The 53750-nt window shown below is 63.5% G+C and carries 62 protein-coding genes, 1 tRNA gene and 2 pseudogenes (1 of these 65 running past the window's edge); 24 read left to right on the top strand and 41 right to left on the bottom strand.

Annotated features, from left to right (window positions below; genetic code table 11):
* The 8 genes from NKJ26_RS19620 to NKJ26_RS19585 form a co-directional block, all read right to left on the bottom strand.
* A protein-coding gene (locus tag NKJ26_RS19620; RefSeq protein WP_352696579.1) for a hypothetical protein crosses the window boundary here: on the bottom strand, positions 1 to 847 show its start. 1778 nt of this gene lie to the left of the window's left edge; the window shows 847 of its 2625 coding nt (coding positions 1-847); the start codon lies at positions 845 to 847; its stop codon lies off the left edge, out of view.
* Positions 847 to 1359: a hypothetical protein gene (locus NKJ26_RS19615; protein WP_352696578.1), complete on the bottom strand. Its 513-nt coding sequence runs from the start codon at positions 1357 to 1359 to the stop codon at positions 847 to 849. The genes NKJ26_RS19620 and NKJ26_RS19615 overlap by 1 nt, the downstream gene beginning before the upstream one ends.
* 2 nt (positions 1360 to 1361) lie before the next feature.
* A complete protein-coding gene (locus NKJ26_RS19610; protein ID WP_352696577.1) occupies positions 1362 to 2054 on the bottom strand; it encodes a hypothetical protein in 693 nt (230 codons plus the stop codon).
* A gap of 343 nt (positions 2055 to 2397) precedes the next feature.
* A complete protein-coding gene (locus NKJ26_RS19605; protein WP_352696576.1) occupies positions 2398 to 4866 on the bottom strand; it encodes a phage tail protein in 2469 nt (822 codons plus the stop codon).
* On the bottom strand, positions 4866 to 5465 hold the full coding sequence (locus tag NKJ26_RS19600; RefSeq protein ID WP_352696575.1) for a phage connector family protein: 600 nt from the start codon (positions 5463 to 5465) through the stop codon (positions 4866 to 4868). The genes NKJ26_RS19605 and NKJ26_RS19600 overlap by 1 nt, the downstream gene beginning before the upstream one ends.
* A 172-nt stretch (positions 5466 to 5637) precedes the next feature.
* Positions 5638 to 6627 (bottom strand): Coat protein, encoded by a 990-nt coding sequence (locus NKJ26_RS19595; protein WP_352696574.1) that lies wholly within the window; start codon positions 6625 to 6627, stop codon positions 5638 to 5640.
* 180 nt (positions 6628 to 6807) lie between these two features.
* On the bottom strand, positions 6808 to 7716 hold the full coding sequence (locus tag NKJ26_RS19590; RefSeq protein WP_352696573.1) for a hypothetical protein: 909 nt from the start codon (positions 7714 to 7716) through the stop codon (positions 6808 to 6810).
* Positions 7717 to 7938: 222 nt separating this feature from the next.
* On the bottom strand, positions 7939 to 8511 hold the full coding sequence (locus tag NKJ26_RS19585; RefSeq protein ID WP_352600578.1) for a hypothetical protein: 573 nt from the start codon (positions 8509 to 8511) through the stop codon (positions 7939 to 7941).
* Between the two features lie 297 nt (positions 8512 to 8808).
* On the opposite strand from NKJ26_RS19585, the gene NKJ26_RS19580 reads away from it, so the two are divergent.
* Entirely contained in the window at positions 8809 to 9123 is a 315-nt protein-coding gene (locus NKJ26_RS19580) for a YMGG-like glycine zipper-containing protein (RefSeq protein WP_352696572.1), read from the top strand.
* Positions 9124 to 9295: 172 nt separating this feature from the next.
* Here the strand turns inward: NKJ26_RS19580 and NKJ26_RS19575 are convergent, their stop codons facing one another.
* From NKJ26_RS19575 to NKJ26_RS19535, 9 genes are all read right to left on the bottom strand, one after another.
* Positions 9296 to 9610 carry a hypothetical protein gene (locus tag NKJ26_RS19575; protein WP_352696571.1) on the bottom strand — a complete coding sequence of 105 codons (315 nt, stop codon included), beginning with the start codon at positions 9608 to 9610 and terminating at the stop codon, positions 9296 to 9298.
* Positions 9611 to 9618: 8 nt separating this feature from the next.
* A complete protein-coding gene (locus tag NKJ26_RS19570) occupies positions 9619 to 9990 on the bottom strand; it encodes a hypothetical protein (protein WP_352696634.1) in 372 nt (123 codons plus the stop codon).
* Entirely contained in the window at positions 9878 to 10147 is a 270-nt protein-coding gene (locus NKJ26_RS19565; protein WP_352696630.1) for an HNH endonuclease, read from the bottom strand. The genes NKJ26_RS19570 and NKJ26_RS19565 overlap by 113 nt, the downstream gene beginning before the upstream one ends.
* A 496-nt stretch (positions 10148 to 10643) precedes the next feature.
* Positions 10644 to 11072 carry a hypothetical protein gene (locus NKJ26_RS19560; protein WP_352600570.1) on the bottom strand — a complete coding sequence of 143 codons (429 nt, stop codon included), beginning with the start codon at positions 11070 to 11072 and terminating at the stop codon, positions 10644 to 10646.
* Between the two features lie 473 nt (positions 11073 to 11545).
* Complete coding sequence (locus NKJ26_RS19555) at positions 11546 to 12028, bottom strand: hypothetical protein (protein ID WP_352696570.1); 483 nt, start codon at positions 12026 to 12028, stop codon at positions 11546 to 11548.
* A gap of 218 nt (positions 12029 to 12246) precedes the next feature.
* Positions 12247 to 12618 carry a hypothetical protein gene (locus NKJ26_RS19550; protein WP_352600566.1) on the bottom strand — a complete coding sequence of 124 codons (372 nt, stop codon included), beginning with the start codon at positions 12616 to 12618 and terminating at the stop codon, positions 12247 to 12249.
* Between the two features lie 56 nt (positions 12619 to 12674).
* Positions 12675 to 15137 (bottom strand): hypothetical protein, encoded by a 2463-nt coding sequence (locus NKJ26_RS19545; protein WP_352696569.1) that lies wholly within the window; start codon positions 15135 to 15137, stop codon positions 12675 to 12677.
* Positions 15138 to 15401: 264 nt separating this feature from the next.
* The gene (locus tag NKJ26_RS19540; protein WP_352696568.1) at positions 15402 to 15722 is read right to left on the bottom strand and encodes a Bbp19 family protein; all 321 of its coding nucleotides are present in this window, start codon (positions 15720 to 15722) and stop codon (positions 15402 to 15404) included.
* Complete coding sequence (locus NKJ26_RS19535; RefSeq protein ID WP_352696567.1) at positions 15719 to 17458, bottom strand: portal protein; 1740 nt, start codon at positions 17456 to 17458, stop codon at positions 15719 to 15721. Before NKJ26_RS19535 ends, NKJ26_RS19540 begins: the two co-directional genes overlap by 4 nt.
* A gap of 283 nt (positions 17459 to 17741) precedes the next feature.
* Between NKJ26_RS19535 and NKJ26_RS19530 the strand changes: the two genes are divergently transcribed.
* Complete coding sequence (locus tag NKJ26_RS19530; RefSeq protein ID WP_352600554.1) at positions 17742 to 18362, top strand: class I SAM-dependent methyltransferase; 621 nt, start codon at positions 17742 to 17744, stop codon at positions 18360 to 18362.
* Between the two features lie 328 nt (positions 18363 to 18690).
* Here NKJ26_RS19530 and NKJ26_RS19525 read toward each other — a convergent pair whose 3' ends face one another.
* The 8 genes and pseudogenes from NKJ26_RS19525 to NKJ26_RS19490 all read right to left on the bottom strand — a co-directional run bounded on the left by NKJ26_RS19525 (position 18691) and on the right by NKJ26_RS19490 (position 24746).
* On the bottom strand, positions 18691 to 19266 hold the full coding sequence (locus tag NKJ26_RS19525) for a hypothetical protein (RefSeq protein ID WP_352696566.1): 576 nt from the start codon (positions 19264 to 19266) through the stop codon (positions 18691 to 18693).
* Positions 19267 to 19514: 248 nt separating this feature from the next.
* On the bottom strand, positions 19515 to 19940 hold the full coding sequence (locus NKJ26_RS19520) for a hypothetical protein (protein ID WP_352696629.1): 426 nt from the start codon (positions 19938 to 19940) through the stop codon (positions 19515 to 19517).
* A 728-nt stretch (positions 19941 to 20668) separates the two neighbouring features.
* Positions 20669 to 21418, bottom strand: a pseudogene (locus tag NKJ26_RS19515) (phage terminase large subunit family protein); the annotation flags it as partial.
* A 333-nt stretch (positions 21419 to 21751) separates the two neighbouring features.
* Positions 21752 to 22414 (bottom strand): annotated as a pseudogene (locus NKJ26_RS19510) (terminase large subunit domain-containing protein); the annotation flags it as partial.
* Positions 22374 to 22757 carry a hypothetical protein gene (locus NKJ26_RS19505; protein WP_352696564.1) on the bottom strand — a complete coding sequence of 128 codons (384 nt, stop codon included), beginning with the start codon at positions 22755 to 22757 and terminating at the stop codon, positions 22374 to 22376. The gene NKJ26_RS19505 and the pseudogene NKJ26_RS19510, both read right to left, overlap by 41 nt.
* Positions 22750 to 23145, bottom strand: a complete 396-nt coding sequence (locus tag NKJ26_RS19500; protein WP_352696563.1) for a hypothetical protein — start codon at positions 23143 to 23145, stop codon at positions 22750 to 22752. Before NKJ26_RS19500 ends, NKJ26_RS19505 begins: the two co-directional genes overlap by 8 nt.
* A gap of 891 nt (positions 23146 to 24036) precedes the next feature.
* On the bottom strand, positions 24037 to 24372 hold the full coding sequence (locus tag NKJ26_RS19495; protein WP_352696562.1) for a helix-turn-helix domain-containing protein: 336 nt from the start codon (positions 24370 to 24372) through the stop codon (positions 24037 to 24039).
* Positions 24369 to 24746, bottom strand: coding sequence for a type II toxin-antitoxin system RelE/ParE family toxin (locus NKJ26_RS19490; protein ID WP_352696561.1), 378 nt, complete (start codon positions 24744 to 24746; stop codon positions 24369 to 24371). Before NKJ26_RS19490 ends, NKJ26_RS19495 begins: the two co-directional genes overlap by 4 nt.
* 386 nt (positions 24747 to 25132) lie before the next feature.
* On the opposite strand from NKJ26_RS19490, the gene NKJ26_RS19485 reads away from it, so the two are divergent.
* Positions 25133 to 25438, top strand: coding sequence for a hypothetical protein (locus NKJ26_RS19485; RefSeq protein WP_027025295.1), 306 nt, complete (start codon positions 25133 to 25135; stop codon positions 25436 to 25438).
* A gap of 38 nt (positions 25439 to 25476) precedes the next feature.
* Here NKJ26_RS19485 and NKJ26_RS19480 read toward each other — a convergent pair whose 3' ends face one another.
* A complete protein-coding gene (locus NKJ26_RS19480; RefSeq protein WP_352600855.1) occupies positions 25477 to 25890 on the bottom strand; it encodes a DoxX family protein in 414 nt (137 codons plus the stop codon).
* Between the two features lie 188 nt (positions 25891 to 26078).
* On the opposite strand from NKJ26_RS19480, the gene NKJ26_RS19475 reads away from it, so the two are divergent.
* The 3 genes from NKJ26_RS19475 (at position 26079) to NKJ26_RS19465 (ending at position 27483) form a co-directional block, all read left to right on the top strand.
* A complete protein-coding gene (locus NKJ26_RS19475; RefSeq protein ID WP_352696560.1) occupies positions 26079 to 26234 on the top strand; it encodes a hypothetical protein in 156 nt (51 codons plus the stop codon).
* A 551-nt stretch (positions 26235 to 26785) separates the two neighbouring features.
* On the top strand, positions 26786 to 26965 hold the full coding sequence (locus NKJ26_RS19470; RefSeq protein WP_027025293.1) for a DUF3606 domain-containing protein: 180 nt from the start codon (positions 26786 to 26788) through the stop codon (positions 26963 to 26965).
* Between the two features lie 74 nt (positions 26966 to 27039).
* Positions 27040 to 27483 (top strand): GFA family protein, encoded by a 444-nt coding sequence (locus NKJ26_RS19465; RefSeq protein ID WP_352696559.1) that lies wholly within the window; start codon positions 27040 to 27042, stop codon positions 27481 to 27483.
* Positions 27484 to 27517: 34 nt separating this feature from the next.
* Here NKJ26_RS19465 and NKJ26_RS19460 read toward each other — a convergent pair whose 3' ends face one another.
* Positions 27518 to 27817 carry a hypothetical protein gene (locus NKJ26_RS19460; protein ID WP_352696558.1) on the bottom strand — a complete coding sequence of 100 codons (300 nt, stop codon included), beginning with the start codon at positions 27815 to 27817 and terminating at the stop codon, positions 27518 to 27520.
* Between the two features lie 171 nt (positions 27818 to 27988).
* Between NKJ26_RS19460 and NKJ26_RS19455 the strand changes: the two genes are divergently transcribed.
* The 5 genes from NKJ26_RS19455 (at position 27989) to NKJ26_RS19435 (ending at position 30467) form a co-directional block, all read left to right on the top strand.
* A complete protein-coding gene (locus NKJ26_RS19455) occupies positions 27989 to 28891 on the top strand; it encodes an alpha/beta fold hydrolase (protein WP_352696557.1) in 903 nt (300 codons plus the stop codon).
* Between the two features lie 476 nt (positions 28892 to 29367).
* The gene (locus NKJ26_RS19450) at positions 29368 to 29664 is read left to right on the top strand and encodes a hypothetical protein (RefSeq protein WP_352696628.1); all 297 of its coding nucleotides are present in this window, start codon (positions 29368 to 29370) and stop codon (positions 29662 to 29664) included.
* A 37-nt stretch (positions 29665 to 29701) separates the two neighbouring features.
* Positions 29702 to 29775, top strand: a tRNA-Gln gene (locus tag NKJ26_RS19445).
* A 93-nt stretch (positions 29776 to 29868) separates the two neighbouring features.
* On the top strand, positions 29869 to 30075 hold the full coding sequence (locus NKJ26_RS19440; protein ID WP_027025288.1) for a hypothetical protein: 207 nt from the start codon (positions 29869 to 29871) through the stop codon (positions 30073 to 30075).
* Positions 30076 to 30221: 146 nt separating this feature from the next.
* The gene (locus tag NKJ26_RS19435; protein WP_352600534.1) at positions 30222 to 30467 is read left to right on the top strand and encodes a DUF982 domain-containing protein; all 246 of its coding nucleotides are present in this window, start codon (positions 30222 to 30224) and stop codon (positions 30465 to 30467) included.
* 51 nt (positions 30468 to 30518) lie between these two features.
* Here NKJ26_RS19435 and NKJ26_RS19430 read toward each other — a convergent pair whose 3' ends face one another.
* The gene (locus NKJ26_RS19430) at positions 30519 to 31616 is read right to left on the bottom strand and encodes a PAS domain S-box protein (protein ID WP_352696556.1); all 1098 of its coding nucleotides are present in this window, start codon (positions 31614 to 31616) and stop codon (positions 30519 to 30521) included.
* Between the two features lie 100 nt (positions 31617 to 31716).
* The gene (locus tag NKJ26_RS19425; RefSeq protein ID WP_352600530.1) at positions 31717 to 31962 is read right to left on the bottom strand and encodes a hypothetical protein; all 246 of its coding nucleotides are present in this window, start codon (positions 31960 to 31962) and stop codon (positions 31717 to 31719) included.
* Between the two features lie 233 nt (positions 31963 to 32195).
* Between NKJ26_RS19425 and NKJ26_RS19420 the strand changes: the two genes are divergently transcribed.
* The gene (locus tag NKJ26_RS19420; RefSeq protein WP_352600528.1) at positions 32196 to 32486 is read left to right on the top strand and encodes a hypothetical protein; all 291 of its coding nucleotides are present in this window, start codon (positions 32196 to 32198) and stop codon (positions 32484 to 32486) included.
* Positions 32487 to 32764: 278 nt separating this feature from the next.
* Here NKJ26_RS19420 and NKJ26_RS19415 read toward each other — a convergent pair whose 3' ends face one another.
* The 4 genes from NKJ26_RS19415 to NKJ26_RS19400 all read right to left on the bottom strand — a co-directional run bounded on the left by NKJ26_RS19415 (position 32765) and on the right by NKJ26_RS19400 (position 35710).
* Positions 32765 to 33850, bottom strand: coding sequence for a D-alanine--D-alanine ligase family protein (locus NKJ26_RS19415; RefSeq protein WP_352696555.1), 1086 nt, complete (start codon positions 33848 to 33850; stop codon positions 32765 to 32767).
* Between the two features lie 24 nt (positions 33851 to 33874).
* Positions 33875 to 34492 carry a cysteine peptidase family C39 domain-containing protein gene (locus NKJ26_RS19410; RefSeq protein WP_502903136.1) on the bottom strand — a complete coding sequence of 206 codons (618 nt, stop codon included), beginning with the start codon at positions 34490 to 34492 and terminating at the stop codon, positions 33875 to 33877.
* Positions 34493 to 34535: 43 nt separating this feature from the next.
* Positions 34536 to 35048, bottom strand: coding sequence for a hypothetical protein (locus NKJ26_RS19405; protein ID WP_352696554.1), 513 nt, complete (start codon positions 35046 to 35048; stop codon positions 34536 to 34538).
* Between the two features lie 242 nt (positions 35049 to 35290).
* A complete protein-coding gene (locus NKJ26_RS19400) occupies positions 35291 to 35710 on the bottom strand; it encodes a VOC family protein (RefSeq protein ID WP_352696553.1) in 420 nt (139 codons plus the stop codon).
* Between the two features lie 415 nt (positions 35711 to 36125).
* Between NKJ26_RS19400 and NKJ26_RS19395 the strand changes: the two genes are divergently transcribed.
* Positions 36126 to 36665: a J domain-containing protein gene (locus NKJ26_RS19395; protein WP_352607177.1), complete on the top strand. Its 540-nt coding sequence runs from the start codon at positions 36126 to 36128 to the stop codon at positions 36663 to 36665.
* Positions 36666 to 36809: 144 nt separating this feature from the next.
* On the opposite strand, the gene NKJ26_RS19390 is transcribed toward NKJ26_RS19395, so the two are convergent.
* A complete protein-coding gene (locus tag NKJ26_RS19390) occupies positions 36810 to 38009 on the bottom strand; it encodes an aminotransferase-like domain-containing protein (protein WP_352696626.1) in 1200 nt (399 codons plus the stop codon).
* Between the two features lie 207 nt (positions 38010 to 38216).
* Positions 38217 to 38705 (bottom strand): hypothetical protein, encoded by a 489-nt coding sequence (locus tag NKJ26_RS19385; RefSeq protein ID WP_352607179.1) that lies wholly within the window; start codon positions 38703 to 38705, stop codon positions 38217 to 38219.
* Between the two features lie 102 nt (positions 38706 to 38807).
* Here NKJ26_RS19385 and NKJ26_RS19380 point away from each other — a divergent pair, with 102 nt between their 5' ends.
* Positions 38808 to 39404, top strand: a complete 597-nt coding sequence (locus NKJ26_RS19380) for a DUF922 domain-containing Zn-dependent protease (protein ID WP_352696552.1) — start codon at positions 38808 to 38810, stop codon at positions 39402 to 39404.
* Between the two features lie 102 nt (positions 39405 to 39506).
* On the opposite strand, the gene NKJ26_RS19375 is transcribed toward NKJ26_RS19380, so the two are convergent.
* Positions 39507 to 40565 carry a Gfo/Idh/MocA family protein gene (locus NKJ26_RS19375; RefSeq protein ID WP_352607181.1) on the bottom strand — a complete coding sequence of 353 codons (1059 nt, stop codon included), beginning with the start codon at positions 40563 to 40565 and terminating at the stop codon, positions 39507 to 39509.
* Positions 40566 to 40664: 99 nt separating this feature from the next.
* Positions 40665 to 41369, bottom strand: a complete 705-nt coding sequence (locus NKJ26_RS19370; protein WP_352696551.1) for an SDR family oxidoreductase — start codon at positions 41367 to 41369, stop codon at positions 40665 to 40667.
* Positions 41370 to 41782: 413 nt separating this feature from the next.
* Between NKJ26_RS19370 and NKJ26_RS19365 the strand changes: the two genes are divergently transcribed.
* Entirely contained in the window at positions 41783 to 41977 is a 195-nt protein-coding gene (locus NKJ26_RS19365; protein ID WP_352696550.1) for a hypothetical protein, read from the top strand.
* Here the strand turns inward: NKJ26_RS19365 and NKJ26_RS19360 are convergent, their stop codons facing one another.
* On the bottom strand, positions 41978 to 44062 hold the full coding sequence (locus NKJ26_RS19360; protein WP_352696549.1) for an EAL domain-containing protein: 2085 nt from the start codon (positions 44060 to 44062) through the stop codon (positions 41978 to 41980).
* 204 nt (positions 44063 to 44266) lie between these two features.
* On the opposite strand from NKJ26_RS19360, the gene NKJ26_RS19355 reads away from it, so the two are divergent.
* Both NKJ26_RS19355 and NKJ26_RS19350 read left to right on the top strand, forming a co-directional pair.
* Complete coding sequence (locus NKJ26_RS19355) at positions 44267 to 44716, top strand: ester cyclase (protein ID WP_352696548.1); 450 nt, start codon at positions 44267 to 44269, stop codon at positions 44714 to 44716.
* Positions 44717 to 44975: 259 nt separating this feature from the next.
* Positions 44976 to 46046: a phosphatase PAP2 family protein gene (locus tag NKJ26_RS19350; protein ID WP_352696547.1), complete on the top strand. Its 1071-nt coding sequence runs from the start codon at positions 44976 to 44978 to the stop codon at positions 46044 to 46046.
* A gap of 54 nt (positions 46047 to 46100) precedes the next feature.
* Here the strand turns inward: NKJ26_RS19350 and NKJ26_RS19345 are convergent, their stop codons facing one another.
* Entirely contained in the window at positions 46101 to 46631 is a 531-nt protein-coding gene (locus tag NKJ26_RS19345; RefSeq protein WP_352696546.1) for a hypothetical protein, read from the bottom strand.
* A gap of 109 nt (positions 46632 to 46740) precedes the next feature.
* Positions 46741 to 47067, bottom strand: a complete 327-nt coding sequence (locus NKJ26_RS19340) for a DUF1330 domain-containing protein (protein ID WP_027025269.1) — start codon at positions 47065 to 47067, stop codon at positions 46741 to 46743.
* Between the two features lie 176 nt (positions 47068 to 47243).
* On the opposite strand from NKJ26_RS19340, the gene NKJ26_RS19335 reads away from it, so the two are divergent.
* Positions 47244 to 47936: a winged helix-turn-helix transcriptional regulator gene (locus NKJ26_RS19335; protein WP_352607192.1), complete on the top strand. Its 693-nt coding sequence runs from the start codon at positions 47244 to 47246 to the stop codon at positions 47934 to 47936.
* A gap of 26 nt (positions 47937 to 47962) precedes the next feature.
* On the opposite strand, the gene NKJ26_RS19330 is transcribed toward NKJ26_RS19335, so the two are convergent.
* Positions 47963 to 48169 (bottom strand): transcriptional regulator, encoded by a 207-nt coding sequence (locus tag NKJ26_RS19330; protein ID WP_352607228.1) that lies wholly within the window; start codon positions 48167 to 48169, stop codon positions 47963 to 47965.
* Positions 48170 to 48255: 86 nt separating this feature from the next.
* Between NKJ26_RS19330 and ada the strand changes: the two genes are divergently transcribed.
* The 6 genes from ada to NKJ26_RS19300 all read left to right on the top strand — a co-directional run bounded on the left by ada (position 48256) and on the right by NKJ26_RS19300 (position 53232).
* A complete protein-coding gene (gene ada, locus NKJ26_RS19325; RefSeq protein WP_352696625.1) occupies positions 48256 to 49365 on the top strand; it encodes a bifunctional DNA-binding transcriptional regulator/O6-methylguanine-DNA methyltransferase Ada in 1110 nt (369 codons plus the stop codon).
* A gap of 94 nt (positions 49366 to 49459) precedes the next feature.
* Entirely contained in the window at positions 49460 to 49594 is a 135-nt protein-coding gene (locus NKJ26_RS19320; RefSeq protein ID WP_352696545.1) for a hypothetical protein, read from the top strand.
* Between the two features lie 310 nt (positions 49595 to 49904).
* A complete protein-coding gene (locus tag NKJ26_RS19315) occupies positions 49905 to 50444 on the top strand; it encodes a methylated-DNA--[protein]-cysteine S-methyltransferase (RefSeq protein ID WP_352696544.1) in 540 nt (179 codons plus the stop codon).
* Positions 50441 to 51184, top strand: a complete 744-nt coding sequence (locus NKJ26_RS19310) for a 2OG-Fe(II) oxygenase (protein WP_352696543.1) — start codon at positions 50441 to 50443, stop codon at positions 51182 to 51184. The genes NKJ26_RS19315 and NKJ26_RS19310 overlap by 4 nt, the downstream gene beginning before the upstream one ends.
* A 164-nt stretch (positions 51185 to 51348) precedes the next feature.
* Entirely contained in the window at positions 51349 to 52596 is a 1248-nt protein-coding gene (dinB, locus tag NKJ26_RS19305; RefSeq protein WP_352696542.1) for a DNA polymerase IV, read from the top strand.
* A 165-nt stretch (positions 52597 to 52761) separates the two neighbouring features.
* Positions 52762 to 53232, top strand: coding sequence for an NUDIX hydrolase (locus NKJ26_RS19300; RefSeq protein ID WP_352696541.1), 471 nt, complete (start codon positions 52762 to 52764; stop codon positions 53230 to 53232).
* Positions 53233 to 53750 lie beyond the last annotated feature (518 nt).

Raw genomic sequence — 53750 nt, 5'->3', positions numbered from 1 at the left:
TTGAGCTGCTTCGCGCGAACGCCTGCGCACTACCTCCGCCCGATGCCAGCTTGCCAGCACCATCCGCGGCGGTCGGATTTGAGCTGTCCGAGGCATCGGAGCCACCAGCGGCTCCAGGGATTTCATCCTTGGCGCGGGTCCCAACTCTTGCCGCATCCAGCATAGCCGCAGCCCGCTTCGGATCCTTGGCGATCATCGCCTGGACCAGCGCCTTGGCCGTGTTGCTGCGCCAGACGGCTTCCGCCGCTTGCCGGGCGAGCGGGTTGCCAATCTTGGCGATCAGATCGGACCCGTTCTGCCGGATCGCCTCGAAAGCTCCGATATCGTTCGGGTCGCCTTTTGCGATGGAGCTGGTGGTTATGGTGTCGACCTTCGCCCACTCCGCGAGCTCATAGTCGTCGCGCTGCGCCTGCTGCCGCCCCGCCATGCGCAACGAGCCGGCCGCGCGCATGGCCTCCTTCTGCCTGGCGAAATTGGCGCGCTGGCTTTCGGGTATGTTCGGCAGGGCGTCGTCGAACAGCTTGTCGAACAGGCCGGGCTTGGTGACCTGGCCGGTGCGCGGATCGACCTGGCCGTACATCGCATCATGCAGGCCCGCGCCGTCAGCCGGCGCATTCGCCGCCACCTCGTCTTCCGCCTGCGCGATCCGGCCATTGAATCGACGGCGCGCGAGTTCGGCGTCGAACGCCTCCTGCTGCTGCTTGCGCTTCTGATAACGCTCGGCGACGGCGGAAAGCTCGTCACCGAACCGCTGCATGGCGCCGCCGATCGGCGAACCGTTGGGATATTGCACCAAATTGCCGGTATCGAGCCGGCGCTGGGCGAGCTGGAGAGGGATCGTCGCCATCAGTAGAGGCCTCCGGTGGAGGAGGTACGCGGTGCCGGCGGGAAGGCGCTTTTGCCGATGGTCACGGCCCTGGTCGGGTCGTAGTGGCCGGAAAGGCCCGACACGAGGCTGCTGCCGGCCTTGAAGATCGACCCCGCCACCGCCTGCTTGCCGGAGAAGCGCGAGATGGCGGCCTGGCTGTCGAGAGCGTTCTGGCGCAGCGCCGAGCCGTACTGGATCGCCTTCAGGTCGAGCTGACCCTGCCTGGCGTTGGCCGCCAGCACCTCGACCGGCGAGCCCGCCACACCGAGGCCCAAGGCACCGGCCTGGGCGCGCGCCTGCGACAGCAAGAGATCCTGCTTGTGGCGCTCCCGGCTCTGTTCGAAGGCGGCGCTTTGCGCATCGGCCTGCGCCTGCTGCTCATAGGCTCTGGCCTGATAGCCGGCCATCTGCTTCTGCTGCTGGCCTTCGACCAATGCGCCGCCGGCCGACAGGGCGGTCCCTGCCAGCCCAAGAAGGGCAAGTGTGCACATGTTCAGCCTCGTTCGCCCAAGGGTTTGCTTGCTGGTTTGCTTGCGGGAATGAATTTGCTTTTGACGCTGGCTTCGGAGCGCTCGGCCGGCGCGCCGAGCGCGGGCCGCGGGTCGAGGGCGCCGCCGGGGCTGAGAAACGAGAGCAGCAGCCTGTCGGCCCGCAGCGCCGGCCGGCTGAGACGGGCGGGCGCGGCGGCGCGCGGCCCGGCCAAGGCGGCGCGGCGCGTGGTGGCCAGGTTGACCTTTAGCTCGGTCACGCCGGCGGCCTCGAACAGGTTGTTGGCGGCGGCGACGCCGCGGGCGAGCGTATCGACGTCGAACAATTCCTGGCGCAGCCGCTCGACCAGCCGGTGGACGCAGCGCCAGCGCTCGCCAAGCAGCGCGGCTCGGGCCCTGGCCTCGTCGCCAAGCGCGGCGATGTCGGCCCGGGCTTCGCTTTGCGCGGCCTCCGCGCGGCGCTTGCCGGCGGCGTCGACGGTTCTTTCCAGCAGTGCGATGGCGTCGTTGCAGTCGTCGAGCGCTGCGCGCGCGGCTGCCTGGTCGCCATCGCCGAACACCGCGCGATCCTCGGCTTTCGCCAACTCGCGTCTCCGGGCAATCGCGTCGTCAAGGTCGGTGTCGAGCAAGGCGATGAGGGCGGCAAAATCGGCAGCCGTCCGCGCCCTGCCGAGGTCTTCGGCATGGAGGGATGTCATGGATGGGTCCTTTACTTGGGAGTGAGGAGCGGTCCGCGAAGCTGCCAATCTCCCTCCTCGTGGGGAGATGCCCGGTCCACCCTCCGCAGCTGCAGCGCAGCTGCTGCGGAGGACGGGCAGGGCAGAGGGGGGCGCGAAGGATCGCGGCCTTAGGTGCGAGGAGGAAGTTCCAGTCTCTGAATAAGTACGGCGGCGGGCCAGAGCCGAAACAGAGGCTGCTTAGTTTTCATCGGCAAATAACGGCCGGACTGACAGGTCGGCGGGACAGCGCCCCCCTCTGTCCTGCCGGACATCTCCCCCACTAGGGGGGAGATTGGCTGTCGCTCGGCTATCGCCATCTCACCTAAGGCTCGGCGTCGAACACCGGCGTCATTGCCCGGATCGTGCAGGGCGTCGGGTTGGTGTGGCGGATCCGCACCCGGCCCTGCCCTTCCCAGCTGTCATCGATCGGCACCTCGACATTGCCGGTGAACAGCATTGCCCTTCCGTCGGGCGCAATGATCGAGGGCATGCGCACCGGCTCCCACCGGCCGCGCATCAAGGATTGCACTTCGAGGCCGGTAATGTCGGTCTCGAGCAGCGACAGGATCACTTTCGCCACTTTCTTGCGGCGGCCGAGGATCGAGCCGTCGCGGCCGCCGACGTCGAGCTCCAGCGTGTCGGCGCCCGCCGCATAGGGCAGGCCGAGCTGCCATTTGGCGGCGGTAGATCCGCCGGGCAAGGTCACCGTGCCGCCGCCACTGACGGTGAGGCCGCGGTAGGCCTTGCCGTCGGCGAGCACATCGACGGACTGGCCGGCAAGGTGTGCTGCGCCGCCCACCGTGGCCACGGCGGCGCCCAGGTAGGTCAGGCCGCAATCGACCTCGAAGGCGTCGGCAACGGCTCCGTATTCGAACGGCGCCGTCTTGATTTCGATATAGCGCCTGGTCACGCCACCGATGCTGCGCTTGACGACCAGCCAGAGGTCGTCATTGCCGTCCTGGCCAGGCGTCACCGCGGCGCTTTCTACGAGAGCCCAATTGAAGCCGCCGAAGCCGCCGCCCAGCCGGTGCCGGTGCATGCCTCTGACATCTTGGCTTGGCTGGTGCGTGTAGCCGCCAAGCTCGCCATTATCGAGCGGAAACCACAGCAACGGGTCGGGATCGGTCTGGAAGGCGAGTTCGACCACGCCTTGCTTGGGGATGTGCTCGGAAATCTGGCCGACATCGTCCGACGTGAAGCGGCTTTGCGCCGTCTGCGCCAGCTCGGCGATCGATTTGCGCGAGCGCGTCACATAGAGGAACGACTGGCCGGCATCGACCGGGCGGATGCGGGCGCAGCCGAAGGTGCGTGAACGCCGGTTCTTGAACGAGGAGGGCGTCAGCGCCTCGTCGATGCCCGAGCCTGAAAGCGCCCGCACCCCGCCAGATGTGCCGATCAGCAGCGCGCCGTCGGATTCCGCTATCCACGTGATGTCGTTGGCCTGGCCGCCGCCGGCCTGAATGAACTCCAGCGCGTCGTCGTCCTTTTCGCCCAGCGCGAAATTGTCGAAGTCACCGGTAGCCGAGGCATAGACCGAGAATTTCCGGCTGAAGGCCAGCCGCTCCTCATAGAGCGAGCCGCTCTCGACATATTTGCCGGGCACGAAGGTGCCGAGCCGCCAGCGGGTGATCGGCGAGAGGTCTGGCAGCGCGTGGCCGTAGAGCCTGATCCTGACCACGGTCGCGCTGGTGCGGCTGGCGATCTTGGCCCAGCGCCAGACATTGTCGCCGCCGAGCAGACGCACGGCGCGGCCAACATCGCTGGCCAGGAACCCGGTGCCGCCGTTGATGCCGCCGGTCGACGAGGCGGTGAGGTCGAACGGCGTCATCGTATCGCCGTTTTCGGCCATGGCGAGTTCAGCCATGCTGGTGACCGTGGCGTCGCTGCCGCCGCCGCCGGAGAACTTGAACCTGTAATATTCGTACGTGGTCGCGTTCTGGAATTCGTAGAAACGGACTTCCGAGCCCGACCATCCGATCTCGCCGGCGCGGCTATCGAGGGACGTGTAGTTGACGCCGTCGTTCGAGCCTGAGAGCACCCATGCAGTGCACATATCGCCATTGCCGGCGACGCTGTCGGCTGCCGCGATCCAATAGGCGTTGACCGCCTTTCCTTGCCCGGCCGGAAAGCGGTACTGCACGAACCCGTTGCTGCCGTCTCCGACCTTCACATATTGCGTGAAATCGCGGTCGAAAATCTGCCAGCTGGGGCCTGCTGTGCCGTCATCGGTGACCATGCCGCTGGGCGCGGCATAGCCAGTCATCTTCGGCGTCGCATGGCCCGTGCTCGCGGGCGTCAGCGTGGTGGGCGTCTCGTTGATCGGATCATAGGGCCCGTCAAGAAACTCGAAACCAGTCAGCGCCCAATTGGTGTGAGCGGTTCGGGTCAGCACCTTGGGCGGATAGCTCTTGTGGGTGATCCACATCTGGTCGGCGGATTGCACATAGTCGAGGTCGAACAGGTCGGCCTCGATGTATGGCGACGCCACTTCGACCGCCCCCACCCGCGCGCCATAAGCGTAGACGCGAACATACAGGTCGCCGAATTCGAGCGCGTAGGCCTGGTCGGCCGAGAAGATGAACGGGATCAGCCGCGTCTTCTTGGCCGATGCCTTGACCTCGCCGGCGAAGTAGGTGCCGCCGCGCTTGCGGATGCCGCCATGCGGCAAAGTGAGGAAGTTCTCGCATTTCGAAAGCGCCGCCCGGTAGAAATCGAGCGATGCGCGCGCGTGCAGCCTCGGCGAGATCTCTCCGCGGGTGAAGACGTCCTGGACCGGATAGAGCGCCGCCATCAGCGCGAACCCCTGCTGTCGCCGCGCCGGGCGCTCCAGGACGCCGCGTAGAACCGGCCGCCGCGCTGGATCGCGTTGGCGTTGAGAGCGGCATCGAGAGCCCGGTCATAGGCCGAGCGGGCAATATCGATCATGCCCGATTTGTGCGTCAGCGGATGCGCCACCTTGATGGCAAGGGCCGCCACCAGCACCTCGGTGAACAGCGCGTCCCAGTCGTTCGGATCGGTGAGATTGGCGAGATAGCGGATGGTCAGCGGGCCGCGAAGGTCGGAGTAGATCAGCCCAGCCTCCTGGCGCCAGGAAATCGGCACGCCGTCCGGTTCGCCATTATGCGTCGGCGGCAACGGCCGCAGGCAGTCGGCGGGCAGTTCATAGGCGAAGTTCAGCGTGCAATCGCCGCCGCCGCTATCAGCACCGGTGACGGTGGCGCGCAGGATCGCGAACACCCACGCATATTTGGTCAGTTCGGCCTCGCGCGTCAGGTCGAAATGCAGGTTCAAGAGCCGCGCCGCCTTGACGTCCTGATCGAGACTGTCGATCGGCGCGTCGTCGAGCACGGCAAGCGCCATGTTGGCGATATCGAGCGGGGTGATGGCCATGGTGTCAGGCCTCCGTGGTGAGGGTTGATTTTGGGAAAGGCATGGTTGAGGTCGCGATCCTTCGCGCCCCCTCTGTCCGGCAGGCCAGAGGGGGCGCGACGGAGCGCAACCTTCGTTCGGCGGGCGCTTTCGCCCTCGGGGGCGGGCGCAACGCCCCCGCCCCTCGCCCCGATCAAGCCTCGGTCGTCTTCAGCGCGATGAACGTCATGTTCTTGACGCTGGACGCGGTGCGGTCCCAGTTCGCCGCCAGCGCCAGCTCCGCGTCGGTCGCGAACTCGCCCGCTGTCGAGGCGTCGAGGAAGCGGGTGCCGGGCACATGCGGGACGAAGTGCCGGCGGCCGACCATTTCGGTGACGCCGCCGCCATGGCCCTGGCGCGGCTTGCGATCGAACTCCAGCGGCCCGCCCTCGGTGTTGACCGGCAGCTCGTTCCACAGGATCGCCTTGTCCTTGAACATGAAGGCGGTGTAGACGCCCGCCGCCACCGGAATGTCGTCGTCGACGACGGCCCGCAGCCCCATGTAATAGGGGATCAGCGGACCGCCCTGCTGCGAGGACGGCACGTAGTCGATGAGGTCGGCGAGCTTCAGCGCCTTCATCTGCCTGGAGTGCATCCAGATCGTCTTGAACTTGTCCGCGCGGTCGCCCATGAGGTACGCGGCCTCGATGATGTCGGTGTCGACGATGGACGCATTGGTCGTGCGCACCAGGTCGCCGCCATCATTGGCGATGTTGTCGGCGACGACGCCCTTCAGCATGCCGAGCAAGGTCAGCTTGTTGGCGCGCTGCCAGTACTCGGTCTGCCGCTTGACGATCAGCTTCTGCGGATCGTCGCCGGCCAGGATGGAGGTCAGGTCCGCAACGCCCCAGGCCTGGGCGCGGACATTGCGGGCGGCGACCTCGCGGCGCGAACCGATCTTCTTCATCTCGATGGAATCGGCCGGATCGTCATTGACCGGCTCGGACGGGTCGTTGCCGAGATCCTTCCAGCCGGGCATGTCGACGGAGCGGCCGCCCATCGACAGTTTCGAGGCGATGGCCGGGTCGGAAAACAGGATTCCGGCCTGGTAGATTTCGAGCGACTGGACATGTTCCTCGAAAGCATATTGCGCATAGACGGACGGAACGATCGCGTCCGCGATACGGGTATAGGCATCTGCCATTTTTCTCTTCCTTCAGGTTTGATTTTGGCGGTGAGTTCGAGAGGCCGTTTCGAAACTCGCTCCGGCGAGTCGGCTGGTGGCGTTTTCGACAGCCGGAGCGCAGCGGACATTCAAGTCCGTGAGCACCGGAAGCGCAGAAAACGCTGCCAGACGGCGGCCGGAGTAGAGTTTCCAAACGGACTAGAGGGGGTTGTTCGGCATCCAGCGGTCCGGATCCTCGCCGGCCTCGCGAGCCAACCGCCGGGCGCGGGCGGGGTCGCTTTTGACGAGAGCCGAGATAGCGGTCAGGTTGCGTTCGCCGGCGGCGTTGCGCTTGAACGGATTGCCTCCGCTTGAACGCCCGCCGCCGTCGATCGTGTCTTCGACGAACATCGCCTCGCCGATGGCGTGAAACGCCTTGGCGATCTGCGGGTCGGTCAGCGCCCCGTCCGGCAGAAGGATGCCCTTCGCCTTATAGGCGTCGACCAGGCCGAGCTTCTTCATGGCCCGGTTGGCGACCTCCAGCTTCCGGCGAAAGCCGTCGCTGTCGGTCGGCCCCCAGTCCCTGACAAGGTCGTCATGGGTGGCTTCCACCGAGCGGGCAAGGGCAACTTCCTGCGCCTGTGCCTGCTCGGCCATGTAGCCGACGAACCTGTCATGATAGGCCTGCGCGATCTTCGGCGAAGCGCCCGCTTCGACCGCCCAGGCCTTGGACGCCTCGGCGAGCTCGTCCGAATAGGCGAAGTTTTCCGGCAAGCCTTCCGGCCTGAGGTATTCGACCTTCTCGGACGCGGTCACCGGGCGCATCGCCTCGGGCAGCCGGGCATGAAACCTGTCCCAGTCTTCCCGAGATGCGTCCGGCGCGGGAACGCGCAGGCTCTCGCCCTGCTGCCGCTCCAGCTCCGCATAGGATGTGAAAACCCGATCGAGGCTTTCAGGCTTGGTCCAGCCCTTGGTTTCAGCGAGCTTGCGGTTGCCTTCGGAAAGACCGTCAAACCAGCTTTTGGGTGGCGCGGCGGACCCGTTCTCCGCGCCTGCCGGTGGCCGTACTGGGTTGCCCGCCGGCTGCACCACGGCAGCCACGGACCCGGCGTCTGCCAGATCTGTCATATGATGTTTCCTTTGTTGAGATAAAAAGCCGGTGCGAAGGTGCGCCGGTGCGAAGCTTGGTATCTCCCCCCTTGAGGGGGAGATGGCCGGCAGGCCAGAGGGGGTCGCCTCTCGTGAAGCGCCGGCATCCTCTTTTTCAACGCAGGAGGTCGCGTCCGGTCGAACCGGCCCCCTCTGTCGCCTTCGGCGACATCTCCCCCCTCGAGGGGGGAGATTAGCGCCTTAGACATTATCTCCCCAGTTCTCCCAGAGCAGCGTGATTGTTCCCGTCACGGCGATCGTTCCGTCGGCGTCGATATCGGTGCCGGCGGCGAAGGCGAGGTTGAGATAAAGGTCCACCGGCGTCACCGTGCCGTCGAGCGTGAACGGGGCGGCGATATCGGCGGCCGAGGCGGTGGAAAGCGCGGCGCCGGCGCCGTCCAGCGTGCGGCCAGTCGCAGCCAGCACGTTGACCATGGTCAGGGCAAGTGCTGGGGTGGACGCCGCCGATGACCCCAGCGACCAGCTGAGCGCGGCATTGTCGTTGATGGTCGAAGCGCGTGCCGTCAGCACCGCGAACTGGAGCTTTGCCGTGCCGCCCTTGATGCGCACCTTGCCGTCTATGAAGTCGAAGATTTTTTGGGCAGCATAGGCCAGCGCATCGGTGACCGGCACCTGCATGCCGGCGAAGCTGAAGACGGTGCGGAAGGCGCCGCCCTGCCCGGTGGTGACGGCTTTCAGGCCGGACTTGGGCGGGGCAAGGCCGGCCTCGCGGGCGGCGGCGCGGACAAACGTCCGGGGAAGACCTCGGGTCATTGCATTTCTCCATTTCTTTGGAAGGGTGAGACGTGGTGCGGGCGCCGCATGAGAGCCTGGCTTTCCGCACGTGGAACGCCCAGCTGGCCCGGCTCTGCGCGGGCGGGCATGAGACACTGAATCATTTTGCCAAGGACCGGTGCTACCGCCTTGTTCGAAAGAGGTGTTTTCGGTCCGCTGTCCATCAACGCCCGAGAAATCATGTCTTATATCGTGAGGGCTTATGCCCCCGTTCCGCCGCAATGCGGCCGCACGTGGCGATCGATAGGGATTTCAGGCTTTCAAGGGAGACGTCACATGAACTTTCACAAAGCCATCGCCGCCGTGCTGATGACCGCCGCACTGGCAGGCTGCGCGCAGACAGAGGGCCAGCAGCGGGCCGGAACCGGCGCGCTGATCGGCGGCGCCGGCGGCGCCCTCGTCGGCCAAGCCATCGGCGGCAACACCAAGAGCACGGTCATCGGCGCGGCCAGCGGCGCCCTGCTCGGCGCCGTGGTCGGCTCGGCCACCACCCCGCAGCGCCGCGGCGAACAGCAGTGCCGCTACCAGGACCGCGACGGCCGCATCTACGTCGCCCCTTGCGACGACCGGTATTACAACGGCGATTATTGAGACGCCGGCGCTTGTGACAGCCAATCTCCCCCTCGTGGGGCTTGAGGAATGGTCCGTGTAGCGGACGGAAAGCCAATTGCTTGGCTTTCCGAATGACGAACGTCCGGCAGGACAGAGGGGGCGCCGTAGAGCGCCAGCCAGCCGTGACCGCAATTCCAATCGGAGAGAACGTTCAATTTTTGAAATTCTCGTCCACGAACATCTCGGCAAGTCTCTCGGGCGGGAGGGTCGTGCCGTTGACGCGAGCGATTTCGACATTCCTCCGCCACATATCCTGGATTGCTGCCGGCATTCCCTCGGGCATGTGCATGGACTGGGCGACTGCATCATGCCATTGTCCATCACCACCAAACAGAGATTGCAGTTTGGAGGCCATCCTTTTCAAGCCCTCCTCCGACTCTTGAGAAAGTTCTCCGATCGCCCAGAGCACATAAACATCCAGCAGTCTAAGCAGCGGCTGTCCGCCATAACGCGGATTAGTCGACATTTAACCTCTCACGCATCATAGGTGGCATAATAAATAACGCGTTCGCAGATGGCAGAAATGCTTGGCTTTTCTTTCTGCGATGCAACCAAAGCCTCGGCAATCTCGATCGCAAGGTTGATTTCGAGAAAGTATGCCAGGCCCTCTTTAGCTGCCTCGGCTGGTACCAACACCCCATCCTGCTGAGACAAAACCATTGCGTCTGGATCCTCTGTCCAAGGCTCCGCCGCATAGATTGTGGGCTCCGCTGCGTAGACCGGGTCCTCCTCGTCAAATTCCGACAACCGCCCAACGATATCCAGCAACTTCATTTTTTTCCCATAGGGAAAATCCTCCTCGGCCATTCGGATGCAGTTTTTTCTGGAAGATACTCCCTCGATCATGTTGAGATCTAGGGACGAGTTGCATTACACCGGGTTCATCTGCGTGGTGCCAGCTGAAGCCGGGAGGTGCAGCGCGGGGGGCTAGCCCTGTCGGCGTTCGCTGAAGATTGAGACCCTGATTCAGCAAATCCTGAGCGAAAGCAATTTCTCCTTCCATCGTTTGCAATAGGGATTCGTTTGCAGCTTGGACGTGTACTGGGTGCGACGAGCCCGGATACAAGGTCGGGTCCAATCGCATCTCATGTATTACACTGTAGGACTGGCCTGTTGGCGCCGGAATTGCACCGAGTACTTCGGCACGCTCCGCCGCGATGGCACCGACCGGCTCAACTGCTCGTAGTATGCCTTCCTCGGCGACAGCAGCTCGAATTACGGCAATTACGGTGACAGTGGTAATTACGGTGACAGTGCACTCTTTCTACGCTTCAGTTCGGAGGTTCACTCCCGTCACGTGGGTGAGATCGCTAAAAGTGCACTGTCACCTTAATTAAAAGTGCACTGTCACCGTAATTCCCGCCAGCCACGTTCGGCCATATTTAAAGTATCCTGCCGAGCCGTCGGTCGAATCCCCCAGGTCGCTTCGGCGAGTTTCGGTCTCAGGTTAGCAATCCATCGCTTCAGCGCCGTCCCATGAGCCGCCAAGACAAAGGACATCAAGACGCTTCAAAAGGTTCAATCAACGCATTGGAAATCCCCAATGGCTTGAGAGCATCGAAAACGCGCTCGGAAACGACAAGGCGGTAATCTTTCGCGATTCCGAAATCATCGCGGCCGGCATCCCCGTTCACTTTCAGCCATACGAAGGGCGGAAGCTTCTGATCCGGCTGCATTTCCTCGAAAATGTCAGAGGTGCTCACTTCGACGGGGCTGAATGTGACACCGGAGATAGCTATTTCCGACAACGCGCGTTTTGCTTCTTCGGTGATAATGAAGCATGGGAAACTCTCTAACAGCACGTCGCCAAACCAACCTTGAAATTCGTAGTGCAGCTTCGTTACGACTGGTGGATGGATACTCACGTCCCTGACCGCGTGATCGCCAAGTCCGCCCGCCACTTCCGGCTCTATGTAGAAATATCGCATCACTTACCCGCCGGGGGATTGAACAGATGGCCAAATTTTCTATCGATTTCAGCGGCTTTATCAAGGAATTGTTGTTTCGTAGGATTGGCTAATTCTGTGTAAATTGGTTCCAGGCAAGCCTAATATCTAGATTCAAAGTAGAATTTATACCCATTCTGAATTCCTACCATATTATCTATAGAATGAATGAAGTCTCGTCGAAAATTCCCGCCCCTTCGGCAGCCAATCCCGAGCCGGGAGTAACCGGCAGATGCTCAATGGCATCGAAAGGATCGACGTGCAGGTCCCGAAGAAACAGCCCGATGCCATGCGGGATTCGACCTGGGGCCTCGAAACCCTCACTGGAATTACGGTGACAGTGCACTCTTTCTACGCTTCAGTTCGTAGGTTCACTCCCGTCACGTGGGCGAGATCGCTAAAAGTGCACTGTTACCTTAATTCAAAAGTGCACTGTCACCGTAATTCAGGATCATTCAATCCTCTTCCGGCTCGTCAAATAAACGAATCCCGGCTGACTCATTGCCGAGGCGCTCAAACACGTCTAGAGCACGTTCTGAAACGATAAGCTGATGGTTCGGAGCCATGCCGAAGTCGTCATCTCCCGGCTGCCCATGAATCTTCATCCAGACGAAAGATGGAAGTTTCGTCTCTGGCTGCAGCCGATGGAACAGATCCGAGGCAGTCACCTCGACATCGGCAAATGTCACCCCTGAAATACCTATCTTCAACAATTCCCGCTCAGCTTCTTCGGTGATAAGATAACACGGAAAGCTTCTTATCAGGACATCTCCGATCCAAACGTCGATCTCGTAGTGAAGTTTGTGCATAATCGGTGGGTGAACACGGTTGTCGATAACCGTATTTTTGCCAAAATCGCCAGCCACAAACGGCTCTACATAATAGTAATCCATTTTTTCACCTATATTTTCCGACAGGCGGGACGAAATGGTGGCCATACTTCTTATCCATCATTGTCGAATGATCTAGAACCTGCTGCTCTGTAGGGTTCGGGTACTTTTTATGGAATTTGTCATTTTCGAATTACGAATTACGGTGACAGTGCACTCTTTTCTACGCTTCAGTTCGGAGGTTCACTCCCGTCACGTGGGCGAGATCGCTAAAAGTGCACTGTCACCTTAATTCAAAACTGCACTGTCACCGTAATTCAAGAGCCCTATCGGCCGTCGTAGGGCTCAACTGTCGCGGACGGGATACCAAAATCGTTGAGCAGATCCAGCATACGCTCCGATATGACCAGACGCAGATCGCTAGCAATGCCGAAATCATCATGACCTGCCTTTCCATTCACTTTCAACCATACGAACTGGGGGAGTTCTACGTGGGGCTGCAGTTCCAGAAAGTCATCCGACTTCGTGACTTCGACATGAGCAAAGCTCGCACCCGAGAAGCCGATGTTCTGCAAGGCCTGCTTGACTTCAGCCACGACGAGAAAGCACGGAAAGGTCGTTACGATAACGTCGCCGAACCATCCTTCTATCTGGTAGATGAGTTTGCTCACAACAGGGGGATGAACGCTCGTGTCCATGATGGTTCCACGGCCTATTCCACCGGCGACGTCTGGCTTTATGTAAAAATATTCCATCATTCACCTAGCGATGGATCAAAAAGATGACCATATTTTCTATCAATCTCAGTTATTTTATCAAGAGTTTCTCGACGAGTGGCCACTGGATGAGTCCTCAAGAAATCGTCCCATTCGCCTCTAATAACCTTTTTGTGTAAATTTATATCAAATTTTCTGTGTATCCCTCGCAAATTTTCGATCGAGTTTAATTCTTCTTCAGCAAACAAACCTGGATATCGATCTAGAATCTGCCACTCACCTCCATGGTGAACCACGTAGTCTCCGGGGTTTAGATTGGGATTTCGACCGAAGAATACTGCGCGATGGTTATTTGAAGCCTCCCACCCTACTGTTGCTCCGGCATAGTTGACTCGTGCCGTATCCCTGGCCAGCATTGTGCCTAGCACTGCATTGTCCAATGAGCGTTGGGATTTGGGGACCGGGGGGAAAGCAAAGCTAGCTAGCCCTTGCTGGTACCGGAGAGTTTCGGCGTCCACACCGCCGACAAGTGCCTCGCCTTTGTCAGCTAATTTGCCGGCCCGCTTGTTAGCGAGAAGGAGTTCTGCTTGCCCCGCTGCCCGGGAGCCGATCGACTCGATTGCTCGCGGTATCGCTTTCTGGACAGCAGCAGCTCGACCAAACCCAAGCCAGTTCCATGCATCATATCCCTGATGCATCATCAGATTTTCAACACGGTTCGACGGCTCGTAATAAGCACCCGTGAAATCAGGCAGGCTGAGTGTTGCCTGGGTGTTGCCATCGGCAGCCATGGTGACAACCTTGGCCGTGAGTTCGGCTGCGCCAATCCCGGCATTGGCAACCGCCTTGCCAAGTGCCTTCCCCTGTGATGCCAGCATCGAGAGCGTCGAAGGAGCCTTGTAGCCAGCCGCACCCGGAATGATCCGACCCAGACCGGCATCGGCCAATTGCCGGGCTACGGCTGCCCGAGCGACAGCGCCGGACGTTCCCGCAAGCAGCGTGCTTACCCTGGCATTTTTGTCCTGCTGGTACGCAATGGGGCTGTCAAAATTATCGGAGAGATCACGGATAATGAACAACGGCACGGGCTGGAGGTTCTCAATCCCCAATTGTTCCTGCGCGGCGATAGACACGGCTATCGCTTTGTCATAGGCGTCCTTGTCATAACCGTTTGGATCCTCAAGCCCGCCGCCGATCACGGCTTTCCAAGCCGCGTTAACGATGGAAGACACTTCGCTGACGTAGCCCCCGCCATCGGCTCGTCTGTGATTCATCACCACACCTACCGCAGCGGCGGCCGCCTCACGGCGCGCCTGATCTTCCGGCGAACCGTTCGGCCCGGAATCGACATCGCGAAGGGCGGCATGGATTGCCTGGTTCGGCATGGTGCGCATGCCGAAAACCTGCCTGCCGACATCGGCCCGCCAGTCGAAATCCCGGAAGCGTCTGTCGCCCTCGTCGAGCCCATAGGCGATCCTGAAAGCATCCCGGCCAGGCATCTTGCCGGGGTAGGTGCCAGTCCGTGCGATAGCGTCTGGCGCGTTCTGCTCGGCGAGGCCGATGTTGGTGCGAAGCTCAACCTGCTGAGCAGCATGAGCCACTTGCGCCTGTCGGGTCAGGGCAGTCTGTTCGTGTTGCGGAAGGTCGTCCCTGAACGCCTGCGCCAGCATTTCATCCGGCGTCTGCTTGCCAACGCGGTCACCTTTCCCCGTAGCGACCTTTGATCTGCCCGAGACAGAGCTGACTATGACTTGCGAAGGATCGCCGGAGGCATCGCTGCCGGAGGTCTCCCCCGACGTCTCCAAGCCAAACATCACAAGCGCGCGCTTCGGATCCTTGGCGATCAGCGTCTCGAACCGCGTCCTGGCCGCCGTGCTGAACCAGTCCATCACCATCTGCTGCCGGATCCCCTGGTCAAGCCCCATCTTGTCGATCAGATCGAGCCCTTCCTGGCGGGCCGCCTCGAAGGCGATGGTGTCGTCGGGATTGGCGTTGCCGATGGCGATGGCGCTGGTCTTCAGCACGGTGTCGACCTGAGCCTGTTCGTAGTCCTGACGTCGCTGAAACTGCCGCTGCGCCATGCGCCGCCCGCCAATCGCCCGCATCGGCTCCTTCTGCCTGGCGAAATTGACGCGCTGGCTCTCGGGCATGTTCGGCAAGGCCTTGTCGAACAGCGTGTCGAACAGGCCTGATTTGACCACCCTACCGGTGTGCGGATCGACCTGGCCGTACATGGCCTCATGCAGGCCGCTGCCATCGACCGGCGCATTTGCCGTCACCTCGTCTTCCGCCTGCGCGATCTGGCCGTTGAACCGGCGGCGCGCCAGCTCGGCGTCGAACGCTTCCTGCTGTGCCTTCATCTGCTGGTAGCGCTCGGCGACAGCGGAAAGCTGATCGCCAAAACCTTGCATCGCCCTGCCCACGGGAGATCCCTCGGGATAGGAGACAACGTCGCCGGTATCGATCCGGCGCTGGGCCAGTTGGAGAGGAATGATCGCCATTTATTTGGTTCCTGCCATGGGCGGGCGATGCCGGAATCACGGCGCAGATCTGCCCGCGCCGGCGATGCGGCCCGCTGCCGCCTTCGTCGGTTCATGAATGTTGGAGAGGTCGCCGATGATGGCTTAGCCGGCATTGAAGATGCCGGCCGTGCGCCGTTGACTAAATTCGCTGGCCTTCAGCGATCTGTTGTAAGCCTATGGTTACTCGCATGAATGGCCGGCCGCGGGCCGTGATCACGGCAAGGCCCGCGCTCCTAAAGTCCCCTACTCCTCCGCCCGTGCCGCCTTCTCCAGCGCCACCAGCCGGGCCTCGTCCAGCGTCAGAAACCCCATGATGTGCTGCACCACCTCGGCGCGCGCGTTGCTGAGCGCGCTGTGCAGCTCGAAGCCGGCGGGCGTCCTGGTCCGCGCCATCCACTCGCCGTAGGACGGGCGCCTGTAATAGCCTGTCGTCGCCGCGAGGTCGGCCAGCACCATCTCGCCGTCCTCGCCGGAGAACACCCTGAGATACGCCTTGGTCAGTGCCTCCCGCGCCTTGGCGGGACCGCCGGCATGGCCGGAACGGGCGAAGCGTTTGCCGCTCATGCGCCCTCACCTGCAGCATCCGGTGTCCCGCCCTGCAGCATGCCTTGCAGCCCGTCGAGCAGGCCGCTGTCGCGCGCCTGCACGGCCGCCGGCACCGCATCCCTGGCGGCCTTGCCGGCGGTGGCGATCGCCGCCATGCCGGCCTGCGCCTGTTGCGCCTTGGCTCTCTCGCCGCGCAGGCCGTCGACTTCCTCCTTGCGGCGAAAAATACGCTGCGGGCTGCGGCCGGCGCTCTGCACGATCTTGATCGCCTCGTCGCTGTCGATATTGTCCATCACGCCGGGGTCGAACTGCGCCATCTGCATGGCCGTCGTCACCACCTGGATGGTGTCGCGGGCTTCGGCCGAGCGGCGCAGCACGTCGAGCGGGCCGGTGAAGGTCGGCCGCACCGCCTTGCCGGCAAGGCTCGCCGGCGGCAGGAAACGGCTGTCCTCGTCGTACAATCCCTTGTCTTCCAGAATGCCGAGCTCGCGGTCGAGATTGGTGGCAAACCCCGCCTGGATGATCGAGCCGGAGGGTCCGAGCAGCGCGCCCTTCTCTTCCTGCCTGATCAGCGCTTCGGTCGCCGTCATCTGCGGGTTCTGGACCAGCGTCTGGAACAGGTTGACGAACATCATGTCGCGGATCTCGTCGGCGCGGCTCTGGGCGTAGTTGAAGGCATAGGTCGGGTTCTGCCCGGTCGAGATCGGCGCGATCAGCGGCCTGCCATTGTCGTCGATCAGGCCGGGATAATTCTCGCCGGGATTGAGCACCGGCACGTAGTCGAGCCGCGCCTTCGAGGCGGTGGCGGGATCGGTGATCTGCTGCAAGGCGCGCAGGCCCGAACGGCGCACCGCGTTCTCCTCGCGCACCGTGGTCAGCGCCTCGATGGTCGGCGAGATGCCGTAGGGGTCGCCCTCGTAGCGGCGCCAGTTGAAGGTCGACACCGGGAAGGTGCGGAAGCCGCTTTCGCGCACGATTTCCTCCTCGTCCTCGATGACATGATAGGAGGCGAAAGCCGCGTCGAGATACTGGGTGCGGCCGTCGAGCCTATACATCTTGCGCTCGTCGCGCGGCTGGATGCATTGGATCAGCGAGATCTTGGTCTCGCATTTGGCCGGGTCGTCGACCAGCATCTTGATGCGCGCCGGCAGTCTTTCATAGCCAAGCAGCTGCGCCGCCTGCCGCGCCGTGCGCTCATAGCGGCGGTGGAAAATGTCGACCTGGCCCCAGCGGTTGCGGCTGAGATACCCCTCGACCACGGGGATGGAGGCGTAGCGGATCAGCGTCGCGCCGAACCCTTCCTCGGCATAGAGATAGGCCGGCCCGTAGCGCACGACGTTGCGCAGGCAGGCTTGCGTGGCCGGCACGAAATTCGAGTTCGCCGAATAGCGCAGCGAGAACAGGAAATCGCGCAAGGCTTCCGCCCATTCCTTCTCCTCGTCGGTCTCCTCGTCATTGATCTGCGCGGTCGACAGGCCGTGCCATTTTTCCGACTGCGGGATGATCAGGCTTTCCAGCCCCGCCGCCAGCCGGTTGGCGGCCGAATTGATGGTGTTGGCGTAGACGCGAGCGCCCCGCCGCTCCTGCCGCTCGGCCTGGGAGTCGCGGCCAACGCCGCCCCGCCCGCTCCATATATCGGGCGCGTCGGGATCGCAGAACTCCGCCACCTGCTCCCACACGGCCTCATACTGCCCGCGCTCGCTCTCGAGCTCGGACTGGCGGGAAAGAATATCGCGGGCACGGGAATCGGTCATTTTCAATCTCGCTCGTTTGGCGCAGCTGCCGAAGCTGCCATCTCCCCCCTCGTGGGGGAGATGGCCGGCAGGCCAAAGGGGGGCGCCGTAGAGCGGCACCATTTCAAAGCAGGCAAATCTATCGAGAGTTCAGTTGCTATTGTTGATATGTCGGCGGGACAGCGCCCCCCTCTGCCCTGCCGGGCATCTCCCCCACGAGGGGGGAGATTGGCTGTTTCTGTCATTCTTTTGCACGGTTCTCGGTCTAGGACCGTCCCGCGGGGCGGCGTTCGAGGAGGTCGATGTGACGACGACAAGCCTTGCCGGCACCCTGAAAAACCGCGGCAAACAGGTGGCCAAACGCCTGCTTGGCTACGATTCCCGCAACTGGCTGCGCATACGCCAGATCGAGGCGTTCAGCCTTTTTCTCGAAGCGGGAAACCGCAAAGCCTCGGACGTGATCGAGATCTCGCCCGGCTGGAACCGCTACTGGCGGGCGATGTGCCCCAACTACCGGTCGGTCGATTTCCCCGACTTCGACATCTGCAGGGATCGCACCGACGAGCAATATTCAATCGTCATCGCCGACCAGGTGCTGGAACATGTCCAGCGGCCGCACGCGGCGGTGCAAAACATCCACGCCATGACCAGGCCCGGCGGCTGGGCGATGGTGGCGACGCCCTTCCTGTTTCGCGTGCACGCCAGGCCCCACGACTACAACAGGTGGACGCCCGCCGGCCTGAAGCAGCTGATGGTCGAGGGCGGCTTCCGCGAAGCCAACGTCAAGGTCCATGGCTGGGGCAACAAGGCCTGCGCCAGGGCTCATATCGGCGGCCCGGTCCGCGCCTACGGCCTGTGGCGCGACTTGAGCAACGACGAGGAATACCCGCTGATGGTCTGGGCGTTCGCCAAGAAGGAGAGCTGATCTCCCCCCTCGAGGGGGAGATGTCGCCAAAGGCGACAGAGGGGGTCGGTTCGACCGGACTCGACCTTCTACCTTGAAAGGGAGGCCGGCGCTCTACGCGCGGCGACCCCTCTGGCCGCTTCGCGGCCATCTCCCCCTCGAGGGGGGAGATTACCCTCACCGCCCTCGCATGCCTTCGCCACACCCACCAGTCCCACACGCGCTTCCTGAAACTGCGCTTCATCGCGGTCATGGTCACATCCCCAGGAGCACGCGGCGCTTGCCGGTGAGATCACCGGGCGCGAGGTCGGTCTTGATCGTGGCGGCGGTGCCCTGGCGCTGTTCGAGCTCAGCCCGAAGCGCTGCCTCGCGCGCCTGCACGTCCTTGTCGGCGATGGTCGGCGCCGCCGGCAGCGGCTTCAGTTCCGGCGGTTTCTGAAAAAGACACATGGTTCCAGCCTTCCCTTGTCCAGTCGTAGAGGAAAAAATCTTCGCCGTTGCGGCCATAACCCGGCAGCAGGCAACGTTGCGTGGCGCCCAGCCGGCCGAGCCAGCGCAGCGCCAGTTCATTGGCGGCCAGCGCCCGCGCCTCGACCCGCCAGGCGCCGCGTGCGGAAACCTGCGGCCCAAGCACCGCGTGAAAGAACCCGGTAATCCCAGGCACGCAGCGCCGCACGCGGCGCGTGCCCCAGCTCCAGGCGATCCACAATCCCTCGCGCTGTTCGGCGGCGCCAAACCCCGCCTCCGGATTGCCGTCGAGTTCGGCGACATAGGCAAACCCCTGCAACGCCGTCAGCGCCAGCAGCGCGGGCGACCAGTGGTCGAGCTGGCAATCGATCTCGGCGCGGTCCTCGGGACGCAGGTTGGCAGCGACGTAGGAGAGATCGCGCAGGGTTGCGGGGATGATGCGGAGGGAGTTTTTCATTTTCGAGAGAACCGTAATCTCCAGGCGTCCGCTTTCCAACGCGGGCGCCTTCCCAAAGTTACCTGCCGCTTGGATGGTATCCCCCGGATGCATCGCTGCCGGGGACGCGTTGCTAGCATCTCGACACCAAAACATCTCAGCCCGCTTCGGATCCTTCGCGATTAGCGCTTCGAACCGGCTTTGGAAGCGGTGCCGAACCAGTCCTTCACCCTTCCGTTGATCGCTGCCGCAACAAAGGCGCCATCCCGTTACTCTTGGTAGGTCTCGACCACAGCAAACGGTATCCCCAATGTTTCCAGTAAATCGAGAATGCGTCTCGAGATGACGAGACGGAAAGGTATTGCGATCCCGAAATCGTCACGACCAGCCTTCCCATTTACTTTCAGCCAGACGAAAGGTGGTAGCTTCAGCCCGGGTTGATCCTCTTGACACTCTTCCGAGACAGTCACCTCGGCCTCGGCGAACGTCGCGCCTGAAAAGTCCATTTTCTGCAGCGCGCGCTGGACTTCTTCAGTGACGAGGAAACACGGGAATGTCGTAACGATCACATCACCGAACCAGCCCTCTACTTCGTAGTGAAGCTTGGTAACGATCGGCGGATGGACGCTCGAGTCAAGAACGGTGTGATTGCCAAGCCCGCCAGCGACGTTCGGCCATATTTTAAAATATTGCATCACTCACCTATCGGGGGATTGAACAGGTGCCCGTATTTCTTGTCGATATAAGTCACGTAGTCCAGCACCGGAATTACGGTGACAGTGCACTATTTCGGGCGAAGAGCGTATCGCAAACATTCGCGGCTGGCCGAAGCATCCGTCCCTTCGTCCCTGGGAATTACGAATTACGGTGACAGTGCACTATTTCGAATTACGGAATACGGTGACAGTGCACTATTTCCATTTCTCAAATCACCAAATTGCGGTGACAGTGCACTTCTCCATACCTCGGTCCGGAGGTCGCTCCAGTCATATGACTGCGACCGATAGAAGTGCACTCTCACCGTAATTCGGGTGCAGTAGAGCAAAATTCTTGACGGTCGCGACGCTTTGAAGTCGCGGCATGGATCCTGGGGTCTGCGCTGCGTCGCTTCGCTCCTTGCTCCGCCCCAGGATGACGAAGCGGTGGGCGGTTCGACCAGTCCTATGACATTGCGAGTACCTCACCGAAACGAATTACGGTGACAGTGCACTATTTGCGGGCGAAGAGCGGATCGCAAACATTCGCGGCTGGCCGAAGCATCCGTTCCTTCGTCCCTGGGCGAAGCAGTAGACAGCTCGTCCCCTCACCGAAACGCCCCCAGCGGATCGCTCTGCCCCACCGCCCGTCTCGCGCTCCTGAACTCCGCTGGAATTACGGTGACAGTGCACTATTTTGGGGCGAAGAGCGGATCGCAAACATTCCTTCACCGAAACGCCCCCAGCGGATCACTCTGCCCCGCCGGCTTTCTCGCGCCCTTGAACTCCGCCGGATCGACCACCGCTTCCCGCAGCATCATCACGCCGTAGCGGGTCGCCGCCATCAGGTCGTCGCGCAGTTTCACCACCTGGCCATCGCGGCGGTGGTAGAGCCGGAACTCCTCGAACCAGGGCAACAGCGTCGAGAACACCTTGAAGCGGCTGGATTGCATGCGGTCGAGCATCTCCATCAGCCCGGCCTCGACCGAGACCGAGCCTTCCGGGAATTGCGCGTGGCGCGACAGCATGTTCAGCCCGTGCGCGGCATATTGCCGGGCGAGCGCCACGCCCGCCCCCTCCAGCGTTTCGCGGCGGCCGTCGCGCGGCCACGCCCATGGCAGCCATTCGCCCCAGGGTTTCAGCGTCAATGTCTGCATGGCGGGCGTCTGCTGCGAGGCGCGGGCAGCCTTGGTGACATAGACGATGTCGGCCTCCGTATCCCAGGCGAGCTCGACCGCGGCCGAGGGATGATCCCAGCCGAAATCAAGCGCGCCGATGCGCGGCCAATAGCGCGGCAGCCGGAACGGCTCGCAGGCGATCAGTTCCTCGGCCACCGGAAAGATGCGGCCCGAGCCCAGCACCGGAATGCCCCGGGCGCGGGCCTCGCGCTCATGTGCCGGATAGGCGGCGACGATCGCCGCGCGCTCCTCGGGCGAGTAATGCGCGGCATCGTCGATGGTCATGAAGGTGACGTGACGGGTCATGGCAGGCCTGAATTGTTTTGGAAGGTGTCTGACGTATGATATTGTAAAAGCGTGGCTTTTCTGGTTTACGCCGCGCCGCCCGCCAATCTCCGATGTCGCAGAAGAAATGCGAGGTTGCGGCCAGCCCCCTTCTCCCCGTCATACGGGGAGAAGATGGCGGTCCACCCTCCGCAGCTGCTGCGGAGGACGGGCAGCCAGATGAGGGGCGGCGCGACGCGGGAAGAATGAATCTCTCTTCCCAGCCACCTCCCTTCCCAGCCTTCGCAGGCTCAGGGTCTTCGTCCGCTAAAGCGGACCGCTTCGCATCCCCTCAAGCTCCCCCGCCGACAGAAACAGCAACACCACATCGCTCATCCCAAGCAGCGGCGTGAACGTCACGATCGTAATCCCGCCGGTGGCGTTGGTGCGGGTCAGGCCTTCTGAATAGATGTCGAGCGGCGGTTCCTCGTCGAACCAGACGCCGTGCAGCGTCTCGCCCTGCCATTTCTCGCGGCCCTTCTCGAAACTCTTGAACGACAGCACCGATTCATCGGCCTGGACATCGCCGCCGCCGCCCCAGCGCACCACGACGCTGTCGAGCGCGCCCGGCGCGCCGCGGCCCATCGTGGTCTGCCGAATGGCATCGGCGGGGATCATGCCGGTGCCCCATTGCGCCTGCTGCTGCGGCGGGCCGACCAGCACGCGCTGCGGGTTGTCGCGGGTGCTCTCGCCGGTCACGCCTGCGGCCCACAGCCGGACCGCGCTGTCGAAAACCTTGCCTTGCCACCACCGGGGATAGCGGCCGGTCAGGTGCATGGCCCATTCGGCGCCGCCTGCCCTGGTCTTGCCGAGCTGGTTTCCGGCCATGAACAGGCGTTCTCGACTTGTAGCTCCCGCCGCATGAAACTCCGCCTGCCTGACGTAGGGCCGGTAGGCGGCAAGCTGGTTGGCGCGCCGGCGGCGGTCAAGCTCAGCCAGCAGCGCCAGATATTCCGTCCTCGCCGGGATCAGCGACCTCTTCGAGGAACGGCTTGAGCACGGCTTCGAGGCCGCGGATGCGGTGGCGGATCTCCTCATCGCTCAGTCCGTCCAGTTGGTTGATGGAAACATGCAAATCCTTGGGCAGCACCGAAAGCACGACCTTCAGATATTGGTCCGGCTTGCCGGCCCGCACCTCGGCGATGACGCCGGCGCCATGGCTACGGAAATCGGTACGCAGGGCGGCCAAGAAATTGTCGCCCAGCGTCTTTTTCGTCCGTTTCGGGCGAGGCTTGCGCGCAACCGCCGCGGCGGGCTTGCGCCTGGCCGGCTTCGCCTTGCCGCGCTTCGGCCCGGCGGCGGGTCGCTCAGCCATGGTCCTGGCCCATGGCGTTGGCGCCGGCAACCGCCATGCCGGCCTTCGCGGCCGGTCTGGCTTGCCTGGTCCGCTTCTTCGAACGGGCGGGTTTCTTCCTGGCCTTGCTGGTCTTCCCGGTGCGCTTCGGCGTTGTTGCAACGGCAGACTTCGCGACCCGCGCCTTGAGGCTCGCCATGGCGAGGCCGACAGAATGACTGGCGACGCCGGCCGGCGGGAAACAGAAGCCGCCGCCGGCGTCCCGCACCATGCCGATCAGCACGCCGGGCGCGACCAGTTCGATGCGGCCCAGCCGTGGCCGCGGCGCCGCCCCCTCGAATTCGCCGATGGCGCTGACGATTTCCTGGCCGTCATCGCCGGTGATGATGGTGGCATAGCGTTGGGTCATAGGATTTCCCGCGGATTGCGAGTGGGCGTTCATGTGAGGATGGCGAGACAGCGCCCTGGGCGCTGTCCCGCCGACGTTGATGGCAACAGCCAGAAACAAAAAACCCGCCTCGGCGGCGGGTCGGTGGCGCAACTCAGCACCATAGGCAAATATGTAGCATAGCTGCACTCACCCTGTCAATCCTTGTCAGGAAAAAACTCCTAGGAAAATTAGCCAATCTCCCTCCTCGTGGGGGAGATGTCCGGTCCACCCTCCGCAGCTGCAGCGCAGCTGCTGCGGAGGACGGGCAGGACAGAGGGGGGCGCTGACCCGCCAACTTTGCTTGATAGTTTTCGCCAGAAACGAAAAACCCGCCTCGGCGGCGGGTCGGTGGCGCAAATCTGCACCATGGGCAAATATGTAGCATAGCTGCACTCACCCTGTCAATCCTTGTTAGGACAAAATTCCTAGGAAAGTTAGCCGACCTTGCGACTTGGGCTGGTTATTGCGCACCTTGGTAAACGGACGAGGCGGTTCCATCGATGATGGGTCGTTGCGGCGAAAGCCAGCGGGACAGCGCCCCCCTCTGCCCTGCCGGGCATCTCCCCCACAAGGAGGGAGATTGGCAACTTCAGCGCCCCGCTCGCCTCTCCACGATCAAAATTGGCGAAGACCGACGCGACATCCGATCTCCCCCCTGTAGGGGAGATGTCCGGTCCACCCTCTGCAGCGCAGCTGCTGCGGAGGACGGGCACGACAGAGGGGGCGCTGACCCGCCGATGTTGATGGCAACCGCCAGAACAAAAACCCGCCTCGGCGGCGGGTCGTTGGCGCAACTCAGCACCATAGGCAAATATGTAGCATAGCTGCACTCACCCTGTCAACGCATTATAGGAAAAAAATCCTTTAAAATTAGCCGACCTTACGAACCGGGAGTTCGTTCACAATCTCGCTGTGAAGGTCGCGAAGCGCGTCGACCATTTCGACAGGCCGAGAGTTGATCAGCAGAAGGTATGCGCGCAGGGCTTGAACAGGCCGCGAGCGCCCTTGCTCCCACTGCTTCAACTGATCAAAGCCGAATCCGAACGTCGATGCGAAATCCTTCTGCGAAAGGCCGGTCTTCGTTCTGATTGCCTTGACGTCTATTTCGGCGGGGATATGAAGCTTGTAGGGCTCGGCCTCGCCGCGAGCGACGGCCAAGGCTTCCTGCAAACCCTCCGCGATCTGATCGAATACCTTCTTGCTCATGCTCTTTCTCCACCTGCGGCAAGCGATTGAACCCGCACTGCATATTCCTCCACAATGGCCGTTGTCAGTTTCTTCAAACTGTTCCGTTCGGCCTTGGTAAGATTGACCTTCTGGCTTTTCCCAAAAACGGTTATGAGAAAAACGGGCAGGTCATCCCCTGTGTAAAACGTTATTGTACGGACGCCTCCGCTTTTGCCTTTGTTGTTGCCACGAATAGCAAACCGTATCTTCCTGCAGCCGCCAGTCCCGACGATCTCTTCGCCGTCCTCCGGGTTCGCTGCAATGTGGTCGACAAAGTCCTCAATGTCCTCTTGGGACATCCCGGCGACTGCCGCCGCACTGCGGAAGGTCTTCAGTTCCGAAACCGTATGCATGCTAAGCATAAGTGTGTAAGTTACACACCTTGTCAATTGGTAAACCGACTAGGCGGTTCCATTGATGATGGGCCGCACAAGCGAAAGTCGGCGGGACTGCGATGGCAACCGCCAGAAACAAAAAACCCGCCTCGGCGGCGGGTCGGTGGCGCAACTCAGCACCATAGGCAAATATATAGCATAGCTGCACTCACCCTGTCAATGACTTTCCGAGAAAAAATTCCTAGAATCGTCCGCCCTCCCTGTCAGCAATACCTCCCGAACCCGGCCCGTGCGGCCCTTCGGATCGGAAACGCGGCTCGCGCGTTTCGGGCTTGGAGCAAGTCCAGGGCAGCGGTTCGGCTTCGCGGAACGATGAACCGCTCCATCCACGGGAGCAAGTCGCCATGAACGTCGCCAACCTGCAACTCGAAGGCCTGCTGATGGCCGTCGCATCGATCAACCATGTCCTGGTTCGAAAAGGCGTGCTGACCGCCGAGGAGATAGACGTCGCCTTGCGCAAGGCCGAGGCCGGGGAAACCAGCGAGGAACGGTCCGAGGGCATGTCGGCGTCGAGCCGTGACGCGGTCAACTTTCCGATACGGCTGCTGGAGCTTGCCAACCAGTGCCAGCCGGAGGCGGACATGCCCTCCTTTTCGAAGCTTGCACGCATGGTCGGCCAGATGAAGGAGCCCTACAACGACCAGATGTGAGGAGCCAGGGGCACTCGATGGCCTCACGCCCTGCCCGGTCATCCCAGGTTGACCGCCAGCATCCTTCCCGGCCCGTGCGCCGCCGCGAACAGCAACCCGGCGATGAACGAAAAATGGTCGACGAAGAAGCCGAACTCGGCCTGGTTGCCGGTCCAGTGGCTCGGTCCGTGGAAGGCAAAGGCCAGGAACAGCACGTAGGCGGCGGCGACCAAAGCGGCCTGCGAGAAGAAGGCACCGCTCAGGAAGCACAGCACGAGGGCGACTTCCAGGATCGCCGCGCACCACGCCAGGAAGAGCGGGAACGGAAAGCCGGCGGCGGCGATGTAGCCGGCGGTGGCCTCCATGCCCATGAACTTGAAGGTCACCGCCATCAGGAAGAGAGCGGCGAAAATCAGGCGGGCGACGAGTACGGCCGCGGTCTGCCACGGCGATTGAGCGATTTGCGACGGCATGGTGTCTCTCCAGGGGTTGAGCGAGGTGTCGCTTCCAAGGACGTCCGGGCGGCGGCAGGTCCGACACGCCGGCGGAATTTTTTCGAAGCGCCGCGACCAGGCCGGGGCGTCCGTTCCATCCCGCGCAAACCGATTTCGGTCCGCCGGCTGATGTTGTAGAAGACCGCGGCGCTCAAGGGGAGGAGAACTTGGCGAAGGCCTTGACCACCGGCACGCCGCGGCATGCGCCAACGAGCGCCGCCTATGAACAGGACTGCAAGGAGATGCTCGCCCACCATCTCGACGTCCTGCTCGACAAGGTCGAGGCCACCGGCTGGACCGTGGGCAGGCCGCCTCGGCCCTGAGGGATCTCGCCGCCAAGCGGCTGAAGCCTGTTTGAGGCGAGGCACGAGCGCCTGGGGGCGCCTGGCCGGCCTTCACCAACAATTAATCATCCTGAAACTTGTCCGTAACCACCAACGTGCTATTGTTGAGCCTGGGCTAATGCACTGATGTCGGGTGCGGTATTTTGGGGCGGGCTGGAAATTGGGCGCGAGCGTCGGGTTGGGGACCAGGTCCTATCGGGTCCTGTCGCCGGTTCTGGAGTGCATTGGCTGCGGCGGCACCGGACAGGTTTTTCAATGCCCGCGCTGGACAAGCTCCAGCGGCCTTTGCTGCCCCGCGGGTACGCACCGACGCGGTTGCCCCGGCGCCAGCAGGCTCTGCGCCGAATGTGGGGGCTCCGGCGGGCACGCCGCCGATCCGGCCGAGGCATCGGCCTAAATCAACCGGCTTCGCCCCGCCGCGCCTTTGGAACCAGCGACGCCGACAGCTGTTATGTCTGACCGCGGGCTTGGATGTCGAACCCGCTCCGGCGTTCCGGCAAAACCCGCGGATGACAGAAAGCGAGGGCCGCATGGCCGACGACAAATCGAAGATCAAACAGGACCGCAAGCTGGTTTCGAGCGAGGACACCTATGAGGTCGCCGCGTTCGCCCGCAAATACGGCATTCCGCAGAGCGAAGCCCAGACCATCATCAAGCGCTATGGGCCATCGCGGAAGAAACTCGACAATTACATGGCCGCGCGCGGATGACCCCGCGAGCGTCCGGTTCGGGCTTGAAACCATTGCGCCGACCCCGGCGTTGACAGCGGTTGGAGGTCACGGCCATGTCCGACACGATACGCAGAACCGGCAGTTGCCTGTGCGGCGGCGTGCAGTTCACTCTTACCGGCCCGCCGCTGCGGACGGGAATTTGCCATTGCAAGGACTGCCGCAAGACGAGCGGCTCGACCTTTTCCGCCTTCGCCATCTGGCCGCGCGAAGCTTTCGGGATGACCGGCATCGTCAGCACCTATGGCGGGCGCAGCTTCTGTCCGACCTGCGGCGGCCGCGTCGTCTCGCTTCGCGACGACGAGGCCGAGGTGATGATCGGCAGCCTGGACATCGTGCCGACCGAACTTGTGCCGGAATACGAATTGTGGATCGGCCGGCGCGAGAACTGGCTGTCCGCTCTGTCGGGCGCCGTGCAGTTCGAACACGACCGGCCGGAGCCGCAGGCGCACGGCGTCGCCCGGCCGAGAGCCCTGTCGGGAGCCGCCGCGCGCGACTGAATTTTCATTCGCAAGAGGCCGCCGGCATTCACCGCTACTGCTTCGGCGGCTGCGGCGGCACTTCACCTGGCTTGATCACCGGCGTCTTGCCCACGTTGGGCGCCGGTGCGGCCATGCCTTGGTCGCCGGTCGGGGGCGGCTTCAGCACGCCGCCGCATTCGTCGAGCGTCTCCGTCAAATTGTCCGCCAGATTGCCGTTTTGGGGCTGCTGTTTTGCGTCTGGCTGGGCCCGGCACTTGTCGGTCGGCGGCGCGGCGTTGTTCTCGGTCTGAGCCGCGGCCGGCACGGCAAGGGCCAGCATGAGGCCAAATGGCAGGGTGGCGAGTTTTCTCATCTCGGCCTCCTCTTTCTCCGGCCGCCCCGTAGGCGGCCTGCTTCCTTCCGGCATGGCCGCCCGTGGCGGCCTTCCCTTCACGGGGACAACGTCCGGCGGTCGAAAAGGTTGGCGGCTTCCGCGCCCGCAACCAATCCAGTCTCCGGCCGTTGCGGCAGCGGAGGCGCGATCATGTTCGATGGTTTCCAGGCCGCCCGTGTCCACATCGGCGATGCCAGCATATTTATCCGCCGCGCCGGCAACGGGCCGGCGCTGCTCATGCTGCACGGCTTTCCGCAAACCCATCTGATGTGGCGCGACGTGGCGCCGGGGCTGGCGGACCGGTTCAGCGTGGTGTGCGCCGATCTGCCCGGCTATGGGGCCAGTTCCTGCCCGGCATCGAGCCGGGATCACGCGGCCCATGCCAAGCGCGCCATGGCCCGCGACTTGGTGGCGGCCATGGCGGAACTCGGTTTCGGCAGCTTCATGGTCGCCGGCCATGATCGCGGCGGGCGTGTCGCCTACCGCATGGCGCTCGACCATCCCGGCAGCGTCGAAAAGCTTGCCGTGCTCGACATCGTCCCCACGGCCGACGCCTGGGACCGGGCCGACGCCAGGCTGGCGCTCGGCTATTGGCCGTGGTCGTTGCTGGCGCAGCCCGAGCCGTTGCCGGAAACGATCCTGGCGGGCGCCGCCGAGGCGATCGTCGACAATGCCCTTGGCGGCTGGGGTTCGTCGCCCTCGGTGTTTCCGGCCGAGGTGCGCCAGGCCTATATCGATGCGTTGCGCGACCCGGCCCATGTTCATGCGATCTGCGAGGAGTACCGGGCGGCGGCCACGCTCGACTGCGAGCACGACCATGCGGACAAGGCCGCCGGCAGAACCATCCGCTGCCCGGTGCTGGCGCTGTGGAGCGGGCAAGGCGCGCTTGCCGAGTGGTACGCGGACGATGGCGGCCCACTGGCGCTCTGGCGAGACTGGGCCGGCGACGTGCGCGGCCAGGCGATGCCCGGCGGCCACTTCTTTCCCGAGGAAGCCCCGGCGCAAACGGCTGAGGCGTTGGCCGGCTTCTTCGGCGAAGAAGACCAGCCTTAGCGATCGGCACCGGTAAAGCGAAAGCCCGAGCTTCCCTGCGCCCCTAAGGATGGTCGAGCCCGATCCCGGTCTCGTTGGACGGGACATCAGGCGGATCGGTCCAAACATCCCTTTGCGGGCAATCCTCGTAGCGGTGGTCGCGGCCGCCGCAGAACGAACAGCACATGGCTTCGCGTTCCTCGTTTCCAGGCCGCCATTGCGGCATTTCGTATGGCTTCCGCCGACCATGCCCAGCAATGCTCGACGCGCGATTTGGTTGCGCGCGGGCGCCCGCCATGCCTGACCAGGCAAAACCACGCGGCCTGTCGCCGAACCAGCGGACAGGATCTGGATTTTGTGAGACAATGTTACCGAAGCAATTCCAGGAAAAGTGTGAAACAGTTTTTCGCCCGGAATTGCTACAAGACAAACAGCAATCCAGGAAAAGTGCGACGCGCCTTTCCGCCCGGGATTGCGTCATGATGAAGAGCAACCTCATGTCCATTCGTATTCGCGTCCTGTTGCTGACCGTGGGCGCCATGCTTGCCGCGACCGGCCTCGCCGATGCACGGCCCGACAGCCGCGGCATGAGCTGCGCCCAGATTCGGGCGATGATCCAGGGGCACCGCGCGGTGGTGCTGACCACCGGCCCGAACACCTATGACCGCTATGTCAGGCAGTTCGGCAATGAATGCGACTGGCCGGAAGTACCGATGTCGGCTTACATCCCGGCCCGCGACGGACAATGCCCGGTCCATCGCTGCGAGGAGCCGGTCAACAACTTCCCGAATTGACGGCCGGCCGCTCCCGCGCCATAACCGTTCCCGCTTCTCCCGCTTCGTCTAATGGTAGGACAGCGCCCTTTGAAGGCGTGAATCGTGGTTCGAGCCCATGAGCGGGAACCAGAACTTCGACGGGCAGCCCCCGTTTTGCACCGGCCTCGCTGAAACCATTTCATGGACCTTGCGTTGACGAACGTCAGACACAGGAGACATTCCATGACCGTCTACTGCCGCGTATCCATCGACAACCGGCCGGACACCACGGAGGCCGTTTTCCAGGCGGTGCCGCGGATCGGTGAAAGCATTTCGCTGTCGGTCGACGGAAGTGCGCAGGACCTGCGGGTGTCGCGTGTCGTGCATGTCCCCAACGGAGCGCTGGAAGGTGCCGCGATCGTCGTCGAGGTGACGACCAATATTCTCTGAGCTGTGTTGCGCGGGAACGGATCGATGCCGCACTGAGCTGTCGCCGGTTTGCCCGCCAACGGATGTCCGGCGGCCTCACGCCATAGCGATGAAACCTCTCGCCGCCACAGGCGTTTAGCAACGGCAATGCTGCTGTCGAGGTTCCAATGCAAACCGCATGGTTCTCCAAACCGGTGATGGTTTCGGTCGGCGTTACCGGATCCACCCACTATCTCACCAACACGCAAGAGGCCATCGAACTGCTCACGACGCATTGGCGCGACGCCGGCAGCCCAAAACACCAGTCGGCGTTGCGCGCCTGCCGCCGGGCGACGAGCGGCGACGTGTCTCCCGATATCGCCAGGCAGGCTTTTGTCGAAGCCGCCCGCGAGGCGCATATCCTGGTGGAATAGCGGTCCTGGTCGAATAGGCAGGATCGAACAAGAGGGCTGGAGTGAACCGATCTAAAGAGGCACGCCTGTGCCCGGTCGCCCGGTTTCTTCAGGCTCGACGCTCGGAGGCCCGAGCCCATCGTCGACGGGCTCGGTGTTGGCCTGCGGCGCGATGATCGATGCCAGCGGCGCGTCCAGGCGCCAGTTCAGACGGCCGGGCGAGCGCTCAAGGGTCGCGGCGCCGCCCAGCGACTGCGGCGCCACCCGCTTAAGGACGACGGTGCCGAACCCCATGCGCGTGGTTTGATCGTGTCCGTTGCCGCGATGCGGCTCGGATGTCTCGTTCCAGAGCAGCTGGAATTGCCGCCCGCCAGCGGCATCGGCGTCGATCTTCCAGGTGATCTCGATGCGGCCGGCGTCACTGGCCAGCGCGCCATATTTGGACGAGTTGGTGCCGAGCTCGTGGAAAGCCATGCCGAGATTCTGCACCGCGTTCGACTGTAGCGTCAGGACTGGTCCCGAGAGCAGGATCTGCTCCTCGCGGCCGAACGGCTTGAGGTGCTCCTGGATCAGGTCGAACAGGCTCGCTCCCGTCCATTCCGAAGTGACAAGCAGATCGTGCGAACGAGAGAGCGCCATGATGCGGGCGCGGATCAGCTCCTCGAACTCGCTCGGGTCGCTCGTGCGCTTGCTGGACTCCCTGACCATCGACAAGATGATCGCGAACTGGTTCTTGACGCGATGGTTTACCTCGCGCATCAGCAGCCTGATCCGGCGTTCGCTTTCCTTGGCCGCGGAGATGTCGCGGGCGATCTGCGAGGCGCCGATGATCTCGCCATTGCCGCTCTTGATCGGCGAAATCGTCAGCGAAACGGCAATCAGCACGCCGTCCTTTCGCCTTCGGGTGGTCTCGAAGCTCGCTACCCGCTCGCCATTGCGGATCCTGCCGATGATCTGGGCTTCCTCGATGTTGAGATGATCGGGAATGAGCATCAGGATCGACTGGCCCAGCACTTCCTCGGCGTTGTAGCCGAACATGCGTTCGGCCGCCAGGTTCCAGCTCGTGATGATGCTGTTCAGATTCTTGCCGATGATGGCATCGAACGAAGAATCCACGATCGCGGCGAGCCACGCATCGGCATCTGATGTTTCCTTGTTGCCGTCAGCCATTGTCGCCACGAATTTCCGTCATCTTTGTCAGGTAGCGCGCCGGCGCATTAAGGCAATTGCCTCGCGGCAAGCGGGGACATGCGGCGCGCTCACGCTTGCGTCACTCCGGCGGCCGGTCGGTTTGTTTCCCGTCCCCGCCGTCAGGCACCAGTACCCCGAACTCCTGCGACTTTACGCCTTGCCCCGCGCGCAAGAACCCGTCCGAGGCAAGACCGCGCCGCAGAAGTTCCCTGACCGCGGCCGAGCGGCTCGGCATGCGCTTCTCGAAGCGCCAGTTTTCCAGCGCTCCCAGCTCCTCCGCCGTGAGCATGACCTGCAATCGTTCCGGACGTTCCAGCTCCGCCATTTGCACCTCCATTCAGGAGTAAAATACGTTGAGTTAGTAATTGCCTCACTTGTCTTGTAGGTAGTATTGCGCTGGTAACGCGTCAAGGTCTGCCATCGCGTGATTGGCACAATAGCGTGAATATGCTAACTTGTTGATTTCATGAATATTTTTTCAGGATTTCGCTTGCCAACGCCGATCAGTCGGCGCATGCTGGCCCGAGAACGAAAAACCATTCCCCATGGGAGGTTTCGATGCGGTATGAATACTCGGTACGCCTGCGCGGTGATGTTTATTCAGCGGTGCAGATGGCGTTCGAGACAGCGGGCATCGTCAACATCACTGCCGTCGCCGAACGCGTCAGGGTCAGGAACCTGGCCGAAAACGTCGCCCTCGAGGATGTGGAACACCTCGTCCTGCAGGCCGCGCAACTGATCGGCGCGGCGATAGAATTCGACGCGGCGGGCAATCCGCTGATCGACGAACAGGTCGACGAGTGCCCGACCGCCAAGCTCTGTTTCGCGCCACCGGCCTCGATACAATAGCCGGCCTCTTTCCCGTCAAGCGCCGGTGTTGCGGCAGCCCCCTTCTCCCCGTCGCTATACGGGGAGAAGTGCCCGGCAGGGCGATGAGGGGCGGTGCCAGCGCTCAAGGAAGGGGCGAATTCCAACACGGAGCGAGCCCGTTTGGGCTCCGGAACCTCAGCGCCGCGCCGCCCCTCACCTGCCTGCCGGCATCCTCTCCCCGTAGAACGGGGAGAGGGGCGCTGTCATCGGCGGTTTGCCAATTGTCAGCGTTGCAAGCGCCGGCGTCCAGATCCAGTTCAGCCTGAGACCGTTCGCTTTGCATGCCTGGCCAGCGCGTGCTCGATCAGCACGTCGATGACCTGGCCGTAGCCGATGCCGATCGCCGCCAGCGCCTTGGCGTACATCGAGATGTCGGTGAAGCCGGGAAGCGTGTTGACTTCGTTGACCAGCAGGCCGCCGTCGGCGCGCAGGAAAAAATCGACACGCGCCATGGCTTCGCAGCCGAGCGCCAGGAAAGCCCGCCGCGCCATTTCCCTGGCCGTGTCGGCGACCGCTGCCGGGACATCTGCCGGCACCTTGACCACGGCGCCATCGGCGTCGAGATATTTGGCCTCGTAGGTGTAGAAGCCATGCTTGCCGGCGGGAATGATCTCACCGGGCAGCGACACCGCCAGCGTGCCGTCGGCCCGCTCCAGCACCGAGCACTCGATCTCGCGTCCCTCGACGAATTCCTCGATCAGCACCTTGGGATCATAGCGGAAAGCCGTTTCGACGGCCTGCTCGAACCCATCCCTGCCGCTCACCTTGCTCACCCCGAAGGACGAACCCTGGCGCGCCGGCTTGGCGAAGAAAGGCAGGCCGACCGCCCCGGCTATCTCCTGGAAGGAATTGATGTCGTTCCGGCGCACGGTGACCGATCGGGCAACCGCCAGCCCCGCCTCGCGTAGCAGCCGCTTGGCGACATCCTTGTCCATGGCGGCGGCCGAGGCCAGGATGCCGCAGCCGACATAGGCGACGTCGGCGACCTCGGCATAGCCCTGCACCGAGCCGTCCTCGCCGAACGGACCGTGCAGCACGGGAAAGACGACCTCGACCGGCGGCAGGTCGGGACGCGACCCATCTCGCGATACGGCGACCAGCCGGCCCTTGCCGCCGGGCAGCAAGGCGACCTCGATGCCATCCTCGGACACCGGCGCCCCTGCCCCGTCTTCAACTGCCGATTTTTGCAACAGCCACTTGCCGTCCCTGGAAATGGCGATCGGCACAATCTCGTAGCGGGTGCTATCGATCGCCTTCAGCACATTGGCGGCCGAAAGGCGCGAAACGTCATGTTCGGCCGAACGCCCGCCATAGAGGATGGCTACCCTTGTCTTGGCGGTCATCGAAATCCCTCGGCTGTCAAAAAATCAAATGGCGACGGCGATGCCGCGGTTGGCAAAGAAGCGATCGAAATCGGCTGGCGCCAACACTGCGTTCGCCTGTGTGGCGCTGATATGGCCGGACGGATTGTGAAAGCGGAAAATCTCGTCCGACGCCGCCGTGACCAGCACCAGATGCCCGCCCTTCGATGGCGGCTCGCGCTCGGGCCAGCGGATCCAGCTGCTGACCGAAGCGATGAAGAAGCGCGACCGCGCCAGGGTCGCCGGAATGTCCGATGTCGCCACATTGGTCATCACCTCGGCCCGCAGGCCGAACGCCTCTTTCACGAAGCTGACGAAAGGGGCGTAGATCAGCCCCTTGATCGATCCCCCGTTGACGACATAGCCGCCATATCGAGTGCACTGCCTCGCGAGTTCCATCGTCGGAACGATCTCGCCACGCGTCGCCAGGATCATCTTCAGGCACGCCATGCCGCAGATGTTGGCCGCCCAGGCCGCGTACTCGTCGAGGGTCTCGGCCCCCGAACCCCGCCACAAGGGATCGCGCCGCAGCGCGGCCTCGGCGCCGTCCGCCAGCACCGCCATCGTCAAGTCCGGCGTTTTCCACTGGCTGAAAAACGGCACGGATTCAGGCAAGGGATTCATGCGGCTCCCAGAGCAGGAAAAGTGTATAACGGTTTCCGTCCGCCTACTCGACCTTGGTCCAGCCGAAAACCAGCCAGGCATATTTCGATTTCTCATCGGGCTCGGCGGTGTAGGTCATCTGGATGTCGCCGTCCTTGGCGTAGATATCAAGCCTGGGCGCGGTTTCCAGCTTGAGCCACAGCGAACTCTTGTTGAAGGACCAGGTTCCGCACCAAACGCAGGGCGACGCCGGGTCACCGGGCTGATGAAAATTGTAGCGGCCGTCCGCCGTGATCTCCAGGTAATCGAACGCGCCGTAAAACGCAGTCACCGTCTGCTGGAACTCGGTGGCGGCCGCTTCTTGTTCCGGCGTGGGCGCATCCTTCATGTCGCTCGGTGGCCGGATGGCTGCCCCACTGAGTTTCCATTTACCAACAAAATCCTTCTCGGTCGGAAAATACTCCTCCTGAGCCTGCGCTGACGAGATATAAGCATCAGTTAATATGCTAGTAAGACCCGTGGTCCCGATCGAAAGCAAAAGTGTGGCGGCACAGATCGCCTTGGTTAGGCTTTGCATAAAAATATTTCTCCACGGTGAGGTGATGGATGTCTGCTTGGGAGTTTTATTGAAAGTTAGTGATGCACGTTGCCCCGATAACGATTCCCGCCAGCCATTTGCACGGTTAGCATTGGGGCCACCAAATTGGCAACGCCAAGCAGCATCTCTCGCCCACAGCGTTGCGGTCCGGCTTCAAAGGTGAGCACCGAACCGCACAAAGCCGTCGTTTGCAGACCGCATCACCTGAACATCGGCACACCTTAGAAGGTGATCTTCACCGAAGCGGCGCTGCGCGTCGCCGGCCCGTGATGGACGGCCTCGATGTTGTTGCCGTCCGGGTCGAGCAGGAAGGCGGCGTAATAGCCGGGATGATAGGACCGCTCGCCCGGCGCGCCATTGTCCTTGCCGCCGCCGTCGAGCCCGGCTTTGTAAAAGGCGTCGACCATGGCCCGGTGCTTTGCCTGGAAGGCAAGGTGATGGCGGCCGGTCAGCTTCCCCTGCGCCGCCCGGCTGTCGAGGCTGGAGACGAACAGTTCGTCGGCCCAGAAATAGTCATCGCCGGTGCCGCCGATCGGCACATCGAGCACCCGCAGGATCGCCTCGTAGAAACGCCGGCTGGCCGCGAGATCCCTGACCACCAGCTGGATGTGATCGATGAGCCGGCCGCGATGCAGTTCCATGCAAATTCCTCCTCGTGAGGATGCGAATTTAGGCCCGGACGGGGCGTGGTCAATGCGCCTTTGAACAAGGATCTTGGGCTAGCGAGCGCTTCGGCTGCGATTGGCTGCTTACGTCCGGCGCGAGAGGCCGCGATCAAGGTGGCTGTCATGTCCGGCCGTTACCTCTCCGCCTTTGAGGCTTCAAGCACGCGCGCTTGCGTTTGCGTAGGTTCGGCGCGATGTTGTCCCCGAGAGGGCGGGGAACTAATGGCCTGTGTTGGACGCATGGAAACTCGCGAGCGCGGTTTCGCTGCTTCTTTCGCGTGGAAAGAAGGGCACGATCAGGCGGACGACCGAACGGCGGCGACCGCGGGATCCGGCGAGGTCAGGTTTATCTCGGCGGTTTGCACGATGGCGACCTCGCGGCGGCACCACCATGTTTACTGATCACTACGAAATTCTGGAGATCAGCCCTAACGCCAACTCGGAAACCATCGAGCGGGTGTTTCGTTATTTTGCCATGCGCTACCACCCCGACAATCGGGATACCGGTGATGAGTCACGCTTCAGCGAAATCGTGGAAGCCCACAATACCCTCAAGGATCCGGTCAAGCGCGCGCAATACGACATCCAGTATAAAGACCATTTGAACCTTCGCCGCGTGCTGACCGAAGAAGCCAGCAACACCAAGGGCCTCGAACGGGATGTAGTCATCCAAGCCAAACTGCTTTCGCTCCTTTATGTAAAACGCCGACAGGACGTCAACAATCCCGGCGTGGGCGATTCAGAACTCGAACGCTTGTCCGGTTGTCCGCGTGAGCATCTGGAGTTTCATCTCTGGTACCTGAAAGCAAAAGGCTGGATAGGAAGGATCGAAAACGGAATGTTCGCGATCACCGTGGAAGGCATCGATCGCGCCAATTCCGAACACCCTCGTAACCCTCCTACCGCCAGGCTGCTGGATCATGCAGGCTGAAGGATCTTGCAGGCTGAAGGATCTTGCGCGGAGGGTTACGAAAAGGCGATCCGCAAGCTGGCTCGCGCCAGGCTTTCACGCATCAAGCGCCTGATGAAGGTAGCGGCGTAAGGAGCCGCTCGAGCCCTACCGGTTGCACTGCGCCTACCCCTTCAACAGGGCCGCCAGCCTTGGGATGCCCTCGCTCACCGCGCGGCGGTCGGCGAGCGTGAAGGACAGCCGCAGCGTGTTGCGTCCCGAACCGTCGGCGAAGAAGGCGTTGCCGGGCACGAAGGCGACGCGTGCCTCCTTCACCGATCGCGCCAGCAATTCGGTGGCGTCGGACCCCTCGGGCAGCGTTACCCAGACGAACATGCCGCCTTCCGGTCGGCTCCAGGTCACGCCGGCCGGCATGTTGGCCTCGAGTGCGGCAAGCAGGCCGTCGCGGCGCTCGCGGTAGGCGCCGATGAGTTTTTCGACTTGGCTGTCGAATACGGCCTCGGCCACGCGGTGCATCACCATCTGGTTGATCGACGGGCTGTGCAGGTCGGAGGCCTGCTTCATCAGCACCAGCTTCTCGACGACGTGGCGCGGCGCGCAGACCCAGCCGACACGCATGCCCGGCGACAGTATTTTCGAGAACGAGCCGCAATAGAGCGTGCGCGCCTTGTCGATGCCGCCCGATCGGGCGCAATCGAGCGCCAGGATCGGCGGCACGCCCTCGCCGTCATAGCGCAGCGCGCGATAGGCGGCGTCCTCGATGACGGCGATGTCGAGTTCGCCGGCCAGGTCGAGCACCGCCTCGCGCTGCTGCCGGTCCAAGGTGTTGCCGGTCGGGTTGGCGAAATCCGGCACCAGATAGGCGAACTTGACCTTGCCGCCATCCGCCGCCGCCGCCGCGCGATAGGCATCGGGCGTCATGTTGCCGCCGTTAACGGTCAGCCGGTCATAGCGCGGCTCGTAAGCGTTGAAGGCCTGCAGCGCGCCGAGATAGGTCGGCCATGTCACCAGCGCGGTGTCGCCAGGCGACAGGAACAGTTTGCCGAGATAATCCAGCGCCTGCTGCGAACCGGAAGTGATGAAGATGTTGGCCTCGTCGCAGGAGACGCCGAGCTTGCCCATCTGTCCGGCGATCCAGCGCCGCAACGGCAGGTAGCCCTCCGAGACCTGATACTGCAAAGCCGCCCCCGCTTCGGCGCCGCCCAGCACATCGGCATAGGCGTCGCGGATCGCTTCGGCCGGAAACAGCGACGGATCGGGAATGCCGCCGGCGAACGAGATGATGTCGGGCTGGTCGAGCAGCTTCAGGAGCTCGCGGATTTCGGACGCCTTCATGCGCGACGAGCGCGAAGCCAACAGGTTCATCAAGGTCAAGGCGCGCCTCCCGCGACAATTTGGAATAGGTCAACCTAGCTGACCTATATCGGCTTTTCCCAGCCATTTGAATAGAGCCTGATAACCTTTCGGCATACGCCAGCCGCCGGCGATCTGGAGTGGCGCGCATGCCCGCAGCAATTCCAGGAAAAGTGCGAGGCGGATTCCGTCCAGCGGCCAGCTCTTCGAACCCACCGCTCAATCCCCATCCCCAGGCTTGGCCTTGCCGCACTGCGCCAGCACCTTGCCGATGGCCGCGCTCGATCCCTTCAGCGGAAAACCGGCCTGGCCGTATTTGGCGGCGCTGACCAGTACCTCGCCCTTCCCGCGCAGCAGGCCCAGCAGCGGATCGGCCCGGGCAAGCTCCACCACGAAATAATCGTACATGGCTTCGAGCTGCAAAGTCTTGGTCACGGTCTTGCCGTCGGCCTTGAAGTCGAACGCGCCGCTGATGCCGGGCTCCAGTTGCGGGCCGGCGCCGCCGAGGTCGAAGCTCAGCACCGGCCTGTCGAAACAGGTCAGCATCAGCCACGAATCGCCTTTCGACCCGCCGCAGACCGAGGCGGTCAGCACGCTGCCGCCCTCGTCCTCCTCCATCTTCGCGCTCCAGCCGTCGCAGGGCGCGGCGAAGGCCGGCTGCGCGATCTGCAACGCCATCACGGCGCCGGCGATGACGAGATATCGCATGATTTCCCCCTCCAATATTTGCAGCACCCGACGGCAACCTATAGGAAAAGCCGTCCGGTGGCATTGCCTGTCCGCACCGGTCCGATTTCGCGGAGAGCGTGCTTGAGAAGCTGTATTCGCCTGTGTCTTTCCCTGGCCGCCCTGATGGCCTTGCCGCTCGCGGCGCACGCCGACTGGAAGCCGGTCGAGCAGATCAAGCCATACGCCATCTCGGGCCAGTCGGGGCCGGAACTCTACCGCTCGATCGGCGAGAACGGACCGAAGCTCGGCATCGTCCATGCCATTGCCCACACCAATTTCAAGCTGACCTGGACCAGGGACTATCAGGCGCGGGCCGGAGCCTGCGTGCTGGCCTCGGCGCGACCGAAGCTGATCATCACGTATACCTTGCCCAGCGCCTCCGCGCCGCTGCCGCCAGCCATCCAGAAGAACTGGGAGGTTTTTCTGGCCGGCGTCAGCGCCCACGAGAAGGTACACGGCGCAGCCATCATCGACATGGTGCGCAAGATAGAGGCGGCGACCGTCGGCCTCACGGTCCCCGATGACCCGAAATGCAGCAAGATCCGGACCGAGATGACCAGGCTTCTGTCGGAACTTTCACAGGCGCAGCGGCAGGCCAGCCGCGACTTCGACCGTGTCGAGCTCGGCCAGGGCGGCAATCTCCAGAAGCTTATCCTCGCTTTGGTGAATGGCGGCTAGTGTCGCGAGCGAGACGCCGAAACCGATCGGCCGAGAGCTGATCAGGCGTTCAGGCGGTCGGACCAAAGCGCCAGGCTTTCGGCACGCTAGCGGGGCGAGGAACTAGCGCTCATCCACCCGCGCGCTCAACTCCGCCCGCTTCTCGTCCGACACCACCGCCAGATCCAAGACCTTCTGCAATTCGGCCGCATGGCGGAACGACGGTTCGCCTTGCACGCCGGTTCGCACCGCATCGGCGAAACGCTGGTAGTTGGTGGGCACCACGCCGGCGTCGAGTTCTTCCCATATGGCGTCGTCGACGTTGGCGCCGACGCACGCCTTGAGGTGCGAGCCGTCGAGATTATACACCACCTCGATGCCGCCTCTGTCGCCATAGATGCGCAGGCGGAGTTCGTTGAGATGGCCGGTCGCCCAGCGGCTGGCATGCACCACGCCGAAGGCGCCGTTGGAAAAATCCAGCGTCATGGCGAAGCTGTCATTGGCGTCGAGCCCGTACTCGCCGATGTGGTTGCCGGGCGCCTTGTCGAAGGTGCGCAGCCGGCAGAAGACATGGTCGATGTGGAGAGCCGCGCCATAGCTGGCGAAATCGAGGATGTGGATGCCGACATCGCCGAGCACGCCGTTCGAGCCGTGGCCGCGCGACAGCCGCCAGAGCCATTTCGGATCGCTGCGCCAGTCGCCCCAGAACTTCGACACCAGCCAGCTTTGCAGATAGGACGCCTCGACATGCCTGACCGTGCCGATTTCACCCGCCTGCACCATCTGGCGTGCCTTCTGCAGGGCCGCGACACTGCGATAGGTGAGGTTGACCATGTTGACGATGCCGGCGGCTTCGGCCGCTTGCGCCATCTCGATGGCCTTGCCAAAATTCTCGGCCAGCGGCTTCTCGCACAGGACCGGCTTGCCGGCGGCGATCAGCGCCATGGTGGTCGCATGATGGATGCGGTCCGGCGTGACATTGGCCACCGCGTCGAAGGCGCCCCATTCCAGCGCCGCCTCCAGCGAGGTGAAGCGGTTGGGGATATTGAAACCGTCGGCGAATTCGCCGACGCGCTCCGGATCGACATCGACGGCAGCCACGATGTCGACGCCCTCGATGGCGCTGAAGCGCCGGGCATGTTCCTGCGCCATCCAGCCGGTGCCGAGTATCAAAAGCCGCATATTTTGCTCCCTGGGCGAGGTGTCTGACAGGTTGAACGATCAGGCCACGCGCCTGCGGCCATTGGCGAAAGCCGGCTTGGTTCCTCCCGGCAGCGCCCCTCAGATAGCGCGAATAATGCCGCCGTCGACCCGGATGTTCTGGCCGGTGATGTAGCCGGCGCCTTCCGAAGCCAGGAAGGCGATGGTCGCGGCAATTTCTTCCGAGGTGCCATAGCGCTGCATCGGCACGCTGTCGCGGCGCTCCTCGGTGGCCGGCAGGCTGTCGATCCAGCCGGGCAGCACATTGTTCATGCGCACATTGTCCGATGCATAGGTGTTGGCGAAAATCTTGGTATAGGCGGCAAGCCCGGCGCGGAACACGGCTGATGTCGGAAACATCGGGCTCGGCTCGACCACCCAGGCCGTTGAGATGTTGATGATGGCGCCGGCCTTCTGCTTGACCATCTGCGGCGCCACGATGCGCACCGGACGGATGACGTTCAGGAGATAGACGTCCATGCCGGTGTGCCATTGCTCGTCTGATATCTCCAGGATCGGCGCGCGCGGCCCGTGGCCGCCGCTGTTGACCAGCACGTCGATGCGGCCCCACCGCTCCAGCGTCAGGTCGGCAAACTGCTGCAAATCGTCATTCGACTGGTTGGAGCCGGTGACGCCGAGCCCGCCCAATTCCCTGGCCAGCGCCTCGCCCTTGCCGGACGACGATAGGATGGCGACCTTGAAACCATCCGCCGCCAGGCGCTTGGCCGCCGCCGCCCCCATGCCGCTGCCGCCGGCCACGACAACAGCTACTTTTTCTGCACTCATTGGATTTTTCCTCTTGGATTGGCGAAACTGCGACCGGCACGCCCGGCGCTCGGGCGCCGGTATAGCCGGTTTCGCCGTCCGGTTCGAACCGGAAACTCTGAATCCAAGCAGCAGAAAAACTGAATGCCGCGCTTAGCCGGTCCGGAACATCGCTACGGCCGCCGCGACGGGCGCTATCCCGCCGACCAAACTGATCGAATCGATCTTGCTTTCACGGTTGGCGATCAATGGAGTTGACATCGGAAAGCTGGACGATCCTTCGCGCCCTCCTCTGTCCTGCCGGACAGAGAGGGGCGATTGGCGGCCGCTACCAGACTCGCCGGCATTTGAATAAAAACCACTTGTGGATATTTACCTCGCGTTCCGCCGGGCGAGCCAAGATATACATTAGGGCGGGATCATGGAGGGTACCATTGACCAGCGATTTTTCCGCCGCCCGTATCCATCTCGAACGCGCCTATCACTATCTGCGCGGCAATGACGAAACGAGCCGCTTGGCATGCGAGGCCCTCGATCTCCTGATCGAATCGGTGGCGGAAGCGCAGCACAGGCGGCCCGAGGCCGGGGTGTTGGAGTTTTCGCGGCCGATGGCACGCCGGAGCAGCTGATCAGGAAGCCTTGCGGGCCGATGCCGCGCCCGCCGCCGTCACGATCTGCTCCAGCGGCTCGGGCCGGTGCAGCAGGAAACCCTGGCCGAAATCGACGCCCATCGCCTGCAAGACATCGAGCGTCTCCGGCTGCTCGATCTTCTCGGCCACGACGCCACAGCCGACGCTTCGGGCAATGCCCGCTATGGCCGAGACGATCTCGCGGTCGAAGCGGCTCTCGGCGATGTGCTCGATGAAGGACCCGTCGATCTTGATGGCGTCTACCGGAAAGCGCCGGAGATATTCGAACGAGCTCATGCCGGCGCCGAAATCGTCGAGGCTGACGCGGCAGCGCCGTTCGCGCGCCTTGCGCACGAAGGTCTCGGCGGCAGCGAAATTGGTGACGGCGGCGGTTTCCGTAATCTCGAAGCCGATGGCGGAATGCGGCGCCCCGGTTTCGTCGATGACGCTGTCGACGAAATCCCACAGCCGCGGGTCGCTCAGCGTCTGCGCCGACAGGTTGAAGCCGAGCGTGACGGCGCCCGACTTCATCGCCGCGCCGTGCAGCGACAGCGCGGTGCGGATGATCCAGCGGTCGAGCCGCGGGGCGATGCCGAAGCGCTCGGCCGCCGGTATGAACTCGCCCGGCGGGATCAGCCGGCCATCGCGCCCCGCGAGTCTGGCCAGCACCTCGACATGGCGGCTTTCTTCCCACGGCCGGCCCAGCCGGTGGATCTGCTGGCCGAACAGTTTCAGCCTGCCGTCTTCCATGGCATCGACCGTGTCGGCGGCAAGCCGCGCCGCATTGAGGCCGCCGGAGGCGGCCTCGGCCGAAAACACCGCGAAGCGATCGCGCCCGGCCGCCTTCGCCGCGTAGCAGGCATCGTCGGCGCAGGCCAGCGCGTCGGCCACCGCCATGTCGCGATCGCTGACAATGGCGATGCCGCCGCTTGCCGCCAGCCGGCGCGTGGCGGCGAGGCCGAGATCGGCGCCGCGCACGGCGGCAAGGATGGCATCGGCGATTCGTTCGGCTTCCGCCCCATCGCAATTTGGCACCATCAGCGCGAACTCATCGCCGCCGAGCCGCGCCGCATGCGCCAGGGGCGGCAGGCAGCGGCCAATGCCGGCGGCAACGCTCTTCAGCGCGATGTCGCCCGCCGCGTGGCCGGCGAAATCGTTGAGCGCCTTGAAGTAGTCGAGATCGACATAGAACACCGCCAGCGGCACGCCCGAGGCGATGCGGTCGCCGAGCAGCCTGTCGAACGCGGCGCGGTTCCACAGGCCGGTCAGCGCATCGTGGCGGGCGGCATGGGCGAGCTCCTGCTCGCGCAACTTGTCCTCGGTGATGTCGCGCACCGTACCCAGGATCTGGCCCGCGGCACCCGCGGCGGCGACGTAGCGGACCAGCGATTCGACATGACGGACTGCGCCGTCGCGCCTGACGATGCGGTATTGCGTGGCGGTGACCTTGTCCGAGCCGGGTTTCGGCAGGTGCGCCCGCTCGGTGGCTTCCTTGTCGTCGGGGTGCAGAAAAGTGTGCCAGAGGCCGGCGGTGACCTCGTCCGTATCGGCGGTGAGGCCGAATATGTCCCTGGTGCGGGCGTCCCAATAGCTCTTGTTGGTGGCGACATCGTAATGCCATATGCCGGTGCCGCTTGCGGCGAGCGCCAGGCGGAAGCGCACATTGACCTGTTCGAGTTCGGCTTCGGCCGCCTTCTGCTTCGAAATGTCGGTCTGCACGCCCATCAGCCGCAGCGGCCGCCCGTCAGCGCCGCGCTCGACGATGCCGCCGCGGTCGAGCACCCACACCCAATGGCCAAGCTTGTGCCTGAGCCTGAGCTCGGTCTCGATGGCGTCGGTCTGGCCGGCAATGTGGCTGTCGCCGCTGGCCAGCGCCCGCTCGCGGTCGTCGGGATGGGTGAGCCGCAGCCACAGATCGCTGGTGTTTGCGATCTCATCCTCTTCATAGCCGAGCATCCGCGCCCAGGTCGCCGAATAGAAGCAGTCGCCGGTCGCAAGATCCCAGTCCCAGACGCCGAGGTGGGCGCGCTCCAGCGCCTTCGCCCAGAACGCTCCGCTGCGACTTTTCTTGTGCCGACCCGCCATGTTCCGCTTCGTCCGTCCCGCTCGCGGCAATTTGCGGCAGAACCAGAGAAGAAACAGTTACCGCCGGAAGTCCTCGATTGCGGCGTCCTGTCCACCTTTCGATTGGCGGGCAAGAACCGGAGTTTTGTCGCCGGGCGGTCCTCCCAGGGATTGCGGGCGGTCGCCCGAGGCGGCGATCTCGCGCAACCACAAGAGGACCTCCCAATGACCAAGCAGGAAGACAACAAGGCCGTCGTCGTCAGATGGTTCACCGACTTCTGGGGTGAAAGCTGCGACCTGTCGGTCGTCGACGCCATCGCCGCGCCCGACATGCTGCTGAAATACTCGCTGCACGAGCCGCGCCGCGGCCGCGATGACATCAAGGAATTCATGACCGGTTTCCGCGCTGCTTTCCCGGACCTCAACTTCTGGGCCACTGCGGACCTCATCGCCGAGGGCGACTATGTCGTCGGCCAGTGGGAGGGCGGCGGCACTCATACCGGGCCGGCCTTCGGCGATTTCCTCGCCGGTTCGCTGCCCGCCGCCACCGGCCGCACCATGCGCTTCACCGGCACCACGGTGCTGAAGCTGGTCGACGGCAGGATCGTCGAGGAGATCGGCCTCGACGACGGCGTCACCGCCCTCACCCAGCTCGGCTTGATCAAGGCCGCGTGAGGCCGCAGGGCTGTCGCCCTCCAGGGCGACGGCTCTCTTTGATCCGCGACGATGAGACAGCCCGCGACAGGTGAAAGCCACAATGCTGGCGGATGGATACTTCGTCGCCAACCAATCGTGGTCAACGGATCGTTGCCAACAAAAGATAAATTATGCAGATCTAATGTTGTGCACTTCTTCGACCTGAAGTGTAACTGATTAGTAATACGTCATCTGCGAAACATCATGACAGTGTTTCGGGCATGGCGGGATATCCTTTATGAGTGCTCACTCCGAGCGGAGCGGCGGCAATCGTCGCTCTGCTGCCATTTTCGAGTTCGGCATTGCGGCAAGCAGAAGCGGCTGGTGGCTGGCGGCCCTGTGCCTGGCCTATGCCGCGGCTGCCCTTTGCCTGCAGCCGGATCGCTATCTGCGTCTGGCGCAATCCTATGCCCAGCCGTTCATTTTCTTCATGCCGACACTTCTGGCGGCTGGCCTCGGCGTGGTGGCGCTAATATTTGCCAGGCACGCGCCGACAAGATTCATGCTCGATACGTTCCGGCAGCGTTGGCTGGGCGCCGCGCCGGTGATCCTTCTGTTCTTTCTAGGCATCACCGCCTTCACCACCTTGAAGGTCGCGATCCCGGATATCGTCCCATTCTATGCCGACCGCATGCTGGCGGAGTTCGATCTTCGGCTGCATGGGACCGATCCCTGGACATGGGCGCACAGCATCGTTCCAGAGCCCGTCTCGGCCGTCATTTTCGCTGGCTACGGATATGGCTGGCACGTGCAATGGTTCGGCACTTTGCTGTTCGTCGCCTTCTGGAACAGCCCAGTCCGGCGCCTGCGTTATCTCTGGGCGTTCGCCCTGACCACGATCCTGTGCGGCACCGTTCTAGCCACCATGTTGTCATCCACCGGGCCGATATTCCACGATCAGGTCTACGGCGGCGAGAGGTTTGCCGCACTGCGAACCGCGCTGGCGCATAACGGCCACGCCGCATCGGTCCATGCCTATGCCAACTATCTGCTTACAGCCTACCGAAGCGGCGGCCCGGAACTGGGCGGCGGCATCTCCGCGATGCCGAGCATGCACGTCGCCTTCGCCACGCTCAACGCGTTCTTCCTCGCCGGGTTCGGCCGCCGCTGGGCGGTTGCCGGCTGGTCCTTCGCGGCCTTCATCCTGTTCGGTTCGGTCTACACCGGCTGGCATTATGCCGTGGATGGCTACCTTTCGATCCTCGTCGTGTCCGCGCTCTGGCACCTGACGGGGCTTTTGGTCTTGCCGCGGGCGAGCCGAGACATCGCCCACGCCGGCTTGGCGATTCCCGACCCGGCGCCACGGTGACCTGACCAGAAGGCCGGATGGCCAGGCGGCGTTGGCGCCGCCTGGCCGCATTGCTTATTGGCTCGGCGCCACGACGTGTTCGCATGACACTTTCGGGTTCATGTCGGCGAACGCACCGGTCGGGTTGCCCTTCCAGGCCCAGACATGCAGTTCGTAGAACTCGCCCAGGCCGTAGCGGTTCGGCGCGCTGCTGAAGTTGAACAACTGGCCGTCCAGCGAGGCCGGCCCCTTCGCGGTGATGTACTCGACCGCCACCAGCTCGAGCGTGCCGTCGGCCATCGGCTCGTACATCACGGCTTCGGGACGGGCGATGTCGATCTTGTCGTCCTTCAGGTACTGGCCGTTGACATAGTGGATGCCCATGGCGCCGCCGGTGATGCCGCTGGCGCAAGGAATGGGCGCGTAGCCCTCGGCCGTCGCGGCCTTGACGTCGAGAAACCGGCTGTTGGCGGCCCGCACCTTGTCGGCCAGCGGATTGGGGCCGGGCGCGGCCGCTTCCTGATGCGCCTGCGCGAAGGTGGCGCAGACGGTGAGCACGGTCCCTGCCAAGAGGAGCCTGTTATAAAAGTTCGATATCATCTTCATTCCATTCTTCTTGAAAAAGCACGGCTGGCCGGCCGCCGAAAATACGGAGGCCCGGCAGGCAAGCGCCGTGACTGTTGTTGCTTGGAGATCCCGATGCGAGAAATGCCGATCATCCTTTCGGCAGATACGGGATCGTTCCGGCCAGATCGGTGTTGTCGATCAGCTGGAAACGGCTGTCGCTGCCGCCCTGGCGGGCCGAGACGAAGGGGGCGTAGGCCGGATCGTTGGTGAAGGCGCGCGCCTCCGCTTCGGACGGGAACGCCATCAGGGCGATCAGCGTGGTGTCGAGCGGCTTGCCTTCCAGCGTCTTCACATTGCCGCTGCGCGACAGATATCTGCCGCCATGCTTGTGGACGAGGTCGTGCACCGAGGCGGCGTAGGCCGGCACCCATTGCGGGTCCTTCACCTTGATGTCTGCAATGACGTATGCGGTCATAGGTAGTCTCCTGGTTGCGGCGCACAGGAGTATCCCGTGCACCGGCCAAAGAGCTCGCATGGCAAGGCCCGCGCCAACCAGTCCGCGATCTGTACTGGGCCGGTACAGTTTCCGTACTGGCCGCTTCATTCATGAAGGCCTAATGTTCGGCCGAATTCGAGGGAGAGGCACCGATCATGACCCAGCACGGATACAAGCAGTTCTGCCCGCTATCGATGGCCGCCGAGGTGCTGTGCACCCGCTGGACGATGGTGCTGATGCGCGAACTGGTGGCCGGCTCGACCCGCTTCAATGACCTGCGCCGCGGCGTGCCAAAGATGTCGCCGACCCTTCTGTCGCAACGGCTGAAGGAGCTTGAGCTTGCCGGAATCGTCGAGCGCAAGGAGATCCAGGGCGAGAAGGGGATTTTCGACTATCGGCTGACGGAGGCCGGCCGCGATCTGCGTCCCGTCGTCGAAGCGATGGGCTTCTGGGGGCAGAAATGGGTCGAGTCGCGATTGTCGCTGAAGAACCTCGATCCGTCATTGCTGATGTGGGACATGCGGCGCAATCTGAACCCCACGCCGCTGCCCGAGGGGCGCACGGTGATACAATTTCTGTATCAGGAGCTACCGGCCTCCAAACGGTCATGGTGGCTGATCGTCGAGAAGCACGGCGAGGTCGATCTGTGCTGGTACGATCCGGGCTTCGACGTCGACCTCTACGTCTCGACCGACCTGCACACGATGACGGCGATCTGGATGGGCGTGCAGACGGTCGAGAAGGCCGGCGCGAAAATTGCCCTGACCGGCGACCTGGCCATCGGCAGGAAGATGCAGAGCTGGCTCGGGCTCAGCCCGTTCGCGGTGGAGCCTAAACGCGCGGCTTAGGAGAAGCCGCATAAACCACCTAACTGTCAGTCAAGGCTTAGGCGCTTGCACTCCCCATCATTTGCTTCGATCGGGGAATGCTTGTCCTCATAAGCCTTGATCAGGGTAGCGAGGATATCGAAGCGGTCGCCATCGAGGGAGCCGACCTCCGGCTCATTCTCGAAATATCTGGTGATTTCGGCGATCGCCCGATCGTAATCGGCTTCGGTCTCAATGGGTCGAATATTTTCCATCACACCATCTCCGGATCAATCTTGTCATATTCTTTGTTGTCAGGAAACGGGTGGCAAAACCGTCTTTCGGCGGCTTCAATGCGGCCATGTTCATCACCCTGGCCAGGAACCTGAAAGCCACGCCGCTGTCGGTTGCCGAGGATCCGCGCTGGGCGCGCATCGTGGCGCGCGACAAATCGGCGGACGGGCAATTCTGGTATTCGGTGGCGACGACCGGCGTCTACTGCCGGCCCTCCTGCCCGTCGCGGCGGGCCAACCCGAAAAACGTACAGCTGCACGACACGCTGGCTCAGGCGAAAGCGACCGGCTTTCGCCCATGCCGGCGCTGCAACCCGGATGGCCCGTCGCTCGAGGCCGGCAACGCGGCGATGGTCGCCGATGCCTGCCGCAGGATCGAGCAGAGCGAGGAAGAACCGTCACTTGGTGAGCTGGCGGCCGCCGCCGGCCGCAGCGCGGGCTATTTCCACCGCGTCTTCAAGGCGCTCACCGGGCTGACGCCGAAGGGCTATGCCGCCGCCCACCGCGCCGCCCGGGTCCGCCGCGGCCTGGAAGACGGCGCCAGCGTCACCACAGCGATCTACGATGCCGGCTTCAATTCGAGCGGGCGTTTTTATGAGAAGTCCACCGGCATGCTCGGCATGACGCCGACCCGCTATCGCGCCGGCGGCGCCGATGAAGAAATCCGCTTCGCCGTCGGCGCGACCTCGCTCGGCGCCATACTGGTCGCGTCGAGCCAGAAGGGCGTCGCCGCGATCCTGCTCGGCGACGACCCCGACGCGCTGGTGCGCGACCTGCAGGATCGTTTCGCCAAGGCGCGGCTGATCGGCGGCGACCGCGACTATGAGGCACTGGTCGCCCGCATCGTGGGCTTCGTCGAGGCGCCGGCGCTCGGCCTCGACCTGCCGCTCGACGTGCGCGGCACCGCGTTCCAGCAACGTGTCTGGCAGGCCTTGCAGGATATCCCGGTCGGCCGCACCGCCTCCTATGCCGCAATCGCGCAGCGCATCGGCGCGCCAAAGTCGACCCGCGCCGTCGCCGCCGCCTGCGCGGCCAACACGCTTGCGGTCGCCATCCCTTGCCACCGCGTGATCCGCAAGGACGGCGCCCTGTCCGGCTACGCCTGGGGCGCGGAACGCAAGCGCGCGCTGATCGAGCGCGAGGCGCGTGAGGCAGAGCGCGCGTACTCGCGGGCCTGACGGGGATCGGCAATGCGCGCGACGGCAAGGTCTCCCAACAGCGATGCGACCAGCCGGAGCCAACGGTGTAGCCATCGACGCGAAGTCACAGGTCTTGGCCGCGATCGGCAAGCTTGTCGACAGCGGCAAGGCCGAATGGAGCCGCGCCGCAACCGGGGAGATCGAGTTGCGGCTGTTGTCAGGCGAAGTGTTCTTGCTGGGCGAGGTTTTCGTCACGCGTGTCGCTTGAAGTACACTCAGCACTCTACGGCGCCCCCCTCTGTCCTGCCGGACATCTCCCCCACAGGTGGGGAGATTGGCTGTCATCGCGGCCTTCGCCAATCCCAACGTTGCAGAACGAGAGCCGGCGCCGGAACGGCCAATCTCCCCCCTTGTGGGGGAGATGTCCGGCAGGACAGAGGGGGGCGCCGTAGAGCGCTTACCTCCGTGCCATGCCGTACCGGCCCCCAGCGCCTGCGATTTGAATTTGAAAGCAAGCATCGGAGTGAGAGACGAAAGGCACACGCCTAGGGTTCAGGCACACAAAAGGAGGCAAGGCAATGAACCTCATGCAAAATCAATTGGCCGCACCAATGCCGGTGCGTGCCCTCGACACCATCGCCTACGCCGTCGGCGAATCCGCGATCGGCGACATCCTGGCGGCGCGCAGCCATGTCGGCGTCTGCGCCATCCTGATCGGCGCCGAGGAGCGGGACCTCGCCAAGCTCTTTCCCGGCAAGCTTCTGGTCGAGGACGAACCTCGGCTGCGCGACGATCTCGCGGCAATCGCGCGCTTCATCGAAACGCCTGCCGCCGGCCTCGACCTGCCGCTCGACATGCGCCACGGCACGCCGTTCCAGCAGCGCGTGTGGGAGGTGCTGCGGGCGATCCCGTGCGGCGACACCATCACCTACACCGCGCTTGCCCAGCGGCTCGGCCGGCCGAACGGCGCCCGCGCGGTGGCGACCGCCTGTGCCGCCAATGCGATCGCGCTCGGCATTTCCTGCCACCGCGTGGTTCGCGCCGACGGCACGCCCTCAGGCTATCGCTGGGGTATCGAGCGCAAACGCGCTTTGCTCGACAAGGAGGCCGCGATATGAACGCCCATGCCGAAGTTGCCACGTCGGTGGTCGAAGCCGCCGAGACACGCATTGCCGGCTATGATTGGCCCGCCCTTGCCGCCGAGCTCGACGGTTTCGGCTGCGCGGTGATCGAAAAGCTGCTGTCGCCGCAGGAGTGCCGGCAGCTCGCCGGGCTCTATCCCCAGGAGCAGCATTTCCGCAGCCACATCCACATGGCCAGGCACGGCTTCGGCAAGGGCGAGTACCGCTATTTCCGCTATCCCCTGCCCGACCTGATCGGCGGCTTGCGCAGCGCGCTCTATCCCCGGCTGGCCGAGGTCGCCAACCGGTGGAACGAGCGTATGGGTATCGCCATGCGCTATCCCGAGACGCATGCCGAATTTCTCGAACAGTGCCACGCCGCCGGCCAGGTCAGGCCGACGCCGCTGTTGCTGCAATATGTGCCGGGCGACTTCAACTGCCTGCACCAGGACCTCTACGGCGACCTCGCCTTCCCCTTGCAGGTGGCTATCCTGCTCTCCGAACCGGGCAAGGATTTCACCGGCGGCGAATTCGCGCTGACCGAACAGCGGCCGCGCATGCAGAGCCGGGTCGAAGTCGTGCCGCTGCGCCAGGGCGACGCCGTCGCCTTCGCCGTCCACAACCGGCCGGTGCAGGGCACGAAAGGCAATTACCGCGTCAATCTGCGCCACGGCGTCAGCCGCCTGCGCTCAGGCATGCGCCACACCGTCGGCATTATCTTTCACGATGCGAAGTGAATGGTGGGGAAGGTGTGGCCTGCTTGGGACAGCTAGCCGAAGCGTTCGAACTAGGCGGGTTCCCTCTCCAGCGGTAAGCCTTTCCACAACCCACACGCTTGACAATCACCCCCTTTTGTTCTCTATTCGTTCCTATCCATCAGCAATCTTGGATGTGCAGCCGGATGGAAACGACAGCCACCATCCTGCATGCCGATCTCGACGCGTTCTATGCCTCGGTCGAGCAGTTGCTCGATCCGTCTCTGCGCGGCAAGCCGATCGCCGTGGGCGGCGGCGTGGTGCTGGCCGCATCCTACGAGGCGCGCGCTTTTGGCGTGCGCGGCGGCATGCCGGGGCGCAAGGCGCGCGAGCTTTGCCCGCAACTGATCTTCGTCGGCGGCAATTTCAAACACTATCAGCGGCTCGGCGACGCCGCGATAAAGGTGCTCGACGATTTCACGCCGGTGGTCGAGCGCATTTCGATCGACGAGGCCTTTGCCGATGTCGCCGGCTGCACGCATCTGTTCGGGCAGCCGCAAGAGATCGCCGCAACCATCCGGCGCCGGGTGCGGGCCGAACTCGGCCTGCCGATCTCGATCGGCGTGGCCCGCACCAAGCATCTGGCCAAGATCGCCTCGCAGGTCGCCAAGCCCGACGGGCTGGTGATGGTCGACCCGGCCGCCGAGCTTGCGTTCCTGCACGATCTGCCGGTCGGGCTGATGTGGGGCGTCGGCCCGGCGACCAAGGCGAGGCTGGCCGAAATCGGCGTCGAGACGATCGGCCAACTGGCCAGGACCCACAGCGGCGCGCTGACGCGGCTGCTCGGTCCCGCCGCTGGCGAGAAGCTGGCCGCGTTGTCTTGGAATCGCGACCCGCGCAGGCTGGAGACGAAGCGCCGGGCTCATTCGGCCGGCGCGCAATCGGCGCTCGGCAAGAAACCAGCCGCGGCGCGGGTCATCGTGCCGACATTGCTGCATCTGGCGGACCGCGTCGCCAGCCGGCTGCGCGCCAAGGCGCGGCCCGGCCGCACGGTGACGGTGCGGGTGCGCTTTGCCGATCTTCGCGCCGTCACGCGTTCGATCACGCTCGACCAGCCGATCTCCGCGACGACGATGCTGGCCGAAATCGCCGGCGACCTGGTGCGCGGCGTGCTCGCGGACCACCCACGGGAGAAAACGATCTCGCTGCTTGCGATCTCGGTCTCGCATCTCTGGGAAAGCGCCGAGCTGCAGCTCGAACTGCCGCTCGGCCTCGCCGACGAGAAACGCCGCCCCGGCAGCCAAAAGGGCCTGGCGCGCTTCGGCGCCGACCGCGCCATCGACAAGATCCGCGACCGCTTCGGCAAGCACGCGGTCGGCTACGGCACCGCAGCGCTGGAGGCGGCCCGCTCGGTGCCCGACGAATTCAGGGAACTGGCGGAAAAGGAATTGTAAGCAGCGCGCGGAAATATGCCGAGTTCCCGTCCATCATTCGCGCGCGAGGTGCAATGCGGATGTATCCGACATGGCGTTGCAATCCTAAAGTACAAGGCCGCGCCGACGGTTGGCGGCGGCCGCAGGCCGATGCCTTCGCAACGGGTCGTAGATGGACACACAGGAATGGCAAAGCGCAGTGCCGGATTGCTGATCTATCGCCGAAGTGACGGCGATATCAGCGTATTGCTGGTTCACCCGGGTGGGCCGTTCTGGGTGAAGAAGGACGCTGGCGCCTGGTCGATCCCGAAGGGCCTCGTCGACGAAAACGAGGACGAACTGGCGGCAGCGCAACGCGAAACGGAGGAAGAGCTCGGCGTCAAGGTCGAAGGCCCCTTCGCGCGTCTCGGCGACTACCGGCAACCCGGTGGCAAGATCGTCAGCGCCTGGTCCGTCGAGGCCGGTATCGAGATCGATCCGGCCGCCATCAGGAGCAATGTCTTCACCATGGAATGGCCGCCGCGGTCCGGGTCGATGAAGCAGTTCCCGGAGGTGGACCGAGCCGGCTGGTTCACCTTGCCGGAGGCCGCGGTGAAGATCCTCCCAGGCCAGCGCCCGATGCTGTCGGATTTGGCGGAGCGACTGGGTGCGGCATGATTGGCGCCGTCGGCGAAGCTGCCAATCTGCCCCCAAGCGGGGGAGATGTCCGGTCCACCCTCCGCAGCAGCTGCGCTGCAGCTGCGGAGGACGGGCAGGGCAGAGGGGGGGCGCTGGCCCGCCGACTCGAAGGTAGTCGTTAAAGACAGATCATCGGAAAGGCAGCGATCCCTCGCGCCCTCAATTGCAGAAGTCAGTGCCGCCCCTCATCGCCCTGCCGGGCACTTCTCCCCGTATAGTGACGGGGAGAAGGGGCTGGCCGCAACGCTGGCACCCTCTTGCAACATTGGTGAATGGCGAACATAGCGACGTACACCCCCTCTCCCCGTCACTATACGGGGAGAGGATGCCGGTCCACCCTCCGCAGCTGCAGCGCAGCTGCTGCGGAGGACGGGCAGGCAGGCAAGGGGCGGCGCCGGCGCTCGAAGGCAAGCTAGGGGCTGTTGAGAATCATCGAGAATTGATGACGGCAGCGCATGCGTAGATCATCGCGGAGAAGTTGCGATCGGTTTTCTCGC

Source organism: Mesorhizobium sp. M0152 (assembly GCF_040322415.1).
Classification (GTDB): domain Bacteria; phylum Pseudomonadota; class Alphaproteobacteria; order Rhizobiales; family Rhizobiaceae; genus Mesorhizobium.
The sequence above is the reverse complement of the archived record's forward strand: the minus strand, read 5'-3'. Positions and strand labels throughout refer to the sequence as shown.

Coding starts and splice junctions, on each gene's coding strand:
- NKJ26_RS19615 (WP_352696578.1), bottom strand. CDS start 1,359: ATGTGCACACTTGCCCTTCTTGGGCTGGCAGGGACCGCCCTGTCGGCC.
- NKJ26_RS19610 (WP_352696577.1), bottom strand. CDS start 2,054: ATGACATCCCTCCATGCCGAAGACCTCGGCAGGGCGCGGACGGCTGCC.
- NKJ26_RS19605 (WP_352696576.1), bottom strand. CDS start 4,866: ATGGCGGCGCTCTATCCGGTCCAGGACGTCTTCACCCGCGGAGAGATC.
- NKJ26_RS19600 (WP_352696575.1), bottom strand. CDS start 5,465: ATGGCCATCACCCCGCTCGATATCGCCAACATGGCGCTTGCCGTGCTC.
- NKJ26_RS19595 (WP_352696574.1), bottom strand. CDS start 6,627: ATGGCAGATGCCTATACCCGTATCGCGGACGCGATCGTTCCGTCCGTC.
- NKJ26_RS19590 (WP_352696573.1), bottom strand. CDS start 7,716: ATGACAGATCTGGCAGACGCCGGGTCCGTGGCTGCCGTGGTGCAGCCG.
- NKJ26_RS19585 (WP_352600578.1), bottom strand. CDS start 8,511: ATGACCCGAGGTCTTCCCCGGACGTTTGTCCGCGCCGCCGCCCGCGAG.
- NKJ26_RS19580 (WP_352696572.1), top strand. CDS start 8,809: ATGAACTTTCACAAAGCCATCGCCGCCGTGCTGATGACCGCCGCACTG.
- NKJ26_RS19575 (WP_352696571.1), bottom strand. CDS start 9,610: ATGTCGACTAATCCGCGTTATGGCGGACAGCCGCTGCTTAGACTGCTG.
- NKJ26_RS19570 (WP_352696634.1), bottom strand. CDS start 9,990: ATGATCGAGGGAGTATCTTCCAGAAAAAACTGCATCCGAATGGCCGAG.
- NKJ26_RS19565 (WP_352696630.1), bottom strand. CDS start 10,147: ATGGAAGGAGAAATTGCTTTCGCTCAGGATTTGCTGAATCAGGGTCTC.
- NKJ26_RS19560 (WP_352600570.1), bottom strand. CDS start 11,072: ATGCGATATTTCTACATAGAGCCGGAAGTGGCGGGCGGACTTGGCGAT.
- NKJ26_RS19555 (WP_352696570.1), bottom strand. CDS start 12,028: ATGGCCACCATTTCGTCCCGCCTGTCGGAAAATATAGGTGAAAAAATG.
- NKJ26_RS19550 (WP_352600566.1), bottom strand. CDS start 12,618: ATGGACACGAGCGTTCATCCCCCTGTTGTGAGCAAACTCATCTACCAG.
- NKJ26_RS19545 (WP_352696569.1), bottom strand. CDS start 15,137: ATGGCGATCATTCCTCTCCAACTGGCCCAGCGCCGGATCGATACCGGC.
- NKJ26_RS19540 (WP_352696568.1), bottom strand. CDS start 15,722: ATGAGCGGCAAACGCTTCGCCCGTTCCGGCCATGCCGGCGGTCCCGCC.
- NKJ26_RS19535 (WP_352696567.1), bottom strand. CDS start 17,458: ATGACCGATTCCCGTGCCCGCGATATTCTTTCCCGCCAGTCCGAGCTC.
- NKJ26_RS19525 (WP_352696566.1), bottom strand. CDS start 19,266: ATGAAAAACTCCCTCCGCATCATCCCCGCAACCCTGCGCGATCTCTCC.
- NKJ26_RS19520 (WP_352696629.1), bottom strand. CDS start 19,940: ATGCAATATTTTAAAATATGGCCGAACGTCGCTGGCGGGCTTGGCAAT.
- NKJ26_RS19505 (WP_352696564.1), bottom strand. CDS start 22,757: ATGGCTGAGCGACCCGCCGCCGGGCCGAAGCGCGGCAAGGCGAAGCCG.
- NKJ26_RS19500 (WP_352696563.1), bottom strand. CDS start 23,145: ATGACCCAACGCTATGCCACCATCATCACCGGCGATGACGGCCAGGAA.
- NKJ26_RS19495 (WP_352696562.1), bottom strand. CDS start 24,372: ATGAGCAAGAAGGTATTCGATCAGATCGCGGAGGGTTTGCAGGAAGCC.
- NKJ26_RS19490 (WP_352696561.1), bottom strand. CDS start 24,746: ATGCATACGGTTTCGGAACTGAAGACCTTCCGCAGTGCGGCGGCAGTC.
- NKJ26_RS19485 (WP_027025295.1), top strand. CDS start 25,133: ATGAACGTCGCCAACCTGCAACTCGAAGGCCTGCTGATGGCCGTCGCA.
- NKJ26_RS19480 (WP_352600855.1), bottom strand. CDS start 25,890: ATGCCGTCGCAAATCGCTCAATCGCCGTGGCAGACCGCGGCCGTACTC.
- NKJ26_RS19470 (WP_027025293.1), top strand. CDS start 26,786: ATGGCCGACGACAAATCGAAGATCAAACAGGACCGCAAGCTGGTTTCG.
- NKJ26_RS19465 (WP_352696559.1), top strand. CDS start 27,040: ATGTCCGACACGATACGCAGAACCGGCAGTTGCCTGTGCGGCGGCGTG.
- NKJ26_RS19460 (WP_352696558.1), bottom strand. CDS start 27,817: ATGAGAAAACTCGCCACCCTGCCATTTGGCCTCATGCTGGCCCTTGCC.
- NKJ26_RS19455 (WP_352696557.1), top strand. CDS start 27,989: ATGTTCGATGGTTTCCAGGCCGCCCGTGTCCACATCGGCGATGCCAGC.
- NKJ26_RS19450 (WP_352696628.1), top strand. CDS start 29,368: ATGTCCATTCGTATTCGCGTCCTGTTGCTGACCGTGGGCGCCATGCTT.
- NKJ26_RS19440 (WP_027025288.1), top strand. CDS start 29,869: ATGACCGTCTACTGCCGCGTATCCATCGACAACCGGCCGGACACCACG.
- NKJ26_RS19435 (WP_352600534.1), top strand. CDS start 30,222: ATGCAAACCGCATGGTTCTCCAAACCGGTGATGGTTTCGGTCGGCGTT.
- NKJ26_RS19430 (WP_352696556.1), bottom strand. CDS start 31,616: ATGGCTGACGGCAACAAGGAAACATCAGATGCCGATGCGTGGCTCGCC.
- NKJ26_RS19425 (WP_352600530.1), bottom strand. CDS start 31,962: ATGGCGGAGCTGGAACGTCCGGAACGATTGCAGGTCATGCTCACGGCG.
- NKJ26_RS19420 (WP_352600528.1), top strand. CDS start 32,196: ATGCGGTATGAATACTCGGTACGCCTGCGCGGTGATGTTTATTCAGCG.
- NKJ26_RS19415 (WP_352696555.1), bottom strand. CDS start 33,850: ATGACCGCCAAGACAAGGGTAGCCATCCTCTATGGCGGGCGTTCGGCC.
- NKJ26_RS19410 (WP_502903136.1), bottom strand. CDS start 34,492: ATGAATCCCTTGCCTGAATCCGTGCCGTTTTTCAGCCAGTGGAAAACG.
- NKJ26_RS19405 (WP_352696554.1), bottom strand. CDS start 35,048: ATGCAAAGCCTAACCAAGGCGATCTGTGCCGCCACACTTTTGCTTTCG.
- NKJ26_RS19400 (WP_352696553.1), bottom strand. CDS start 35,710: ATGGAACTGCATCGCGGCCGGCTCATCGATCACATCCAGCTGGTGGTC.
- NKJ26_RS19395 (WP_352607177.1), top strand. CDS start 36,126: ATGTTTACTGATCACTACGAAATTCTGGAGATCAGCCCTAACGCCAAC.
- NKJ26_RS19390 (WP_352696626.1), bottom strand. CDS start 38,009: ATGAACCTGTTGGCTTCGCGCTCGTCGCGCATGAAGGCGTCCGAAATC.
- NKJ26_RS19385 (WP_352607179.1), bottom strand. CDS start 38,705: ATGCGATATCTCGTCATCGCCGGCGCCGTGATGGCGTTGCAGATCGCG.
- NKJ26_RS19375 (WP_352607181.1), bottom strand. CDS start 40,565: ATGCGGCTTTTGATACTCGGCACCGGCTGGATGGCGCAGGAACATGCC.
- NKJ26_RS19370 (WP_352696551.1), bottom strand. CDS start 41,369: ATGAGTGCAGAAAAAGTAGCTGTTGTCGTGGCCGGCGGCAGCGGCATG.
- NKJ26_RS19360 (WP_352696549.1), bottom strand. CDS start 44,062: ATGGCGGGTCGGCACAAGAAAAGTCGCAGCGGAGCGTTCTGGGCGAAG.
- NKJ26_RS19355 (WP_352696548.1), top strand. CDS start 44,267: ATGACCAAGCAGGAAGACAACAAGGCCGTCGTCGTCAGATGGTTCACC.
- NKJ26_RS19350 (WP_352696547.1), top strand. CDS start 44,976: ATGAGTGCTCACTCCGAGCGGAGCGGCGGCAATCGTCGCTCTGCTGCC.
- NKJ26_RS19345 (WP_352696546.1), bottom strand. CDS start 46,631: ATGAAGATGATATCGAACTTTTATAACAGGCTCCTCTTGGCAGGGACC.
- NKJ26_RS19340 (WP_027025269.1), bottom strand. CDS start 47,067: ATGACCGCATACGTCATTGCAGACATCAAGGTGAAGGACCCGCAATGG.
- NKJ26_RS19335 (WP_352607192.1), top strand. CDS start 47,244: ATGACCCAGCACGGATACAAGCAGTTCTGCCCGCTATCGATGGCCGCC.
- NKJ26_RS19330 (WP_352607228.1), bottom strand. CDS start 48,169: ATGGAAAATATTCGACCCATTGAGACCGAAGCCGATTACGATCGGGCG.
- ada (WP_352696625.1), top strand. CDS start 48,256: ATGTTCATCACCCTGGCCAGGAACCTGAAAGCCACGCCGCTGTCGGTT.
- NKJ26_RS19315 (WP_352696544.1), top strand. CDS start 49,905: ATGAACCTCATGCAAAATCAATTGGCCGCACCAATGCCGGTGCGTGCC.
- NKJ26_RS19310 (WP_352696543.1), top strand. CDS start 50,441: ATGAACGCCCATGCCGAAGTTGCCACGTCGGTGGTCGAAGCCGCCGAG.
- dinB (WP_352696542.1), top strand. CDS start 51,349: ATGGAAACGACAGCCACCATCCTGCATGCCGATCTCGACGCGTTCTAT.
- NKJ26_RS19300 (WP_352696541.1), top strand. CDS start 52,762: ATGGCAAAGCGCAGTGCCGGATTGCTGATCTATCGCCGAAGTGACGGC.